General features: G+C 61.1%; 56 protein-coding genes (2 of these 56 cut by a window edge). 20 read left to right on the forward strand and 36 right to left on the reverse strand.

Translation table 11 applies throughout. The features are described 5' to 3' along the window. From LHL23_RS14850 to hslO, 5 genes are all read right to left on the reverse strand, one after another. Positions 1-396, reverse strand: the start of a protein-coding gene (locus LHL23_RS14850; RefSeq protein WP_226430458.1) for an ABC transporter ATP-binding protein. Its footprint begins 1,452 nt before the window's first position; only the first 396 of its 1,848 coding nucleotides appear in the window; it begins with the start codon at positions 394-396; the stop codon falls past the left edge of the window. Beyond that, a complete protein-coding gene (locus tag LHL23_RS14855) occupies positions 393-2,231 on the reverse strand; it encodes an ABC transporter ATP-binding protein (RefSeq protein WP_226430459.1) in 1,839 nt (612 codons plus the stop codon). The genes LHL23_RS14850 and LHL23_RS14855 overlap by 4 nt, the downstream gene beginning before the upstream one ends. Positions 2,232-2,445: 214 nt before the next feature. After that, on the reverse strand, positions 2,446-3,597 hold the full coding sequence (locus LHL23_RS14860) for a CCA tRNA nucleotidyltransferase (RefSeq protein ID WP_226430460.1): 1,152 nt from the start codon (positions 3,595-3,597) through the stop codon (positions 2,446-2,448). Next, positions 3,588-4,223 carry a CoA pyrophosphatase gene (locus LHL23_RS14865; protein ID WP_413229478.1) on the reverse strand — a complete coding sequence of 212 codons (636 nt, stop codon included), beginning with the start codon at positions 4,221-4,223 and terminating at the stop codon, positions 3,588-3,590. The genes LHL23_RS14860 and LHL23_RS14865 overlap by 10 nt, the downstream gene beginning before the upstream one ends. After that, positions 4,198-5,184, reverse strand: coding sequence for an Hsp33 family molecular chaperone HslO (gene hslO / locus LHL23_RS14870; protein WP_226430462.1), 987 nt, complete (start codon positions 5,182-5,184; stop codon positions 4,198-4,200). Before hslO ends, LHL23_RS14865 begins: the two co-directional genes overlap by 26 nt. Before the next feature lie 77 nt (positions 5,185-5,261). Here hslO and LHL23_RS14875 point away from each other — a divergent pair, with 77 nt between their 5' ends. Then, entirely contained in the window at positions 5,262-5,705 is a 444-nt protein-coding gene (locus LHL23_RS14875) for an NUDIX hydrolase (RefSeq protein ID WP_226430463.1), read from the forward strand. Between the two features lie 80 nt (positions 5,706-5,785). Here LHL23_RS14875 and LHL23_RS14880 read toward each other — a convergent pair whose 3' ends face one another. Further along, positions 5,786-7,039 (reverse strand): PP2C family protein-serine/threonine phosphatase, encoded by a 1,254-nt coding sequence (locus LHL23_RS14880; RefSeq protein ID WP_222477543.1) that lies wholly within the window; start codon positions 7,037-7,039, stop codon positions 5,786-5,788. 186 nt (positions 7,040-7,225) lie between these two features. On the opposite strand from LHL23_RS14880, the gene LHL23_RS14885 reads away from it, so the two are divergent. Further along, positions 7,226-7,549, forward strand: coding sequence for an Hpt domain-containing protein (locus LHL23_RS14885; protein WP_226430464.1), 324 nt, complete (start codon positions 7,226-7,228; stop codon positions 7,547-7,549). Between the two features lie 15 nt (positions 7,550-7,564). Here LHL23_RS14885 and ilvA read toward each other — a convergent pair whose 3' ends face one another. Both ilvA and LHL23_RS14895 read right to left on the reverse strand, forming a co-directional pair. Then, positions 7,565-8,791, reverse strand: coding sequence for a threonine ammonia-lyase IlvA (gene ilvA / locus LHL23_RS14890; RefSeq protein ID WP_226430465.1), 1,227 nt, complete (start codon positions 8,789-8,791; stop codon positions 7,565-7,567). Positions 8,792-8,864: 73 nt separating this feature from the next. After that, positions 8,865-9,629, reverse strand: a complete 765-nt coding sequence (locus tag LHL23_RS14895) for a hypothetical protein (RefSeq protein ID WP_226430466.1) — start codon at positions 9,627-9,629, stop codon at positions 8,865-8,867. Positions 9,630-9,766: 137 nt separating this feature from the next. Between LHL23_RS14895 and LHL23_RS14900 the strand changes: the two genes are divergently transcribed. The 3 genes from LHL23_RS14900 to LHL23_RS14910 all read left to right on the forward strand — a co-directional run bounded on the left by LHL23_RS14900 (position 9,767) and on the right by LHL23_RS14910 (position 11,818). Next, positions 9,767-10,993 carry an argininosuccinate synthase gene (locus tag LHL23_RS14900; protein WP_226430467.1) on the forward strand — a complete coding sequence of 409 codons (1,227 nt, stop codon included), beginning with the start codon at positions 9,767-9,769 and terminating at the stop codon, positions 10,991-10,993. Further along, the gene (locus tag LHL23_RS14905; RefSeq protein ID WP_226430468.1) at positions 10,990-11,454 is read left to right on the forward strand and encodes a DUF1810 domain-containing protein; all 465 of its coding nucleotides are present in this window, start codon (positions 10,990-10,992) and stop codon (positions 11,452-11,454) included. The genes LHL23_RS14900 and LHL23_RS14905 overlap by 4 nt, the downstream gene beginning before the upstream one ends. A gap of 79 nt (positions 11,455-11,533) precedes the next feature. Next, complete coding sequence (locus tag LHL23_RS14910; protein WP_226430469.1) at positions 11,534-11,818, forward strand: SCP2 sterol-binding domain-containing protein; 285 nt, start codon at positions 11,534-11,536, stop codon at positions 11,816-11,818. 67 nt (positions 11,819-11,885) lie between these two features. Here the strand turns inward: LHL23_RS14910 and LHL23_RS14915 are convergent, their stop codons facing one another. Further along, positions 11,886-12,599: an HAD family hydrolase gene (locus tag LHL23_RS14915; RefSeq protein ID WP_226430470.1), complete on the reverse strand. Its 714-nt coding sequence runs from the start codon at positions 12,597-12,599 to the stop codon at positions 11,886-11,888. Then, positions 12,599-13,507, reverse strand: coding sequence for a D-amino acid aminotransferase (locus LHL23_RS14920; protein ID WP_226430471.1), 909 nt, complete (start codon positions 13,505-13,507; stop codon positions 12,599-12,601). Before LHL23_RS14920 ends, LHL23_RS14915 begins: the two co-directional genes overlap by 1 nt. A gap of 148 nt (positions 13,508-13,655) precedes the next feature. Between LHL23_RS14920 and msrA the strand changes: the two genes are divergently transcribed. Beyond that, a complete protein-coding gene (msrA, locus tag LHL23_RS14925; RefSeq protein WP_226430472.1) occupies positions 13,656-14,321 on the forward strand; it encodes a peptide-methionine (S)-S-oxide reductase MsrA in 666 nt (221 codons plus the stop codon). A gap of 17 nt (positions 14,322-14,338) precedes the next feature. Here msrA and LHL23_RS14930 read toward each other — a convergent pair whose 3' ends face one another. After that, a complete protein-coding gene (locus tag LHL23_RS14930; protein ID WP_226430473.1) occupies positions 14,339-15,211 on the reverse strand; it encodes a ribokinase in 873 nt (290 codons plus the stop codon). Positions 15,212-15,217: 6 nt separating this feature from the next. Further along, positions 15,218-17,473 (reverse strand): NADP-dependent malic enzyme, encoded by a 2,256-nt coding sequence (locus tag LHL23_RS14935; RefSeq protein WP_226430474.1) that lies wholly within the window; start codon positions 17,471-17,473, stop codon positions 15,218-15,220. A 299-nt stretch (positions 17,474-17,772) separates the two neighbouring features. On the opposite strand from LHL23_RS14935, the gene LHL23_RS14940 reads away from it, so the two are divergent. After that, a complete protein-coding gene (locus LHL23_RS14940; RefSeq protein WP_226430475.1) occupies positions 17,773-18,606 on the forward strand; it encodes a flagellin in 834 nt (277 codons plus the stop codon). A gap of 102 nt (positions 18,607-18,708) precedes the next feature. Next, positions 18,709-21,339, forward strand: coding sequence for a DNA mismatch repair protein MutS (gene mutS / locus LHL23_RS14945; protein WP_226430476.1), 2,631 nt, complete (start codon positions 18,709-18,711; stop codon positions 21,337-21,339). An 88-nt stretch (positions 21,340-21,427) separates the two neighbouring features. Here mutS and LHL23_RS14950 read toward each other — a convergent pair whose 3' ends face one another. Continuing rightward, on the reverse strand, positions 21,428-21,991 hold the full coding sequence (locus tag LHL23_RS14950) for a nucleotide exchange factor GrpE (protein WP_222476870.1): 564 nt from the start codon (positions 21,989-21,991) through the stop codon (positions 21,428-21,430). 9 nt (positions 21,992-22,000) lie between these two features. Then, complete coding sequence (hrcA, locus tag LHL23_RS14955; RefSeq protein ID WP_222476869.1) at positions 22,001-23,065, reverse strand: heat-inducible transcriptional repressor HrcA; 1,065 nt, start codon at positions 23,063-23,065, stop codon at positions 22,001-22,003. A gap of 143 nt (positions 23,066-23,208) precedes the next feature. Between hrcA and rph the strand changes: the two genes are divergently transcribed. The 4 genes from rph to LHL23_RS14975 are packed head-to-tail and all read left to right on the forward strand — an operon-like array spanning position 23,209 to position 26,038. Next, on the forward strand, positions 23,209-23,922 hold the full coding sequence (gene rph, locus LHL23_RS14960) for a ribonuclease PH (RefSeq protein ID WP_226430477.1): 714 nt from the start codon (positions 23,209-23,211) through the stop codon (positions 23,920-23,922). After that, complete coding sequence (gene rdgB, locus LHL23_RS14965; protein WP_222476867.1) at positions 23,919-24,533, forward strand: RdgB/HAM1 family non-canonical purine NTP pyrophosphatase; 615 nt, start codon at positions 23,919-23,921, stop codon at positions 24,531-24,533. The genes rph and rdgB overlap by 4 nt, the downstream gene beginning before the upstream one ends. Next, entirely contained in the window at positions 24,526-25,680 is a 1,155-nt protein-coding gene (gene hemW / locus LHL23_RS14970; protein ID WP_226430478.1) for a radical SAM family heme chaperone HemW, read from the forward strand. Before rdgB ends, hemW begins: the two co-directional genes overlap by 8 nt. 4 nt (positions 25,681-25,684) lie before the next feature. Continuing rightward, positions 25,685-26,038 carry a YbaN family protein gene (locus LHL23_RS14975; protein ID WP_174145228.1) on the forward strand — a complete coding sequence of 118 codons (354 nt, stop codon included), beginning with the start codon at positions 25,685-25,687 and terminating at the stop codon, positions 26,036-26,038. Here LHL23_RS14975 and LHL23_RS14980 read toward each other — a convergent pair. From LHL23_RS14980 to LHL23_RS15010, 7 genes are all read right to left on the reverse strand, one after another. Beyond that, on the reverse strand, positions 26,028-26,921 hold the full coding sequence (locus LHL23_RS14980; RefSeq protein ID WP_226430479.1) for a ParB/RepB/Spo0J family partition protein: 894 nt from the start codon (positions 26,919-26,921) through the stop codon (positions 26,028-26,030). The genes LHL23_RS14975 and LHL23_RS14980 overlap by 11 nt on opposite strands. A gap of 26 nt (positions 26,922-26,947) precedes the next feature. Further along, the gene (locus LHL23_RS14985; RefSeq protein WP_226430480.1) at positions 26,948-27,757 is read right to left on the reverse strand and encodes a ParA family protein; all 810 of its coding nucleotides are present in this window, start codon (positions 27,755-27,757) and stop codon (positions 26,948-26,950) included. After that, positions 27,750-28,367 (reverse strand): 16S rRNA (guanine(527)-N(7))-methyltransferase RsmG, encoded by a 618-nt coding sequence (rsmG, locus tag LHL23_RS14990; RefSeq protein WP_226430481.1) that lies wholly within the window; start codon positions 28,365-28,367, stop codon positions 27,750-27,752. The genes LHL23_RS14985 and rsmG overlap by 8 nt, the downstream gene beginning before the upstream one ends. Then, entirely contained in the window at positions 28,364-30,238 is a 1,875-nt protein-coding gene (gene mnmG, locus LHL23_RS14995) for a tRNA uridine-5-carboxymethylaminomethyl(34) synthesis enzyme MnmG (protein ID WP_226430482.1), read from the reverse strand. Before mnmG ends, rsmG begins: the two co-directional genes overlap by 4 nt. Before the next feature lie 13 nt (positions 30,239-30,251). Beyond that, positions 30,252-31,538 carry a tRNA uridine-5-carboxymethylaminomethyl(34) synthesis GTPase MnmE gene (gene mnmE, locus LHL23_RS15000; protein ID WP_226430483.1) on the reverse strand — a complete coding sequence of 429 codons (1,287 nt, stop codon included), beginning with the start codon at positions 31,536-31,538 and terminating at the stop codon, positions 30,252-30,254. A 30-nt stretch (positions 31,539-31,568) separates the two neighbouring features. Then, positions 31,569-32,840: a transcription termination factor Rho gene (gene rho, locus LHL23_RS15005; RefSeq protein WP_174145217.1), complete on the reverse strand. Its 1,272-nt coding sequence runs from the start codon at positions 32,838-32,840 to the stop codon at positions 31,569-31,571. 173 nt (positions 32,841-33,013) lie between these two features. Then, positions 33,014-33,469, reverse strand: a complete 456-nt coding sequence (locus tag LHL23_RS15010; RefSeq protein WP_222476854.1) for a CopD family protein — start codon at positions 33,467-33,469, stop codon at positions 33,014-33,016. Between the two features lie 410 nt (positions 33,470-33,879). On the opposite strand from LHL23_RS15010, the gene LHL23_RS15015 reads away from it, so the two are divergent. The 4 genes from LHL23_RS15015 to dnaQ are packed head-to-tail and all read left to right on the forward strand — an operon-like array spanning position 33,880 to position 36,620. Next, on the forward strand, positions 33,880-34,479 hold the full coding sequence (locus LHL23_RS15015) for a Maf family protein (protein WP_226430484.1): 600 nt from the start codon (positions 33,880-33,882) through the stop codon (positions 34,477-34,479). Then, the gene (locus LHL23_RS15020; protein WP_226430485.1) at positions 34,476-35,309 is read left to right on the forward strand and encodes a shikimate dehydrogenase; all 834 of its coding nucleotides are present in this window, start codon (positions 34,476-34,478) and stop codon (positions 35,307-35,309) included. The genes LHL23_RS15015 and LHL23_RS15020 overlap by 4 nt, the downstream gene beginning before the upstream one ends. Further along, complete coding sequence (gene coaE / locus LHL23_RS15025) at positions 35,306-35,899, forward strand: dephospho-CoA kinase (protein ID WP_226430486.1); 594 nt, start codon at positions 35,306-35,308, stop codon at positions 35,897-35,899. The genes LHL23_RS15020 and coaE overlap by 4 nt, the downstream gene beginning before the upstream one ends. Continuing rightward, positions 35,892-36,620, forward strand: coding sequence for a DNA polymerase III subunit epsilon (gene dnaQ / locus LHL23_RS15030; protein WP_226430487.1), 729 nt, complete (start codon positions 35,892-35,894; stop codon positions 36,618-36,620). Before coaE ends, dnaQ begins: the two co-directional genes overlap by 8 nt. A 72-nt stretch (positions 36,621-36,692) precedes the next feature. On the opposite strand, the gene secB is transcribed toward dnaQ, so the two are convergent. Beyond that, the gene (gene secB, locus LHL23_RS15035) at positions 36,693-37,181 is read right to left on the reverse strand and encodes a protein-export chaperone SecB (protein ID WP_226430488.1); all 489 of its coding nucleotides are present in this window, start codon (positions 37,179-37,181) and stop codon (positions 36,693-36,695) included. A gap of 56 nt (positions 37,182-37,237) precedes the next feature. Beyond that, positions 37,238-37,738, reverse strand: a complete 501-nt coding sequence (locus LHL23_RS15040; RefSeq protein ID WP_226430489.1) for an FxsA family protein — start codon at positions 37,736-37,738, stop codon at positions 37,238-37,240. A 115-nt stretch (positions 37,739-37,853) separates the two neighbouring features. Between LHL23_RS15040 and LHL23_RS15045 the strand changes: the two genes are divergently transcribed. The 3 genes from LHL23_RS15045 to LHL23_RS15055 are packed head-to-tail and all read left to right on the forward strand — an operon-like array spanning position 37,854 to position 40,147. Beyond that, positions 37,854-38,510, forward strand: a complete 657-nt coding sequence (locus LHL23_RS15045) for a Tim44/TimA family putative adaptor protein (protein ID WP_222476844.1) — start codon at positions 37,854-37,856, stop codon at positions 38,508-38,510. Then, positions 38,507-39,559 (forward strand): murein transglycosylase A, encoded by a 1,053-nt coding sequence (mltA, locus tag LHL23_RS15050; protein ID WP_226430490.1) that lies wholly within the window; start codon positions 38,507-38,509, stop codon positions 39,557-39,559. Before LHL23_RS15045 ends, mltA begins: the two co-directional genes overlap by 4 nt. Then, on the forward strand, positions 39,560-40,147 hold the full coding sequence (locus tag LHL23_RS15055) for a Smr/MutS family protein (RefSeq protein WP_226430491.1): 588 nt from the start codon (positions 39,560-39,562) through the stop codon (positions 40,145-40,147). Between the two features lie 6 nt (positions 40,148-40,153). Here LHL23_RS15055 and LHL23_RS15060 read toward each other — a convergent pair whose 3' ends face one another. The 3 genes from LHL23_RS15060 to hslV all read right to left on the reverse strand — a co-directional run bounded on the left by LHL23_RS15060 (position 40,154) and on the right by hslV (position 43,282). Next, positions 40,154-41,272: an alpha/beta hydrolase gene (locus LHL23_RS15060; RefSeq protein WP_222476834.1), complete on the reverse strand. Its 1,119-nt coding sequence runs from the start codon at positions 41,270-41,272 to the stop codon at positions 40,154-40,156. A gap of 78 nt (positions 41,273-41,350) precedes the next feature. Next, positions 41,351-42,661 carry an ATP-dependent protease ATPase subunit HslU gene (gene hslU, locus LHL23_RS15065; RefSeq protein ID WP_226430492.1) on the reverse strand — a complete coding sequence of 437 codons (1,311 nt, stop codon included), beginning with the start codon at positions 42,659-42,661 and terminating at the stop codon, positions 41,351-41,353. 63 nt (positions 42,662-42,724) lie between these two features. Further along, entirely contained in the window at positions 42,725-43,282 is a 558-nt protein-coding gene (gene hslV / locus LHL23_RS15070) for an ATP-dependent protease subunit HslV (RefSeq protein WP_226430493.1), read from the reverse strand. Between the two features lie 221 nt (positions 43,283-43,503). Here hslV and LHL23_RS15075 point away from each other — a divergent pair, with 221 nt between their 5' ends. Next, the gene (locus LHL23_RS15075; protein ID WP_226430494.1) at positions 43,504-43,695 is read left to right on the forward strand and encodes a DUF1127 domain-containing protein; all 192 of its coding nucleotides are present in this window, start codon (positions 43,504-43,506) and stop codon (positions 43,693-43,695) included. A 53-nt stretch (positions 43,696-43,748) separates the two neighbouring features. Here LHL23_RS15075 and LHL23_RS15080 read toward each other — a convergent pair whose 3' ends face one another. From LHL23_RS15080 to regB, 10 genes are all read right to left on the reverse strand, one after another. Continuing rightward, the gene (locus LHL23_RS15080; protein WP_226430495.1) at positions 43,749-44,120 is read right to left on the reverse strand and encodes a Lin0512 family protein; all 372 of its coding nucleotides are present in this window, start codon (positions 44,118-44,120) and stop codon (positions 43,749-43,751) included. Then, positions 44,117-44,464 (reverse strand): Lin0512 family protein, encoded by a 348-nt coding sequence (locus LHL23_RS15085; RefSeq protein ID WP_222476819.1) that lies wholly within the window; start codon positions 44,462-44,464, stop codon positions 44,117-44,119. Before LHL23_RS15085 ends, LHL23_RS15080 begins: the two co-directional genes overlap by 4 nt. 151 nt (positions 44,465-44,615) lie before the next feature. After that, complete coding sequence (gene trxA / locus LHL23_RS15090; RefSeq protein WP_019295334.1) at positions 44,616-44,936, reverse strand: thioredoxin; 321 nt, start codon at positions 44,934-44,936, stop codon at positions 44,616-44,618. Between the two features lie 62 nt (positions 44,937-44,998). After that, complete coding sequence (gene addA, locus LHL23_RS15095) at positions 44,999-48,352, reverse strand: double-strand break repair helicase AddA (RefSeq protein ID WP_226430496.1); 3,354 nt, start codon at positions 48,350-48,352, stop codon at positions 44,999-45,001. Continuing rightward, positions 48,349-51,282: a double-strand break repair protein AddB gene (gene addB, locus LHL23_RS15100; RefSeq protein WP_226430497.1), complete on the reverse strand. Its 2,934-nt coding sequence runs from the start codon at positions 51,280-51,282 to the stop codon at positions 48,349-48,351. The genes addA and addB overlap by 4 nt, the downstream gene beginning before the upstream one ends. Beyond that, on the reverse strand, positions 51,272-51,964 hold the full coding sequence (locus LHL23_RS15105; protein WP_226430498.1) for a nucleotidyltransferase family protein: 693 nt from the start codon (positions 51,962-51,964) through the stop codon (positions 51,272-51,274). Before LHL23_RS15105 ends, addB begins: the two co-directional genes overlap by 11 nt. Further along, on the reverse strand, positions 51,964-52,962 hold the full coding sequence (locus LHL23_RS15110) for an aminoglycoside phosphotransferase family protein (protein WP_226430511.1): 999 nt from the start codon (positions 52,960-52,962) through the stop codon (positions 51,964-51,966). The genes LHL23_RS15105 and LHL23_RS15110 overlap by 1 nt, the downstream gene beginning before the upstream one ends. Then, a complete protein-coding gene (tsaE, locus tag LHL23_RS15115) occupies positions 52,959-53,435 on the reverse strand; it encodes a tRNA (adenosine(37)-N6)-threonylcarbamoyltransferase complex ATPase subunit type 1 TsaE (RefSeq protein WP_226430499.1) in 477 nt (158 codons plus the stop codon). Before tsaE ends, LHL23_RS15110 begins: the two co-directional genes overlap by 4 nt. 49 nt (positions 53,436-53,484) lie before the next feature. Then, positions 53,485-55,032 (reverse strand): PAS-domain containing protein, encoded by a 1,548-nt coding sequence (locus LHL23_RS15120; RefSeq protein ID WP_226430500.1) that lies wholly within the window; start codon positions 55,030-55,032, stop codon positions 53,485-53,487. 90 nt (positions 55,033-55,122) lie between these two features. Then, positions 55,123-55,434 carry the 3' portion of a sensor histidine kinase RegB gene (regB, locus tag LHL23_RS15125; RefSeq protein WP_226430501.1) on the reverse strand. Its footprint extends 1,080 nt past the window's final position, so only the last 312 of its 1,392 coding nucleotides appear in the window; the start codon falls outside the window, past its right edge; its stop codon occupies positions 55,123-55,125.

Consider the following 55,434-nt stretch of genomic DNA (forward strand, 5'->3'; position numbering starts at 1 on the left):
GTCAAAGAACCGCACCGACTGCCCCAGCGTCCAACGGTTCAGCCGCGACAGCACCAGCGGGTTCACATTAGGCTGCACGATGATCGCATTGGACGCCGCCGACAGGCCAAACAGCACCGGGCGCACAAACAGGAAGAAGCCCAGCGCCAGCGCAATGACAGCCGTATTGCCAGCAGAGAAAAACTGCTCCGGCCCGCTGGCAATTGCCGTGTCGATCACCATGCCCAGGATAAAGGCCGTGCCCGCCTCCATCCCGCCAGCCAGCGCAGAAAACGCCGCTGCCAGCAGCAGCATCGGCCAGGCGCCTTCCAGGCACCAGCGCAGGAATGCCCCCAGCTTTTGCGGCGGCGGCCCCTCAGCCGGGCGGAAGGCGTCGATCAGATTGCCTATGTTCATTCTGCTGCCTCGATGTTCAGGAAGCCTCCGGACTGGCGCGCCCAGAGCTGTGCATACAGCCCCTGCGCCTGCAATAGCGCCTCATGCGAGCCTTCTTCTACTATACGGCCCTGATCCATCACCAGGATACGGTCCATTTGCGCGATGGTGGACAGCCGGTGTGCAATTGCGATCACCGTCTTGCCCTGCATCATGCCATAAAGGGTTTCCTGAATTGCCGCTTCCACTTCGGAATCCAACGCTGACGTCGCTTCGTCCAGCACCAGGATCGGCGCATCTTTCAGGATCACACGCGCCAAAGTCACCCGCTGGCGCTGCCCGCCGGACAGTTTCACCCCGCGCTCCCCCACATGGGCGTCATACCCCGCGCGGCCCTGCGGATCCTCAAGGTCCAGAATGAACTCATGCGCCTGCGCCTGCTTGGCGGCAGCAATCATTTGCTCCTCGGTTGCATCCGGACGGCCGTACAGAAGGTTGTCCCGTACCGAGCGGTGCATCAACGCGCTGTCCTGCTGCACCATGCCGATGCGGCTGCGCAAGCTATCCTGAGTGACACAACGGATATCCTGGCCGTCGATGAGGATCTGACCGCGCTCGGCGTCATAGAACCGCAAGAGCAGTTTTACCAAGGTCGATTTTCCGGCACCTGAGCGCCCGATCAGCCCGATCTTCTCACCGGGCTGGATGGTGAGGCTGATCTTGTCCAGCCCGCCAGCCTCGCGCCCGTAGTGGTGCGAGAGATTGAGCAGTTCGATTTCTCCCTTTTTCAGCTGCAGCGGTTCCGCATTGGCCGCATCCACCAGATCAATCGGCTGCGCGATGGTTTCCATCCCTTCGGCCACAACGCCCAACTGGCGGAAGAAGGAGGTCAGCGCCCACATGATCCATCCCGTCATCGCGTTCAGACGCAAGGTCAGTGCTGTTGCCGCGGCGACCAGCCCGACCGAAGCGGAGCCCTGCATCCACAGCATCACTGCCCAGCCCACCACGCCGACAATCAGCAACCCGTTCAGCGTGACCAGCGTGGCGTCCATGATAGTAAAGATCCGCATCTCTGTCTGAAACGTCTTGCGGGTGTTCTCGATCGCATCCCGCGCATAGGTCAGTTCCCAGTCGTGATGGGCAAACATTTTGACTGAGTGAATGTTCGAATAGCTGTCGACAACACGCCCCGTCACGGTGGAACGCGCATCGGAAGACGCCTGGCTGGCAGGGCCAACCCGTTTGACGGTCCACATCACAAGCATCGTATAAAGCGCAAACCACACCGCCAGCGGCAGCATCAGCCGCACGTCCGCGACCCACAGCAGAACCGCCGCCCCGGCCAGATAGGCCAGCGAAAAAGTGATGGCATCAAAGACCTGAAAGATTACCTCCCCCGCGGCAGGCGGGGTTTGCATGATCCGGTTGGCAATCCTGCCGGCAAAGTCGTTCTCGAACCAGCCCACTGACTGGCGCAGCACGTGCTTGTGCGCCCGCCAGCGGATCAATGTGCCGTAGTTCGGCAGGATGGCGTTGTTCAGCAGAACCACATCCAGGAACTGGATCAGCGGCCGCAATAACAGGATGAACAGGGCAACCAGGATCAGCTCTGTGCCGTGATTTTCCCAAACTTGCGCCGGCGTCCCGGCCATCAGGTCCACAACCCGGCCCATGTAATAGATCAGCCCCACCTCGATCGCGGCGACAATCACCGACATCAGCGCGGTCAGCACAAAGATCTTTTTGAATGGCTTGGAGTAGTCGCGCAGGAACGGCCACAGACGCGTCGGCGGCGTGTTGGTTTCCGGATAGGCGCAATAAGGGTCAATTAGGTTTTCAAAAAAGCGAAACATGCGGGTGCTCCAGAAGTTCGAGCAAATCGGAATACAGATGAAGACAGCGGGCCGCCCAAGGCTCCCACGTCACACGGGGCAAGGTCTCAGGCGTTAGAGAAACCAGATCCCGTAATACATCAGCATTCCTCCGTCATGTGGTGGCTGCCTTATGGGTACGCAAGATTTGCCGTTTTGTCACCCCCCAAGGTTGTGACGCTGCTGACATCCCTTGTCAGCGCAAGGAGTCCAGCAGTTCCCCGCGGCTAAGGCTGAAACCCGACGCAATCCAGTCGGCTTCCATTTTTTTCAACGCCGCGCCCAGCTCCGGCCCCTTCAAATCCGGCAAAAGATCCCGCGCTTTCACCGGGAGCTTGGCATTGGCGCCCAGCTCAATATCAGTCTCTAAACTTAGAGAAAGCGGCTGTTCCAGCAGGGCAGCGCGCAGCAGAAGCGCATCCAGCGCTTTCTCCGCACCCAACCGGTACCCCAGCTCCCCTGCCCCCGCAGTACCAGCGGCCGCTTCCCGGATTGCTTCCAGATGAGAGGCCTGGGCCTTGCTCAGCCGCAGCGCCTTCTGCAGATCCTCCCCGCCCAGCGCGGCAAGACGGCGGATGCCGGAGGCCACCCGGCCTGTCTCCAGGTGAATCAGCGGCGCAAGGGAACGGTCATCGGCCCCAGGCAGAATCTGTCCCAGGACGCCAGCCTGCCGCATTGCTGCAACCGAGGGTGCCGGATCGGGTGCTGCGAGCAGTTTCAACAGCTCCGCCCCCACGCGCTCTTTGGACAGCGAAACCAGCCCGTCCAGGTTGGCTGCAATCGCTGCCAGCGCATCCGCGTCGAAACCCTCTGCGTGATCGCCGTACCAGGCATGAAAGCGGAAATATCGCAAACTGCGCAGGTAATCTTCGCGGATCCGGTTTTCCGCAGTGCCGATAAAGCGCACCCGGCGCCGGGTGAGGTCCGCCAGACCGCCCAGCGGGTCGACGACTTCGCCATCCGGGCGGGCATAGATCGCATTCATTGTGAAATCGCGGCGGCGGGCATCCTCGGCGATATCGGTGGAATATGCCACCACGGCCCGGCGGCCATCGGTCGCTACATCCTTGCGGAAGGTGGTGATCTCATGCGGGATGCCGTTTTTGACGAGGGTCACGGTGCCGTGGTCGATCCCGGTCGGCACCGCCTTGATACCGGCACGGGCAGCCAGCTCCATCACCTGCTCCGGCCGCGCATCGGTGGCGATGTCCATATCTGAGACCGGTTCACCCAGCAGTGAATTGCGCACGCAGCCGCCGACAAACAGCACCTGCGCCCCATCCGCAGTGACAGCCTCGCACACCGCCTGAGTCGCCCGGTCCTTCAACCAAGGCTGATCTATCCGCATTTTTGCTCCATCCGTGCCGCAAGCCCGCGCAGCATACGCGCGGTGGCGCCCCAGATATAGTAGGGGCCATAGGGCACGGTATAATAGCGGCGCCGGGTGCCGCGCCAGCGGCGGGATTCGATGATGTAGTTCTCAAGACCCAGAACATGGTCCAGAGGCACGGAAAACACTTCCGCCACCTCACCGGCTTCCGGCCGCGCGGCAAAGTTTTCCTGGATCAGCGCAACAACCGGGGTCACTGCAAACCCGGTTACCGTTTCATGCTCCGGCAGGCAGCCGATGATCCTGGGCATATCCGGCGGCAGGCCGATCTCCTCCCAGGCTTCCCGCAGCGCTGCGGCACAAGCATCCTTGTCACCCGCATCCACCTTGCCGCCAGGAAAGGCGATCTGCCCCGGATGGTGCTTCAGCGCCGAAGAGCGCTTGGTCAGAATCAGCCGCGGCGCGCCAGAAGCAATGGAAACCGGGACCAGCACCCCGGCAGGGCGCAGCTTGCGCCCCTCCGGCAGCACGGTGCCAGGATTGAGATCAAAATCGGACGAGCCGCTGCCCTGGCGGTTCAGGGCGGCGGCAATCCGGTCCGTCAGATCCAGGTCAGGTTCACTCACTGGGCGGGTTTTCCGCATCAAATCCGACGCTCGACGGATCCAGGTCGTAATGCGCTCCGCAGAACTGGCAATCGGCAGTCACCCGGCCGTCGTCGGTAGTCATCTTCTCGATGTCCTTGGCCGAATAGATCGACAGGCTTTGCCGCACGCGGTCCTCTGAACAGGTACAGCCAAACCGCACCGGCTGGGTGTCGTAGACCCGCGGTTGTTCCTCGTGAAACAACCGGATCAGCAGATCCGTGGGTGTGACCGACGGGCCGATCAGTTCCAGCTCCTCCACCGTGCTCAGCAGCGTGGTGGCCCGATTCCAGTTCTCTTCCTCGTCCCCGGACATCAGGTCGCTGGCCTGCAGGACATCCCCCGTCCCTTCACTCTGCGCCGCAAAGGGGGAGGCTTTCGGCATGCTTTGCAGCATTACGCCACCCGCGCGCCAATGCTCCGCCACACCCGGTTCCGCCGACTTGCCGAAGCTCAGCTTGAACATGGTCGGCAGTTGTTCGGACTGCGCGAAATAGGCCTCTGCACACGCGCTCAGCGATTCGCCGGACAGCGGTGTGATCCCTTGGTAGGGCTGGGTGCCGTTGCCCTGGTCAATCAGAATGGCAAAATAGCCTTCGCCCACTTGGTCAAAGGGGTTGCTGTCTGTCAGACGGTCGCGGTCAAAACTGGCATAGGCGCGGATCTGGCCGATCTCACCTTCCTTTTGCGGCGCGTAGTAGTCGGTTGCAATCATCCGCACCGCACCCTTGGACTGCACCTGCAGCGACAGTTTCCAGCGCAGCGCCACCGTCTGGCCGATCAGCGCCGTCAGCAGAGCCATCTCCGCAACCAGCGCCTCAACCACGGGCGGGTAGTCATGCTGTTTCAGGATGCCGTCCAGAACGCCGTCCAGCCGCGCAACGCGGCCGCGCATATCCGATGCATCAAGCTGGAAGGGCAGGACGGTGTCGTCCCACGCGATTTTCGAACCAAGGGTCATGGGGTTTCCTTACGCGCCGGGTGTTGGCATACCGGGGCTATATAGGAGAAACGACAGCAGAGTGAAGGGGCCGGCCCGTGATCAGACGATTTGGCAACACGCCTCAGAAAGGCCAGCACTACCGGGTTCGTCCCGGAGCCTATGCGCTGCTGCCCCGCTACGGCAAGCTTTTGATCACCTGCCAGTATGATCCTCATCCCGATTTGCAGCTGCCCGGCGGCGGCATCGATCCGGGCGAGTCGCCAATCCCTGCGCTGCACCGCGAGGTCTATGAGGAAACCGGCTGGAGAATATCCACCCCGCGCAAGCTGGGAGTGTTCCGGCGGTTTGCCTATATGCCGGAATACGATCTTTGGGCTGAAAAGCTGTGCCACATCTACGTGGCCCGCCCGCTGCGCCGGATCGGCCCGCCTGCCGAAGAAGGGCATGAGGCGCTGTGGATCGACCCACAGATTGCTGCGCACCGGCTGGGCAATGCCGGCGACCGCCATTTCGCGGCGCAGCTCGCAGCGCGCATGTAGCAGCTCCAGTCAAACATTGCCGCAGACGCAAAAAGCCCGGCTGCAGCCAGGACACAATCAGGCAGAAGCGAATATCTGGATTACGGTCCTTGGTACTCAAACAAGGTGGCGGAGACGTCATCCTCCAGCCCGTGTTCCTTGCTCATCACCTGGGTGAGATGCCAGTAAAGGTCATCAAGGAATTCTTTACCGCTCTGCTCCGGACCGCATTTTCCAACCAGCTCCAGAAGGCCTTCGGGCTCCAGCATGGACCCATCCTCCAGCCTCGCTTCGGTGAAACCGTCCGAAAACAGCAGCAAACGGTCGCCATGCTCCATCACGAACTCTTCCTGACTGTAGCCGATGTCAGGAACCAGCCCAACCGGCACGCCGCCTTTGCCGATGAACTCCAAGTCACCGTTTTTGCGCAGCAGCAGCGGGTGCGGGTGGCCGGCCTGCACCATCTTGACGACACCGCTGCGCAGGTCGGCAATGCAGTAAGCCATGGTGAAATACTCTTCGATCCCGGTATCCGCGATCAGCCGCGCATTCAGCAGGCTGGCGACCTCTTCGGGCTGGCGCAGGGCATAGAAGCGGTTGAACCGCTTTTCCATCCCGACGTTCTGGTCGAAATAACTCGAAGAAAGATACCCGCCCAGCCGCGCCGTCATCATTGCAGAGGTGATGCCATGGCCGGACACATCAATCGAATAGAAGCCGATTCGGTTCACTCCCGGCGAAAACATCCCCACCAGATCGCCGCCAATATGGCCGCAGGGTTTCAGCAGCAGACTGACCGTGGAAGAGCCGAAGCTTTTGGACAGTTCCGGAACCAGCGATTCTTGGATCTTGCGTGCCTGGATCAGGTCCTTGTCGATCGCATCATAGACCCGTTGCAGTTCCCCCAGAGTTTCCGACACGATACGGTTTTTCTCTGACAGCTCCCGCTGCATCCGCAAGATACGTTCGCCGGCGGAGATCCTCGCTCGCAGCTCATCCGAGCTTACAGGCTTTGTCAAAAAATCGTCGGCCCCGGCATCAAGCCCCTCGGCGACTTCGTTTTTTTCGCTCTTGGAGGTAAGCAGAATGAAATAGGCATAGTCGTCACTGGGCCGGGCGCGGAAAGCGCGGCAGAACTCCAGCCCGTTCATGCCCGGCATCATCCAATCACTGAGAATCAGGTCGGGCGGATCCTGCTGGCAGATTTCCATAGCTGCCTCGCCGCTCTCAGCCTCGACGACCTCAAAGCCCCACTTCTTGAGGGATGCGACCAGGATGCGTCGTTGGAGGCGGCTGTCGTCCACAACCAGCACACGGCGTATTGATCCAGCCACTGCGTGGTCCTCGTTGTCCATCGAACTTTCTGGCAGCACCGAAGGCACCTCACAAATGGCAAAATCAGAAGATCTTGTGATACTATCGGTCCAGAGATTTAACAGGCGGTGAAGCCTAAAATTTGAGCTTCCTTCTTTATTTCACTATATTTTTACTGCAATCAACTTAAGAAAAGCGCACAGCGGAAGATCGTAAGGACGTATCACATGATTGACTGGCCACGCGTGACGGAGCTGCGCGAAGAAGTGGGTGCCGAGGACTTTGAGGAAGTAGTTGAAATCTTTCTGGAAGAGGTCGAAGAGGTCATTGGCAAACTGGAAGGCGGCGACCGCGGACAGCTGGAACAGGACCTGCACTTCCTGAAAGGCAGCGCTCTCAACCTCGGGTTTGACGAATTCTCTTCCATGTGCCTGGCAGGGGAACAAAAGTCGGCGCAAGGCGAGGCAGGCAGTGTCGACCTCTCGGCTATCATTGCCAACTTTCAAGCATCCAAGTCGGCGTTTCTGAGCGGCCTGTCCGAGAAATTCTGACGCTGGAAATCAGCGTCAGATCACGAACTGCGCCAGTGTCTCGTCCCGGGTGATGTCCGTATAGGTCATGCCTGCCGCATCCAGACGCGCAAACAGCTGTTCAAAGTTTTCCGGCCGCTTGGTTTCGATACCGATTAAAACCGAGCCGAAGTTCCGGGCCGACTTCTTCATATACTCAAAGCGGGCGATGTCATCCTCAGGACCGAGGATGCCCAGGAATTCCTTCAGCGCTCCGGGCCGCTGCGGCAGGCGCAAAATGAAGTATTTCTTCACCCCGGAATAGCGCTGCGCCCGTTCCTTTACCTCAGGCAGCCGCTCGAAATCGAAGTTTCCGCCTGAGGTGACGCAGACAACTGTCTTGCCGCGAATCCAGGAACGCACATCCTGCAGCGCCTCAACGGACAGCGCACCAGCCGGCTCCAAAACAATGCCCTCGACGTTCAGCATCTCGATGATGGTGGCGCAGATGCGGTCTTCGGAGATTGCCAGCACATCCGGCAGCGGCACGTCCTTCAGAATATCAAACGGCAGATCGCCGATCCGCCCCACCGCAGCGCCATCGACGAAGGTATCCACCGTGTCCAGCGGCACCGGTTTGCCCGCCGTCAGCGCCGCCCGCAGGCAGGCGCCGCCGTCCGGCTCCACAAACAGGCTGTGGACGTCTTCGCCAAACCAGGAGGAAACGCCCGCCGACATGCCGCCGCCGCCGACCGGCAGCAGCACATGATCGGGTGCCTTGCCCAGCTGCTCCTCAATCTCCACCGCGATGGAAGCCTGGCCTTCGATCACATCGGCATCATCGAACGGCGACAGGAAATGGCCGCCCTCCTGCGCGCACCAATCCTGCGCGGCAGCCAGGCAGACGTCGAAATAGTCGCCGACCAGATGGATTTCGATATTGTCGCCGCCGAACATCCGGGTCTTCTGGATTTTCTGCTGCGGCGTGGTGACCGGCATGAAGATCACCCCGCGCTTCCCCATATGGCGGCACATGAAAGCCACGCCCTGCGCGTGATTACCGGCTGATGCACAGACAAACAGTTCCTGATCCGGCTGCTTGCGCATCGCGTTCATCGCGCCGCGGATCTTGTAGGAGCGGACCGGGCTCAGGTCCTCCCGCTTGAGGTAGATGTCGGCGCCGAAACGTTCGGACAGATGCACGTTTCGCTGCAGCGGCGTTGCCGGGAACACGTCGCGCATCGCCTGCTCAGCGGCGCGGGCCTGGGTCTTGAAATCACTCATGTATCCTTCAGTGGCGCAAGCCCGCCTCCAAGGCAAGAGGCGGGCTTGAAAGCATACATAAGAATACCGGCCGTCAGACCGGTCGTCCCTCAACGTAATGACCGTAAAGGGTGGTCAGAATGCTGATGTTCAGCAGCGCCAGAGCAGCAGACACCAGGATTGAAACACCAGCGGCCAAAGATGGTGACACAGCTAGGGATTCGGCAATGAACTGTGCTGCATATTGCGCCGCAACCAAAATGGCAGCCAAACCCAATAGGTCACCAAAAGCGTTCCCGGTGAAGTTCCAAGCGTCGCGCAGGCCCATATCCGCACCTAGGGCTGCCGCAGGGAGAATGACAGAAAGCCTCAAAACGAGGTAGGTGACGAAAATTGCAATCGGCAGGTTGATCAATTGCAGTGCAGCCGGACCTGCCCCGCTGAGAATGGTTGTCACCAGGAGAACGAACAGCATGACAGGGATCATCATGCAGATAAGAACAAGCGCGATCTGCACAGAGCGGCCGAAATAGGCCATGATCCGGCTGCCTTGCATGTGCGGCATCCAGCCCTGCGGCATTTCCTCGAGCAGGACGAAGCGATGCCAGGCAACGACACTCCACATACCGATCAAGAGCGAAAGAACTACGACCAGAAAAAACGGGCCGCCGAGACCCGAGTCTTCCGGCAGCGGAGTTACCACGCCCCATTGCAAGAATTCCCACAAGCCCGTCGTTTTCAGAAACGTTGCAGACAGTGCCACGATCAGAAGCGTGGGGATCAAAAACACCCTCAGCATGTCGCTGAAATTCCGTGTCAGCATTCCAACTGAATGGCTGAACAGCGCCCAAGGTTTCATGAAAATCCGCTCCAGTTTGAAAATCTTGTTTGGCGCGGACCTTAGTTGCCACGCAGTCTGTGCGAAACCCCGGAAAACCTTGCCCTTGCGGCCAAAACCCGCTACGCCGCAGGCGTTCTGACCTGAGAGGGAATTCCATGTCCGCGCCCAAGAAAGTTGTGCTCGCCTATTCCGGCGGCCTCGACACCTCGATCATCCTGAAATGGCTGCAGACCGAATACGGCTGCGAAGTTGTCACCTTCACCGCCGATCTCGGCCAGGGTGAGGAACTGGAGCCCGCCCGCAAGAAAGCGGAAATGCTGGGCATCAAGCCGGAAAACATCTTCATCGAAGATGTGCGCGAGGAATTTGTCCGCGACTTCGTGTTCCCGATGTTCCGCGCCAATGCGGTTTACGAGGGCCTCTACCTGCTGGGCACCTCGATCGCCCGCCCGCTGATCTCCAAGCGGTTGGTTGAGATTGCAGAGGCCACCGGTGCCGACGCGGTTGCGCACGGCGCCACCGGCAAGGGCAACGACCAGGTCCGCTTCGAACTGGCAGCCTATGCGCTGAACCCCGAAATCAAGGTGATCGCGCCCTGGCGTGAATGGAACCTGTCCTCTCGCACCAAGCTGCTGGAATTTGCCGAGGCGCACCAGATCCCGATCGCCAAGGACAAGCGCGGCGAGGCTCCCTTCTCGGTCGATGCCAACCTGCTGCACACCTCCTCCGAGGGCAAGGTGCTGGAGGACCCGGCGGAAATGGCGCCCGATTACGTCTACCAGCGCACCGTCCACCCCGAAGAGGCGCCGGACACCCCGGAGTTCATCGAGATCACCTTTGAAAAGGGTGATCCGGTTGCCATCAATGGCGAGGCGATGAGCCCGGCAACCATTCTGACCGAACTGAACGAGTACGGCCGCAAGCACGGCATCGGCCGCCTCGACCTGGTCGAAGGCCGTTTTGTCGGCATGAAGTCCCGCGGCATCTATGAGACCCCGGGTGGCACCATCATGCTGGAAGCCCACCGCGGCATCGAGTCCATCACCATGGACCGCGGCGCAATGCACCTTAAGGACCAGTTGATGCCGCAGTACGCAGAGCTGATCTACAACGGTTTCTGGTACAGCCCCGAGCGTGAAATGCTGCAGGCGGCTATCGACAAGAGCCAGGAGTTCGTGTCCGGCACCGTGCGCGTGAAGCTGTACAAGGGTCTGGCTTCCACCGTTGGCCGCTGGTCGGACAATTCGCTCTACTCCGAAGCACATGTGACTTTCGAAGAAGACGCCGGCGCCTACGACCAGAAGGACGCCGCAGGCTTTATCCAGCTGAATGCCCTGCGTCTCAAACTGCTGGCTGCCCGCGAACGCCGGATCAAGAAGTGAGTGACCAAGACGGCATAGACGGCGAATTCGAGGACGATTTCGCGGAAGAGCTGGACATGTTCGTCGAAGCTCAGGACACCGTCTGGACGGCTGTCCTGAGCGAACTCTCTGCAGGAAAAAAGACGAGCCACTGGATGTGGTTTGTCTTTCCCCAGCTGGCTGAGCTTGGCCGGTCCCATATGGCGCAGCTTTACGGGATCGAAGACCTGACCGAAGCCACAGCCTATTTGAACCACGAGATACTGCGCGCCCGACTGGTCGAGGTCAGCCTGCTGATGCTGTCTCATCAGGGCGCGGATGCCGCACAGATCCTTGGCGGCATCGACGCCAAGAAACTGCGCTCCTCGATGACGTTGTTTGCCGCCGTCCCTGGCGCACCGGTGGAATTCCAGCAGGTTCTGGATGCCTTTTACGGCGGCCAGCCTTGCCCGCTGACCAAGACCGCACTTGCCGCGGCGTAATCCTTCCGCCTCTCCCGCGGTCAATCTTGCCCGGTTTTATCCCTCTGCCTAACCCTTTCGTATAGCGAGGGAGGACGAGATGGCATTGGACGATATTGCGGCTGGAATCCGGGACGGTCTGGCCGGGAAGAGTTTCGACGGGTCGCTGAAATTCGATTGCGGAACGGATGGTGTGATTGTCCTGTCGGAAGGAAGCGCCTGCACAGACGACCGCGAAACGGATTGCACGCTGCGGCTGTCGGCTGAAAACCTGAAAAAGCTGCTGACCGGAAACCTCAATCCGATGACCGCCGTCATGATGGGAAAGATCAAGATTTCCGGCGACATGGGCGTTGCGATGAAACTGAGCAAGCTGATCAGCTGATCCATTTCGAGCGGCAAGTTTCCTGGGCTGAGCGCCACAAGGGCGAGGGGAAGCACTCCTCAGCCCGTCAGATTTTGGCCGCCTTCATTTGCTCGTAATAGGGCATCGCTGCCTGCAAGACCGGCTGCAAATCCTCCGGCACGTCCGGCAAGGGGCCTTCAGGGCCGGCGAATCCGGTGGAAGTCCAGACAGCGCCATACCAATGGGCAGCCCAGACCCCGTCGTCCTTGTGGCCGCCCTTCGGCCAATTCAGCATCTTCGGCGAATACGGCATTCCAATCATCTCGCACAGCTGCTCCAGCTTGGCGGCTGGATCCTCGCGGATGTCATGGCTGTCCACCACTACCGGCCCCTGACCCCAGCTGCGCACCAGATCAAACAGCTCCGCCTGCTGGCGGAAGCCGATGTCCTCCAGCACCGGGTTCTCCCGTTTCGCTGCATAAGACGCGATCACCCGCGCCGGATGGCGGATCAGAAAGACGTTGGTGACATCCCGCATCCATTCCCGCGGAACCCCTTGGATCATGTGCTGGGTCATGTGTTTCTGGTAATAGAACGGCTTGGCCGCCGGCACCGGCCCCAACAGCGCCTGCGCCACGGTCTCAGGATCCTGCGGCTGGCTTTCCAGGATTTCCGCGCGCATCGGATGGTCGAGGCCCGTCATCGCCAGATAGGCCGCGTAAAACGGCTCATCCACAACGGCGCAATCGCCGCGGTTGCCAAAGGCATACATCATTGCCGTCGACAGGTTCCGCGGCCCGGACCACATGGCAATCCGCATCAGGCGCACTCCTTCTCGATCAGCGCCTTGTAGAGACCGCGGATGCGCTCTGTCATCGCGCCCATCTGCCCGTCGCCGATCTGCCGGCCATCAATACTGCCCACAGGGGTTTGGGCGCCGAAGGTTCCGGTGAGAAAGGCTTCATCCGCACCGTAGGTGTCCACCAAAGAGTAGTTCCTCTCATAGACCGGGATGCCGTTGCCGCGGCAAAGATCAATCACTTTCTGCCGGGTGATGCCGTTCATGCAGTAGTCCCCGGTGGAGGTCCAAACCTCTCCCTTGCGCACGATGAAGAAGTTGCAGGCGTTGGTGGTGTTCACAAAACCATTCACATCCAGCATCAGCGCCTCATCCGCACCGGCCTTCTCTGCTGCGATGCAGGCGAGGATGCAATTCAGCTTGGAATGGGAGTTGAGCTTGGGATCCTGCGTCATTGGCAGACCGCGGAGATGCGGCACTGTCGCCAGCTTGATCGGGCGCGGCAGATTGGGGCGGGAATGCTCCATGATAATGGTCATCGTCGGCCCCTGGCGCGACAGTGAAGGATGCTGGAACGGCCGGGTTTTCACGCCGCGCGTCACCATCAGCCGGGCATGGGCATCGGTCGTCATCCCATTGGCTGATTGTGTCTCTAACAAGGCCTTTCTGACACCATCGCGGTCAAGGCCAATATCCAGATCAATGGCCTTGGCCGCCTCGAACAGCCGGTCCAGATGCTCATCCATGAAAGCCCAGCGGCCATTGTAAAGCCGCAGCCCTTCCCACACGCCGTCGCCCAGCATGAAACCGCTGTCATAAACGCTGATTTTGGCCTCGGCCTTGGGCACAATTTCACCGTTCAGATAAATCAGTATCTCTTCGTTGCGCTGATCTTCTTCGGCCTGGTGGGTGCTCATCTTGTCGGTCATGGAATCCTCCTTGGCCGGCACGTTAGTAATACTGGATCCGGAATCCAAACGATAACGTGCTGTCACCAGTCCGTGAAATCCTGACTTGCCGGGTTGAGCCGAGACGCGGCAGCCGGCAGGCTGGCGGCAAGGCAAGATGGAGTCGGGAATGCAAATTCTGGAGAAATTGAAGCCGCTGGTTTTAACCGGTTTGATTGCCGTCTGGTTTTCTGCACACGGCAATCCGCTGCACGCGCAATCCACCGAAGTTCTGACCGTTGCCGGTGGCTGTTTCTGGTGCGTGGAGAGCGATTTCGAAAGCGTCCCGGGCGTAGTTGAAGCCGTATCGGGCTACACGGGTGGCACCACGGCAAACCCCACTTACAAGGACGTCACCCGCGGCGGCACCGGCCATTATGAGGCAGTTCAGATCGTCTTTGATCCTGCGAAAGTCTCTCGCGAGCGCCTTCTGGAGCTGTTCTTCCGCTCAGTTGACCCCACCGATCCCGGCGGCCAGTTCTGTGACCGTGGCGACAGCTACCGCACTGCGGTTTTTGTCTCTAACAGCCAAGAAAGGGCCCTAGCCGAACAAACGAAGGCGCAGGCGCAGCAAGATTTGGGGCAGAAGATCGTAACCCCAATACTTCCAGCCAAGACTTTCTATCAGGCCGAAGACTATCACCAGGATTATTACAAGGGCGACAGCCTAGTGTTCACCCGGTTCGGACCCAAGCGGCAGGCGGCAGCATACAAGCGCTACCGCCAGGCCTGCGGGCGCGACGCGAAGGTCGCGCAGCTTTGGGGCGACGCGGCTCCTTTTGCCAAAGGGCATTGAGCCTAGGCCGTCCGGTTTTAGAACCGGGCGGCTTGCACTTCCTTCAAGGTAGGAATGACATCAGCCGTGCCCCGTCGCGTGACCATAAGCGCCCCTGCCCGGCTGGCCTGCGCCATTGCTTCGGCAACCGTAAGGCCGAGATCCAAGCCAGACAGGACGTAACCAGTGAAGGTATCGCCTGCACCGGTTGTATCGACCGGCGTGACCGGCAAGGCGGGCACATCACTGACCACGCCCGTTTCCCCGTCGATATGCCGCGCGCCCTTGGCTCCCAGGGTGATGATCACATCCTTGACGCCCAGGCTGCCCGGCTCTTTTCCTGTGGCCTGCTGAAGCTGCTGGGCTTCGACCTCATTGAGGATCAGAAAATCCAGGCACGGAAGAACTGCCTGCACCGCTTCTGCGTCAAACGGTGCGGCTGCGTAGCAGACGCGCAACCCCATCTTCTGCCCCAGCTGCGCCGCCTCTGCCTGCATGCTGGTTTCATTCTGCATGACCAGAATATCACCGGCGCCCGCCCGGGACAGAGCCTGTTCCACCTGTTCCCGGCTCAGCGTCCTGTTAGCCCCAGGAAACAGAATGATCTGGTTTTCTCCCTCAGGTTCCACCGCGATGATGGCATGCCCGGTTGGAGTGTCCGCCTGGACGATGTGGCTGATGCCAACCCCATACTCCTCAAGACGCTTCACCGCCCAATCGCCGTCAGGCCCCACAGCACCGATATGGTGCACGTCGCTGCCTGCGCGGGTGGCGGCGACGGACATGTTGGCGCCCTTGCCGCCAAGAAAGCGGTCAAGGTTGAGGGCGGCAAGGGTTTCCCCCGCCGCCGGCAGATGCGGCAAGGTATAGACCATATCCGCATTGATAGAGCCGAGGTTCCAGATCGCCATGACAGATCACCCGATATTGCAGGCTGCCAGCACCGCCATGTTCAGAATGTCATTGGTGGTGGAGGTGGTCGAGCAAATCTGGATCGGCTTGTCGATGCCGGAAAGGATCGGGCCGATCACGGTGGCACCGCCCATCTCCTGCATCAGCTTGACCGAGATCGAGGCCGAGTGGCGGGCAGGCACGATCAGGATGTTGGCCGGGCCGGTCAGTCGCTGGAACGGATAATACCGCTGCGCGCGCTCGTTCAGAGCCACATCGACGGTCATCTCGCCTTCGTACTCGAAATTGACACCGCGCTGGTCCAGGACGGTCGGAGCAACATGCATTTTTTCAGCCCGCTCCGACACCGGATAGCCAAAGGTCGAGAAGCTGACAAAGGCAACCCGCGGCTCAAGGCCCATGTGGCGGGCCACCACAGCTGCACGCTCCGCGATGTTGGCCAGGTGGTTTTCATCCGGCCATTCGTGCACCAGCGTGTCGCCGATCAGCACGATCCGGCCCTTGTGCAGCAGCGCGGTCACGCCGGCCACGCCGTGATCGGCATCCGCGTCGAACACATGGTTGATCCGGTCCAGCACATGCGCCGACTTGCGGGTTGCGCCCGTCACCAGCCCGTCTCCGTGCCCATGCGCCAGCATCAGGCTGGAGAACACATGCCGGTCGCGGCCCACCAAGCGGTGAATATCCTTGCGGTCAAACCCTTTGCGCTGCAGGCGGTTATACAGGAAATCCTTGTACATCTCGAAATGCGGCGTGTTGGCGGCGTTCACCACTTCCAGTTCACGCACGGCGTCACCCAGGCCGGCCTTTTCCAGCTTACCGCGCACGTCATCCGGCCGGCCCACGACCAGCGATTTGCCGAAACCGGAACGCTGGTACATCACTGCGGCACGCAAGGCCCGCGGATCGTCGCCTTCGGCGAAGATCATCCGGGACTGGGCAGAGCGTGCCCGGGCATTCAGGCCGCGCAGGATCGAAGCGGTCGGGTCCATTCGTGATTTCAGGCCGACCTCATAGGCGTCCATATCCACGATCGGGCGGCGCGCCGCACCGGTATCCATCCCCGCCTTGGCCACGGCCGGCGGAATCCGGTGGATCAGCCGCGGATCAAATGGTGTCGGGATGATGTAGTCGCGGCCAAAGGTCAGCGACTTGCCATAGGCCAGCGCTACCTCGTCCGGCACATCCTCGCGCGCCAGCGCCGCCAGCGCATGGGCGCAGGCGATCTTCATCTCGTCGTTGATAGCGCGGGCATGGATGTCCAGCGCGCCGCGGAACAGGTAGGGGAAGCCAAGAACGTTGTTCACCTGGTTCGGATAATCCGACCGGCCGGTGGCAACGATGGCGTCCACCCGCACTTCATGTGCCTCTTCCGGTGTGATCTCCGGATCCGGGTTGGCCATCGCAAAGATCACCGGATTGTCGGCCATGGAGGCGACCATTTCCTGGGTCACTGCACCTTTGACCGAAACGCCGAGGAACACATCGGCACCGCGCATCGCCTCTTCCAAGGTACGAAGATCGGTGCTGACGGCATGCGCCGATTTCCACTGGTTCATGCCCTCGGTGCGGCCTTGGAAGATCACGCCCTTGGTGTCGCAGACGATACAGTTTTCGTGACGCGCACCCATCGCCTTCAGCAGTTCGATACAGGCAATGCCTGCCGCGCCGGCACCGTTCAGAACGATCTTCACATCCTCGATCTTCTTGCCCGAAAGATGCAGCGCGTTGATCAGACCCGCGGCACAAATAACAGCAGTGCCGTGCTGGTCGTCGTGGAACACCGGAATGTCCATCTCTTCCTTGAGCTTCTGCTCAATGATGAAACATTCGGGCGCCTTGATGTCTTCCAGGTTGATGCCGCCAAAGGTCGGCCCCATCAGCTTGACCGCCTTGATGAATTCGTCCGGGTCTTCCGTGTCCAGCTCGATATCGATCGAGTTCACATCGGCGAACCGTTTGAACAGGACGGATTTACCTTCCATGACCGGCTTGGAGCCCAGTGCCCCCAGGTTTCCCAGGCCCAGCACGGCGGTACCGTTGGAGATCACCGCGACAAGGTTGCCCTTGTTGGTGTAATCGTAAACGGTTTCGGGGTTCTCCGCGATTGCCTCGCAAGGCACCGCAACCCCCGGAGAATAGGCCAATGACAAATCCCGCTGGGTGGTCATCGGGACGGTCGCGTTGATCTCCCATTTGCCCGGAGACGGCTCCAGGTGAAACGCCAGGGCTTCTTCGTCGGTGATCTTGTTCTTAGGCATCTATTCTCATGTCCTCTCCTCGTCGCCGACCGTCTTAGCCCAGCGCACGGCGCCCCTCAATCCGCGGTTTCAAGAATCTGTATCGCCAGATTTTAGAAAAAAGCGGCCAAAAGACGATAAATACCGTCAGGTTTTCGCCTTAAAGCAGACCTCCAGATGCTGTAATTTATTAATAGGTATTAACGCGCACCTGTGTTCCAGGTGGCGCTGAGGCCTGGAATTCATCGGCCTGCAGGCAACGCTCAGAACGGCGTTTGTCCGCCCGCAGTGCGGGCTTTGGATCAAAGGAAAAGCGAGGAATGATAAGCTTTCACAGCAATTCCGGTGCGATGGTCGCCTTGCAGACTTTGGGGGGTGTCAATAGCCAGCTGAATACCGTGCAAGACAGCATATCCACCGGCCAGAACGTGAACACAGCACAGGATAATGCAGCCCTTTGGGCGATCTCCGAGATGATGAATTCGGACCTTTCCGGGCTGCGGTCAGTTTCGGACACTTTGTCGCTGGGCGAGGCCACCGTGGCGGTTGCCTCCGCCGGTGCTGAGCAAATTACCGAAACACTGGCAGAAATGCGGTCGCTGGCGGTGATGGCCGCCAGCGGAATGGGCGACTTCAGCAAATTCGAAGATGCCCTGGCGAAGAAGACCGAAAAGATCAATTCGATCATTTCCGCCTCCGGCTTCAACGGGGTAAACCTCCTGAGAACCGACGTCGACGGCGCTGGCGGCACTTCCCTTATCGTCCCGTCCGGGCTGTCAGGAGGCGGCAGCCTTTCAACGCTCAGCGTTGATGGGGTGGACTTTGAAGGCAGCCCGCAGTTTGACCTCGGCAGCCGCACCGCGGTCACCGACGGCGCCAGCGCTCTGGCCGCATTGGGTGAGATCGAAGGCTTCCTGTCCTACGCGATCGACAGTTCGGCTGCGTTAGGGGCCGGCGCCAATCAGCTTGCTGCCCAAGGGCAATTCGTTGGCAAACTGTCGGACTCCATCACCCAAGGCGTCAGTTCGATGATCGACACCAGCATTGAAGAGGCCGCGGCCAAGCTGCTGGCCTTGCAGTCTCAGCAGCAACTGAGCAGCCTGTCGCTTTCTATCGTCAACACGATGCCTGACACGCTGCGCAATCTCTACTGACAGCAGGCTGCCGCCGGGACCGCTGGCGGCAGCCATATCCGGGTTTTCCTCGGCCCCCCCCCATTGTAGATGTCTTGCAAAGACGACCCCGGGGGACCTCCAATGACCGTAACGCCCATGATGGCGCAGTATCTCGAAATCAAGGAAGCACATGCGGATGCTCTGCTTTTCTACCGGATGGGCGATTTCTACGAGATGTTCTTTGAGGACGCGGTCAATGCTGCCGAGGCGCTGGACATCGCACTGACAAAACGCGGCAAGCACAACGGAGAGGACATCCCGATGTGCGGCGTGCCGGTCCATGCCGCCGAAGGGTATCTGCTGACCCTGATCCGCAAGGGGTTCCGCGTGGCGGTTGGCGAACAACTGGAAAGCCCGGCCGAGGCCAAGAAACGTGGGTCCAAATCGGTTGTGAAACGCGATGTGGTGCGTCTGGTGACCCCCGGCACCCTGACCGAAGATTCCCTGCTCGAAGCCCGCCGCCACAATTTCCTGGTCTCCTATTCCGAACTGCGCGACGACGCTGCGCTGGCCTGGGCCGATATCTCCACCGGCGCATTTCACGTGATGCAGGTTGCGCGGGTGCGCCTGTCTCCGGAACTGGCCCGCCTTGCACCTTCGGAACTGATCGTTGCCGACGGCCCGGGCTATGATGCCACCCGCCCGCTGGCCGATGAATATAAGATCCCTTTGACCCCCCTGGGCAAGGCGAGCTTTGACAGCACCGCCGCCGAAAAACGCATCTGCACCCTGTTCAACGTCAGCGCGCTGGACGGCTTTGGAACCTTCACCCGCGCCGAAGTCTCGGCGATGGGCGCGCTGATCGACTACTTAGAAATCACCCAGAAGGGCAAACTGCCTTTGCTGCAGCCGCCGCAGCAGGAGGCTCAGGAGCGGGTGGTGCAGATCGACGCCGCCACCCGCCGCAATCTTGAACTGACGCGGTCCCTGTCCGGCGGCCGTGCCGGCTCCCTGCTGTCCGTCGTAGACCGGACCGTCACCCCGGGCGGCGCCCGTCTGCTGGAACAGCGGCTGTCCAGCCCTTCGCGCAATCTGGGCACTATCCACCAGCGGCTGGCTGCCCTGGATTTTACCGTCGAAAATACGCGTACCGCCGAAGACCTGCGCACCGCGCTGCGCAAGACACCGGACCTCGACCGCGCGCTCTCGCGTCTCGCGCTGGAACGCGGCGGCCCCCGGGATCTGGCCGCCATACGCAACGGCTTGTCCCAGGCAGAGGTGATCGCCGGCCTCTGCTCCGGTATGGATCTGCCGGACCTGATGTCAGGTGCCTTGTCCGATCTTCAAGGCTTCGACGGTCTGCTGTCCCTGCTGGACGCCGCGCTTGTGGCAGAACCACCGCTGCTGGCCCGCGATGGCGGCTTCATTGCAGCAGGCTATGATCCGGAACTGGACGAGGCCCGCACCCTGCGCGACGAAGGCCGGTCGGTCATCGCCTCGATGCAAAAGAAATACGCAGAACACACCGGCGTCGGCTCGCTGAAGATCAAGCACAACAACGTGCTGGGCTATTTCATCGAAACGACAGCGACACACGCGGACAAGATGATGTCGCCGCCGCTGAACGAGACCTACATCCACCGACAGACCACAGCCAACCAGGTCCGGTTCACCACGGTAGAGCTGAGCGAGATCGAAACCCGCATCCTGAATGCAGGCAACCTGGCGCTGGAGATCGAAAAGCGGCTCTATGCAAGGCTTTCCAGCGCCATTCTGGACAATGCCGCGCGTCTCAACACTGCTGCGCGGGGGCTGGCAGAACTGGACCTGCTGACCGGGTTGGCCGACCTGGCCCGCGGTGAGAACTGGACCCGCCCCAAGGTCGACAACAGCCGGGCGTTTCACGTGGAAGGCGGCCGCCACCCGGTTGTGGAACAGGCCCTGCGCCAGCAAGGCGGAGAGACCTTCGTCGCCAACGACTGCGATCTGTCAGCGCAGGACGGTGCCGCTGTCTGGCTGCTGACCGGCCCCAACATGGCCGGTAAATCGACCTTCCTGCGCCAGAATGCATTGATTGCCCTGCTCGCCCAGATGGGCAGCTATGTCCCGGCTGAGGCCGCACATATCGGCCTGGTCAGCCAGCTGTTCAGCCGCGTCGGTGCCTCCGACGACTTGGCCCGCGGCCGCTCGACCTTTATGGTGGAAATGGTCGAGACCGCCGCGATCCTGAACCAGGCGGATGACCGGGCGCTGGTGATTCTCGACGAAATCGGCCGCGGCACCGCCACCTATGACGGCCTGTCCATTGCCTGGGCGACACTGGAGCACCTGCACGAGGTGAACCGCTCCCGCGCGCTGTTTGCCACCCATTACCACGAACTGACTCAGCTTGCCGCCAAGCTGGACGGCGTCGACAACGCCACCGTTGCGGTCAAGGAATGGGAGGGCGAGGTCATCTTCCTGCACGAAGTGCGCAAAGGCGCTGCCGACCGGTCCTACGGTGTCCAGGTGGCCCAGCTCGCCGGCCTGCCTGCCTCCGTTGTTGCACGTGCACGCGACGTACTCGACATGCTGGAACAAGGCAGCCGTGAAGGCGGGTCCAAGGTCCAGATAGACGACCTGCCTCTCTTCGCAGCAGCACCGCCGCAGCAGCCCAAGGCACCGGCGGGCCCCTCTCCGGCCGAAGAGCTCCTCGCCGGCATCCATCCCGACGACCTCTCCCCGCGGGAAGCGCTGGAGATGCTCTACAAGCTCAAAGAAGCGGCAGGTTAAGAAAAAGGCAGGCCCGAACCGGACCTGCCTTTTCATCTTTCAGAAGTTACTCCGGCCGTAGGCACAGGCCCGTCAGGGCCTGTCCGCGTCAGCTGGCCGGCGTCGAGGACACGCCAACCTGCGCGGCCCGCAACAGGCGGTCATGCAGCATAAAACCTTCCGCAGACACCTGGATGATGTCGCCCGCCTTGGTGCCCGGCACCGGCGCCTCGAACATCGCTTCGTGCACTTGCGGATCGAACTTGTCGCCCACTTCCGGCGACACAATCCGGATACCGTGCTTCTCGAACACCCCCAGCAGCGAGCGCATGGTCAGTTCCACGCCCTCGATCAGGGCGGCGGAAACTTCGCGCTGCTCGTCGGTTGCCGCTTCGATCGCGCGTTTCATGTTGTCATAGACCGGCAGCATGTCGCGGGCCAGTTTCGAACCGCCATACTGTTCCGCCTCGCGGCGTGCCTTGTCACCGCGCTTGCGAGCGTTTTCCGCATCCGCCAGCGCCCGCATAAAGCGGTCCTTCAGCTCATCCCGTTCCGCCCGGAGCGCATCGATTTCCAGCGAGGCATCATCAAATTCCTCGGTCTGCGCTGCCAGCTCTTCAGCTTCGGCGGCGGCGATGTCGTCCAGAAAGTCTTCGTCCTTGAGCTCTGCCATGTTTCACCTCTAACTCCGGTCGGACAACAGTTTGCCGACCAGCTGTGCCGTGTAGTCCACGATCGGCACAATCCGTCCGTAATTCAGGCGCGTCGGGCCAATCACCCCAACCGCACCGATGATCTTTCGATCCGCGTTCATATAGGGAGACACCACCAAAGAGGAACCCGAAAGTGAGAAAAGTTTGTTCTCCGACCCGATAAAAATGCGCACGCCTTCGCCATCCTCGGTCAGTTCCAGGAATTCGGCGATGTCCCGCTTGCGTTCCAAATCGTCAAACAGCGTGCGGATCCGCTCCAGCTCCTCTGCCGCACCGGTCTCGGCCAATAGATTCGCACGCCCGCGCACAATCAGCCTGGCTTGTTCGCTGCCTTCTTCCTCCCAAACCGCCAGCCCGCTTTCAATCATTGCGTGTGCGAGGCTGTCAATTTCCTGACGCCGGGCCGAGATCTCCTTTTGGATCTGCCGTTGCACCTCGCTCAGCGTTTTTCCTTCGATCAGCGCATTCAGGAAATTCGCCGCCTCCCGCATCGAACTGGGCGTCTGCCCCGGCGGCGGTGTGAACAGCCGGTTCTCCACATGCCCGTCAGAAAACACCAGGACCACCAGCGCCCTGTCATGCGCCAGGGAGACAAACTCGATATGCCTGATCTCCGCCTCATGCTTGGGTGTCAGCACCAGAGAGGCGCCCTGCGTCACGCCCGACAGCGCCGCACCAACGCGGTCCAGCATGCCCCCGACATCGCCCGCATTCCGGCCAAGCGTCGCATCGATCTTCTCGCGGTCATTTGCGTTGAGGTCGCCTACCTCCAGCAATCCGTCAACAAACATCCTGAGCCCCATCTGCGTGGGCACTCTGCCCGCGCTGACATGCGGGCTGTCCAGCAGGCCCAGATATTCCAGGTCCTGCATCACGTTGCGCACGGTGGCGGCACTGACCTTTTCGCTCAGCGACCGGGTCAGGGTGCGGCTGCCAACCGGATCGCCGCTCTCCAGATAGCTCTCCACCACAGCCCGGAACACCTCCCGGGAGCGGTCATTCAGGTCCTTCAGAATGTTGTTCGGATCGCTCATCAGCCTACCAGCATTTCTTCCAGTCTAAACATAGGAACCCAGCGCCAAAATGTCATTAAAGAGCACTTCGGGAAAAGGTCAATCGGGCTTGCATAGCCCCGCGTCCGGGGGATATCCCCAAGCCAACAGCAAAAGGATGTGCCATGCGACCCTCAGGACGAGAACTGAATGAAATGCGCCCTGTCTCGATCGAGACCGGCTTCACCAAACACGCCGAGGGCTCCTGCCTGATCAAGGCCGGCGACACCCATGTCCTGTGCACCGCCACCATCGAAGACCGTGTGCCGCCTTTTATCAAGGGTACCGGTCTCGGATGGGTTACCGCTGAATACGGGATGCTGCCCCGTGCCACCAATACCCGGATGCGCCGCGAGGCTGCCTCTGGCAAGCAAGGCGGCCGCACCGTGGAAATCCAGCGCCTGATCGGCCGTGCGCTGCGGGCCGGCGTCGACCGTGTTGCCCTGGGCGAACGCCAGATCACCGTCGATTGCGACGTGCTGCAGGCCGACGGCGGAACCCGCTGCGCCTCGATCACCGGCGGCTGGGTCGCCCTGCGTCTGGCCGTCAACAAGCTGATGAAGGCCGGCGACGTTCAGATCGACCCCCTGATCGACCCGGTTTCTGCCGTGTCCTGCGGCATCTATGCCGGCCAGCCGGTGCTGGACTTGGACTACCCCGAGGATTCCGAAGCCGGCGTCGACGGCAACTTTATCATGACCGGATCCGGCAAGCTGATCGAAGTGCAGATGTCTGCAGAAGGTTCCGTCTTCTCCCGTGATCAGATGAACCAGCTGATGGATCTGGCAGCCAAGGGTACCACTGAACTGGCAGAAATGCAGAAGGCCGCCTGCAGATGACCCGCAAACTGGAAGGCGGCAAGCTGCTTGTCGCCACCCACAACAAAGGCAAGCTGAACGAGATCACCGAAATCCTCGCACCCTTCGGCGTGGAGGTCATTGGCGCCGGCGAGATGAACCTGCCGGAACCGGAGGAAACCGAGGATACATTCGTTGGCAATGCCCGCATCAAGGCCCACGCCGCCGCCGCGGCAACCGGCCTGCCGGCCCTGTCCGATGATTCTGGCATCACCATCGACGCACTGAACGGCGCGCCCGGGGTCTACACTGCCGACTGGGCAGAAACACCCAGTGGCCGCGACTTCAAACTGGCGATGACCCGCGCCAACGACGAACTGGCCGCGGCCGGCCCTGAAGCTCCCCGCACTGCCCAGTTCCGCTGCACTCTGGTGATTGCCTGGCCAGACGGCCACGACGAGGTGTTCGAAGGCGTGATGCCGGGGCAGCTGGTCTGGCCGATCCGGGGAGAGCACGGCTTCGGCTATGATCCGATGTTCCAGCCGGACGGCTACAGCGTCACCTGCGCTGAGATGGACCCGGCGGAGAAGAACAAGATCAGCCACCGCGGCAAGGCGGTTGCGCAGTTCGTCCAGGGCTGTTTCGGTGGATGACTGGCGCAATGGGGGCTTTGGCCTTTACGTGCATTGGCCCTTTTGCCAGGCCAAATGCCCCTATTGCGATTTCAACAGCCATGTTTCGGCAAAAATAGACCAGAACCTATGGATTAGTGCCTATCTGCAAGAACTCGACAGACTCTCGGAACAGCTTCAGGGCCGTGTTCTGAACTCCATTTTCTTTGGCGGCGGCACCCCTTCCCTGATGCAGCCGGAAACCGTGGCCGCAGTCATTGAGCGCGCACGTGAAATCTGGCCTTTTGCCAATGACATAGAGATCTCTCTTGAAGCCAACCCCGGGTCAGTCGAGGCCGGACGCTTTGCAGGCTACCGCGGCGCAGGCGTGAACCGAATCTCCATGGGCATTCAGGCCCTGAACGACGAAGACCTGCGCCGGCTTGGCCGCATTCATAGCGTTGCAGAAGCCAAGGCAGCTTTCGACGTAGCCCGCAAATGTTTTGACCGCGTTAGCTTTGACCTAATCTACGCGCGCCAGGGACAGACATTAGAAGCTTGGCAGGCAGAGCTGCGCGAAGCACTTTCCATGGCAATTGACCACCTGTCTCTTTACCAGCTCACAATCGAGGAAGGCACCGCCTTCGGCGACCGCTACGCGCGCGGCAAACTGCGCGGCCTGCCAGAAGATGACACCGCCGCGGACATGTACCAGGCCACCCAGGAAATCTGCGCCGGGTTCGGCATGGCCGGCTATGAAATCTCCAACCACGCCAAACCGGGCGCGGAATCCCGCCACAACCTGATCTACTGGCGCTATGGCGACTATGCCGGCATCGGCCCGGGCGCCCATGGGCGTCTGACTTTGAATGGCCAGCGTTATGCCACCGAAACCCATCTGGCGCCCGGGGCCTGGCTGAATGCGGTGAGCAAGGGCAGCGGAGAATCCCTGCGCGAGCTTCTGAACAGGGAAGATGCTGCGGCTGAATACCTCATGATGGGGATGCGCCTGTCCGAAGGTCTGGATATGGCACGCTACAACCAGCTTTCAGGCCACAAACTACCGGAAGACCGGCTGGATGACCTTGCACAAATGGGTATGGTGACTATCTCTGACCAGAGGCTTCGCGCGACTGACCAGGGCCGCGCGGTATTGAATGCGGTACTCCGCGAACTCTTGATGGATTGAAGCAATGCGTTTCCTCTACGCCGGCCTTGGACTGTTTTGCGTCGCTCTGGCCGTCATCGGCATTGTTCTCCCCCTGCTCCCCACCGTCCCATTCCTGCTGCTCGCGGCGTTCTTCTTCGCCAACTCCTCAGAGCGCCTGCATAACTGGATCGTCGCCCACAATGTGTTTGGTCCGATGATCATGGATTGGCGCGATCATGGCGCCATCCGGCCGGGCGCAAAAAAGGCGGCAACCCTGTCGATTGCCGCCGTCTTTGGCCTGTCTCTGCTGCTGGGTGCCCCGGGTCACGTTCTGGGGATTCAAGCAGTGGTTCTGTCCGCCGTGCTTATCTTCATCTGGACCCGGCCTAACGGCTGAGCAGATTGCACAGTTCATCCAGCTGATCCAGGGACTCGTAGCTGATCGTCACCGCGCCCGCCTCACCGCCAGGTTTATGGTCGATCGAGACTTTCATTTTCAGCATCGCTGACAGGTCGCCTTCCAGCGCCCGGGTGTCGGCATCCTTTTCCGGCGCCTTGCGCGCTTTCTTTGCGCCGCCTGACTGGATACCCGCGGCATCCTTCTTGACCAATGCTTCAGTCGCACGGACAGACAGGCCGCCTTTCACAATCTTGGTTGCAAGTTCCGAAGCATTATCGGACGTGATCAGAGCCCGCGCATGGCCTGCCGACAACTTCCGCTCCTGCACCAGGATCTGGACATCTTCCGGCAGATGCAAAAGCCGGACCAGGTTGGCAATGTGGCTGCGGCTTTTGCCGAGCGCTTCTGCCATCTTTTCCTGGGTATGGCCGAACTTTTCCATCAGCTGCTTGTAGCTCTGCGCCTCTTCCATCGCGTTCAGATCGGAGCGCTGGATGTTTTCGATGATGGCAACTTCCATCATCTCCAGGTCAGAGTAGTCCCGGATCAGCACCGGAACTTCATGCAGCTGGGCAGCCTGTGAAGCCCGCCAGCGGCGTTCCCCGGCTACAATCTCGTATTTTCCACCAGGCCTTGGCCGCACGATCAGCGGTTGCAGGACGCCCTTCTCCTTGATGGAGGCCGTCAGATCATCCAGATCTTCCTGCAGGAACTGCCGGCGCGGCTGGTTCGGGTTGGCAATCACATTTTCAATGGGCACCAGAATTTCTGCATTGCGGGGTGCCTCAGCCTGCGTGCTTACTGGCGCAGGGTTCACATCTGCCATCAATGCCGACAACCCCCGGCCAAGCCCGCGCGGTTTTGTCTTTTTCTCTGCCATGGTTGCCTCCGGTTAGTGTTCTTCATTTACGCTGCTATCTTGTGATGCTTATTCAGGAGTTCTTCTGCCAGAGCCCGGTATGCCTGTGCGCCGAGGGAGTTTGTGTCATAGTTCAGAACCGGCTGCGCATAAGACGGGGCTTCGCTGACCCGGACGTTGCGCGGAATCTTCGTCTGGAACACAAGGTCTCCAAGATTATCCCGGGCATCCTGTTCAACCTGCTGGGACAGGTTGTTTCTCCGGTCGAACATGGTCAGAACGATCCCCTCGATCCGAAGATTGGGATTTGCCGACTGGCGCACTTCGCGAATGGTGAGCATCAACTGCGTCACCCCTTCCAAGGCGAAAAACTCGCTCTGCAAAGGGACCAGGACAGAATGCGCGGCAACCATTGCGTTGACAGTCAGCAAGTTCAGGGACGGCGGGCAATCGATCAGCACATAGTCCCAGTCGTATTCGTCCATAGCCGTTTGCCTTAGCGCGTCATGCAGCAGAAAGCTCCGCTTTTCATTGGTGAACAGCTCAATATCTGCAGAACTCAGATCAACAGTTGCCGGTATGATGCACAGGTCCTCGATCTCTGTTTGGCGGATAACGTCCTGGAGAGACGCGTCTTCCACCAGGAGATCATAGGAGGTGAGATCCCGCTCAGACGGTTCTATTCCCAATCCTGTCGAAGCGTTGCCTTGCGGATCGAGGTCCACCACCAGCACGCGCAGACCGCATTCAACCAAAGCCGCGGCAAGGTTAATTGCCGTTGTTGTCTTCCCCACCCCGCCCTTCTGATTTGCGACCGCGATGATACGAGGCCCCTCAGGGCGGGAATAATCAGACACGTTCAACTCCCCAGATTTTCAGGATAACTGCTTCGGGCTCAGTCAGACTTTTAACGGGTTCCACTTCGAACCGCCATCGCTGCCGCGCGTTATCCACTTCTTTTTTCCAGTTCTGCCCCTTTGGAAAAAGCGCGACGCCATCCTCCGCAAGATGCCGCTGCGAAAACTCCAGAAGGTCAGAAAGATCCGCCAAGGCGCGCGCCGACAAGACCCCTGCCCCCTGAGGATCCACCTTTTCGATCCGGTCGGAAACAACCCTGACGGCTGCGCCACATTCCCGCGCCGCACTACGGAGAAATGCTGATTTCCGCTGATCGCTTTCAATGAGGGTCACTTCCATGTCCGGCGCTTCCTCGGCAGCCATCAAAGCAACGATAAGGCCGGGAAATCCTCCACCGCTGCCGATATCCACCCAGCGGGAGGGCGCCGGAGCACAGCGGAAGATTTGGACGGAGTCAGCTATATGCCGGGTCCAGAGGTGCTCCAGGCTGGACCGTGATACGAGGTTGATCTTTGGGTTCCACTTCCGTATTACGCCCTCAAACAGCTCCAGGCGCCCCATTGTTTCACGTGAAACATTGAGCGCCTTCCACAATCCACTGTTGATCATGCAGATTTCTCCTGCCGGACCTTGTCCTTTCGCAGCCGCGCGAGGATCAGCGCCAAGGCCGCCGGCGTCATGCCTTCAATCCGGGCAGCCTGCGCAAGTGTCTCCGGGCGGGCCTGCTTCAGTTTTTGCTGGATCTCATTCGACAATCCCTCAATCCCCTCATAGACGAAGTCACCGGGGATCCGGTGCCCTTCATCACGCTTCAGCGCGGAAACCTCCCGTTCCTGGCGCGTGATATAGTTCGCATAAAGCGCGTCACGCTCGAGTTGCCGGCAGATATCCAGAGAAACGGTATTTAACCCGGGCATAAGCGGCAGCAAATCTTCGAAGCTCACGTCAGGGAACGCAAGAACATCCAGCCCGGTTCGGCGGTTGCCGTCTTGATTGATCCGTATTCCGGCCTCGGAAATCTGTTTCGGTGTGAACGTCTGTGCTTCCAGAACTTCCCGCGCGGCCGACAATTGCTCGCTCTTATCCAGAAAGGCGCGTCGGCGCTCCTCTCCAACGCAGCCCAGGTCAATCGCCATTGGCGTCAGCCTCTGATCTGCATTGTCGGCACGCAGGGACAGCCGGAACTCCGCCCGGGACGTAAACATCCGGTATGGCTCGGCGACACCGTTTGTGGTGAGATCATCGATCATCACCCCGATATAGCTATTGGCCCGGCTGAAAGTCACTGGTTGTTCACCTTTTGCTCGGAGCGCAGCGTTCAGGCCGGCAACAAGACCTTGCGCCGCGGCTTCCTCATAACCGGTAGTTCCGTTGATCTGGCCGGCGAGATACAGCCCCGGGATATCCTTCAGAGCAAGATCCAACTGCAGCGCGCGGGGATCGACGTAATCATATTCGATTGCGTAACCGGGCTGCAGGATGACCGCGTTCTCCAGGCCTCTGATCGACCTGACATAGGCCTCCTGAATGTCCTGCGGCAGGCTGGTTGAAATGCCGTTCGGGTATACCGTGTGGTCCGACACTCCCTCCGGCTCGAGGAATATCTGATGAGAGTCCTTGTCAGAAAACCGGACGATCTTGTCCTCGATTGATGGGCAATAACGCGGCCCGACCCCCTCAATATGGCCGCCATACATGGCCGACCGCCCCAGATTACGGCGGATAATCTCATGGGTTTCCGCGTTAGTGTGGGTAATACCGCAAGATACCTGCTGAGTTTGGAGCGACTTCGTCAGAAATGAGAAGAACACCGGATCATCATCGCCGGGCTGAGCGTCCAGAATATCCCAATTGATTGTGCGCCCGTCCAGCCGCGGCGGCGTACCGGTTTTCAGCCGGCCCAGCGGCAGTTCAAAACTGTCCAGCCGCTCCGCCAGCCTCACGGACGGCTTATCCCCCATCCGTCCGCCTGGTTTGGACACATCCCCGATATGAATAACGCCACGGAGGAAGGTTCCGGATGTCAGAATCACTGCTTTTGCGGGGATCTCGCTGCCATCCGCCAGAATCACGCCGGCGACCTGGCCACCCGCCATGAGGAAGTCCGTGACCTCCCCTTCGACAATATCCAAATCCCGCTGCGCTTCCGTCAGACGCAGCATTTCCTGCCGGTAAATTTTTCTGTCAGACTGAGCACGCGGCCCCTGTACCGCCGGCCCCTTGCGGCGGTTCAGCAAGCGGAACTGAATACCGGCGCGATCGGCGACGCGGCCCATCACCCCGTCCATGGCGTCGATTTCCCGCACAAGATGCCCCTTGCCAAGGCCGCCGATGGCCGGATTGCAGGACATCACCCCGATACCGCCCCGGTAAAGCGTCACCAGTGCGGTGGCGGCTCCCATCCGCGCGGACGCATGAGCAGCCTCGGTGCCGGCGTGGCCGCCGCCAACTACAACAACGTCGTACGATGAATGTTTCACGTGAAACACTCCTTCACTTTCCCAGACAGAAACTAGAGAAAATCTCATCCAGGAGATTTTCAACCCCAATGCGGCCCACCAGCATTTCAAGGGCCCGGATGGCTGAACGCATCTCTTCAGCAGCAATATCATAGAACTCAGGGCCGCGCTTCAGAATTTCCTGCGCTTCTCTGAGGCTGACAGCAGCGGACAGCATTGCGTCCCGGTGGCGGGCCCTTGTGGCGATGCCGGCCTGGGCCGAGCGCGCCTTCAGAACCTTAGACACATGATCAACCAGACGATCGACCCCCTGCCCCGAACGGCCGGAGATTGCGCCGCCGGCGTCCGGCCGCAAATCTGCCTTTGGACGCAACCGGATATCCCCCTGGCGCATTTCGACATCCAGGACCTCGCCATCTTCGGCCAGGAAGACGCGAAGATCAGCATCTTCCGCCCGACGGCGGGCCAGGGCAATACCGATCCCCTCAACATGGTCTTCGGTATCCCGCAGGCCGGCGGTGTCGAGCAGGGTAACCGGCAGCCCCGCCAGGTCCATGCGGACTTCGATGATGTCCCGGGTAGTTCCGGCGTATTCCGACGTGATGGCGGCTTCCCTGCCGGCAAGCGCGTTCAGCAGCGTGGACTTCCCGACATTGGGGGCGCCGACGATCGCAACTTCAAAACCGGTTCGGATCCGTTCGGCTATCCTGACGCCGGCAGTCTCCCGGTCCAAGCCGGCTTGGACTTCTGCCAAAAGCGCTGTGACCTCAGGTGTTACGTCGACAGGCACCTCTTCGTCTGCGAAGTCAATGGTTACTTCGATCAGAGAGGCCGCCCTGATCAACTTTTCGCGCCAGGCCTCTGCCTCTTTTCCAAGCCCGCCGGCGAGAATAACTTGCGCCTGCTTGCGCTGTGCCTCGGTCTCCGCGTCTATAAGATCGGCCAGACCCTCGACCTGTGCCAGATCCAGATTGCCGTTTTCCAGGGCGCGGCGGGTGAATTCACCCGGCTCGGCCATCCTTAGCCCATCGATTCGCCCAAGCGTTTCAAGCAAGGCGGAAACAACCGCTGTGCTTCCATGTGTTTGAAATTCAACGGTATTTTCACCTGTGAAGCTGCTGGGAGCAGTAAAGCTCAGGACCAGAGCCTCGTCCAGGCGTTCACCTGATTCGTCTTGCAGGATTCGCAGGCTGGTGCCCCGCGCCGGCAGATCGCCGCCGCAAAGCTGCGCGCCGGCAGCAAGCGCCAAAGGGCCGGAGACGCGGATCACCGCGACCCCGGCCTTCCCTTGTGCGGAGGCCAGCGCAAAGATCGTGTCCATGGGGTGGCCTTTCTCTCTTGCCGGCCCGGATCAGGTGTTCATCGAGTCGAAGAACTCGGAATTCGACTTGGTCTGCTTCAGCTTGGACAGCAGGAACTCGATGGCGTCGGTGGTACCCATCGGGTTCAGGATCCGGCGCAGAACAAAGGTCTTTGCCAGATCGCCCTTGTCGACCAGCAAGTCCTCTTTCCGGGTGCCGGATTTGAGAATGTCGATTGCCGGGAACACGCGTTTGTCGGCAATCTTGCGGTCCAGAACGATCTCCGAGTTGCCGGTGCCTTTGAATTCTTCAAAGATCACCTCGTCCATGCGCGAGCCGGTGTCGATCAGCGCAGTGGCGATAATGGTGAGCGATCCACCCTCTTCGATATTCCGCGCGGCACCAAAGAAACGTTTGGGGCGCTGCAGAGCATTTGCATCGACACCGCCGGTCAGAACTTTACCCGAGGACGGCACAACTGTGTTAAACGCTCTACCAAGTCTTGTGATGGAGTCGAGAAGAATCACAACATCTCGCTTGTGCTCCACCAGCCGCTTGGCCTTTTCGATGACCATTTCGGAAACCGCAACGTGGCGTGTCGCCGGCTCGTCGAAAGTGGAGGATACGACCTCCCCCTTCACCGAGCGCTGCATGTCCGTTACCTCTTCCGGGCGTTCGTCGATCAGCAGGACGATCAGATAGCATTCCGGGTGGTTCTTTTCGATCGAATGGGCAATGTTCTGCAGGATCACCGTTTTACCGGTCCGCGGCGGCGCCACGATCAGCGAACGCTGGCCCTTGCCGATCGGTGCAACCAGGTCGATCACCCGGGCAGAGCGGTCCTTGATGGTCGGATCCTCGATCTCCATCTTCAGGCGCTCATCCGGGTAAAGCGGCGTCAGGTTGTCAAAGGCGATCTTGTGGCGGGCCTTCTCAGGCTCCTCGAAGTTGATCTTGGTGACATTTGTCAGCGCGAAATAGCGCTCAGTCTCCAACGGCGCCTTGATCTGGCCTTCGACCGTGTCACCGGTGCGCAGGGAATACTGGCGGATCATGTCGGGGGAGACATAGATATCATCCGGGCCAGGCAGATAGTTTGCTTCCGGAGAACGCAGGAAACCGAAGCCGTCCTGCAGCACTTCCAGCACACCGTCGCCGCCGATGTCCCAGCCTTCATCCGCGCGTTCCCGCAGGATCTGGAACATCATCTCGCCCTTGCGCATGGTCGAGGCGTTTTCGATCTCAAGCTCCTCGGCCATCGCCAGCAGCGCTTTTGGGCTTTTCGCCTTGAGATCGGACAGATTCAGGGATTGCACGGTCATATAGATACGGCCTCTACTCCCCGCTTACCCGGGGGTCGGTCACACGACAGGTTTGGAAAACACGGTTGCCCGGACGGGCCCGCTGAGAGCCATACATAGGGACTCGTTTCAGATGAGTCAAACGCCGGCTGCAAACGTTTCGCAGCCACAGCCCCCACCCCAGCACCGCTGCGTCAGAATTTGAAGATGACCGAGATCACAATCACCGCCATCAGGACCGTCGGCACCTCGTTCATCATCCTGAACTGCCGCCCCGTCAGCGTATTGCGTCCATCTTTGAAATCCCGGTGGCGAAACAGCAGCCAATGATGAAACCAGGTCATCGCGATAACGGACACGCCCTTGGTCCAGGGCCACAGATAGCTCCAGTCGACAATGCCGGGGGTCAGCACGATGAACAGCCCTGCGGCCCAGGAGACATACATTGCCGGGCGCATGATGATCCTGAGAAGCTTTTCTTCCATGGTCAGGAAGATCGGCAAAGCCTCCTGAACCTTCTCTGCCTGCTCCACGTGATACACATACAGACGGGGGAGATAGAATAGACCGGCCATCCAGCTGAGCACCGCCATGATGTGCAGCGACTTGGCATATGGGTAGAGCGTGAACATCAGATCGCTCAGGTCCATGGGCTGTTCTCCCCGGTCAGATCGGACCACCCTAATAAATAAAGAAATATTAGAAGGATGATGTTTTTGTAGTGTGCGTGGATTCCAGTGGATAACTGAATCTTCCTTCGCTTATCCCCAGCAGGGATAAGATTCCAGCGCACATGGGACAGAAGCCGCGAAAATTTCCTTACCGTCTTGTAAACAAGGCTTGTTAAGGTGCGGTTTACCAATCTGAACTTGGGGATAACGCCGGGATGATCCGGGGAGAGCCGGCATATCCACGGATTCAAAGTTATCCTGACTCACAAAGGACGACTCAGCCGGCTGAATCCTGAGATTTGCGTCAACCCCTGGAGTCTTTACTTAACCGCGGAAAACCATACAAAACGTCCTGAAACGATCTGCTTCTTTCCCACGGGGTTTTCCACATGACTGCCCACATTGTGCTGGCCTCCGGCTCCGAAATCCGGGCGCATCTGCTGCGCCAGGCGGGCATAGAATTCGACTGCGATGTTCCGCGCCTGGACGAGGATGCGATCAAATCGGCGCTGCTGGCCGAAGAAGCGCCGCCGCGGGACATCGCCGATGCGCTGGCAGAGGCGAAAGCGCGCAAGATCAGCGGCAAACACCCGGGAAGACTGGTGCTGGGCTGTGATCAGGTGCTTGATTTCGAAGGAAGTCTTTTATCCAAACCCGCCAGCGCAGAAGAAGCGCTGCGCCAGCTCCAGGCGATGCGCGGCAAACGCCACATGCTGCTGTCCGCGGCCGTGATTTACCGGGACGGCGAACCCATATGGCGGCATGTCGGGCAAGTCCGCCTGGTGATGCGTAAATGCTCTGACACCTATCTGGCGGATTATGTCAGTCGGAACTGGGACAGCATCCGCCACGCCGTTGGCGCGTATAAGCTGGAGGAGGAAGGTGTCCGGTTGTTCGCCAGTATCGACGGCAGCTACTTTAATGTCTTGGGATTGCCGCTTATGGAGCTTATCAGTTACCTGGGTCTTCAAGGGGTGATTGAGCAATGACAGAAGCAAGAATCCCGCTCGCCGGCGTTATTGGCTGTCCTGTCGCGCATTCCAAATCCCCGCAGCTTCATGGCCACTGGCTGAAGACGTATGGCATTGCAGGCCATTATGTTCCGATGCAGGTGGAGCCGGATGACCTGGCTGAAACCATCCAGGCGATGCCAAAGATGGGTTTCGTTGGCGCCAATGTCACCATTCCGCATAAGGAAGCGGTGATGGAGATCGCCGGCAAGGTGACGGACCGGGCTAAACTGATAGGTGCCGCCAACACACTGATCTTCCGCGAGGATGGAACGGTCATGGCCGACAATACCGACGGCTATGGATTCATCACCAACCTGCATCAGGGGGCACCGGACTGGGATCCGCAGACTGGACCTGCCGTCGTGCTGGGCGCTGGCGGGGCCTGCCGGGCCGTTGTCGCCTCGCTGTTGGAGGCCGGCGTGCCGGAAATCCTGCTGTCCAACCGCACCCGCGGCCGCGCTGATCAGCTGCACAAGGACTTCGGCGACCGGGTCAAAGTGGTGGAATGGGTTCAGGCCGGAAATGTCATCGAAGAAGGTGCGCTGATCGTGAACACCACCTCGCTTGGCATGGTGGGCAAGCCGCGTCTGCGGGTTCCATTGGACGGCCTGCAGCCAAGCGCGGTGGTGACCGACCTTATCTATGCGCCATTGAAAACCGATCTGTTGCAAACGGCAGAGGACGCGGGTTGCACCGTGGTCGACGGGCTGGGCATGCTGCTGCACCAGGCGGTGCCTGGGTTTGAGCGCTGGTTCGGCCACCGCCCGGAAGTTGACGCTGCCACGCGGGAAGCGGTGCTCGGATGAGTTTCAGCCTTGGCCTCACCGGCTCCATCGGCATGGGCAAAAGCACTACGGCCCAGCTATTCGCTGCGCAAGGCTGCGCGGTCTGGGACGCGGATGCAGCGGTGCACCGGCTTTATGGCAAGGGGGGCGCTGCGGTTCAGCCTATGCAGGCGGCCTTTCCTGAGGCGGTAGAGAATGGCGAGGTCAGCCGCACCGCGCTGAAGCGGATAATCGGTAACGATCCGGAGGCGCTGAAGCGCATCGAGGCCATCGTGCATCCGCTGGTCGCTCAGGACCGGGCGGCGTTCCGGGCAACGGCCCAAAGCGACATTCTGGTGTTCGACATCCCGCTGCTGTTTGAAACTGGCGGCTATGCGGAAATGGATGCGGTGGCCTGCGTGACAGTGGATGCACAGACCCAGCAACAGCGGGTTCTTGCCCGCGGCACGATGACGGTTGAGCAATTCCGGCATATTCTGCAGAAACAGATACCGATCGAGGAGAAACTCTCCCGCGCCGACTATGTGATCGAGACAGATACGCTCGACCATGCCGTCGCACAGGTGGCAGAGATCCTCGCAGATATCAGGAGCAAGCTGGGCCATGCGTGAAATCGTTCTCGATACCGAAACCACCGGGTTTGATCCGTTTTCCGGGGACCGGATCGTCGAGATCGGCGCGGTGGAACTCTACAACCATATGCCGACCGGGGAAACGTTTCACGTTTACATCAACCCGGAACGGTCAATGCCGGCTGAGGCTTTTTCTGTCCATGGTATCGGCCCGGACCTGCTGGAACCGCCGCAGAAACCCGAACCCGGTGCGGTAACGCTGCGCGACAAGCCGGTCTTTGCCAAGGTCGGCCAGAAGTTCCTGGACTTTGTGCAGAATTCCAAGCTGGTCATTCACAATGCCAGCTTTGACATGAAATTCCTGAATGCGGAACTCGACTGGATGGGGCTGCCCAAATTGCCGATGGAACAGGCCATCGATACGCTGGCGATGGCGCGCCAGCGGTTTCCGGGCTCGCCGGCGACGCTGGATGCGCTCTGCCGCCGGTTCAATATCGACAACTCCAACCGAACCCTGCACGGGGCGCTTCTTGACTCCGAAATCCTTGCGGATGTCTATCTGGAGCTGATCGGCGGGCGGCAGCCCGATTTTGGCCTGTCAACGCAGACCTCCTCTGCAGGCAATGCGCAGGTGGAAGACGACTGGCGCCCTGCCCCGCGGCAGTCTCCGCTGCCGCCGCGGATCACCGCGGAAGAACTGGCATCACATGAGGCGTTTGTCGAAAAAATGGGCGACGGCGCTTTGTGGAAAGCGTCATGAGCTTTAAGAAAGCCGCCAAAGAAAAACGCCGCTGAATTTCAGCGGCGTTTTCTGTTTCAAAGGATTGACACCTTACTGCGGCGTTGCCGCAGCCGCAGCCTCTTGCTGGCGGCGGGCCAGTTCGTTGCGGTAGATCCCGACAAAGTCGATGTTGTCCAGGTTCAGCGGCGGGAAGCCGCCGTCGCGGGTCACGTCGGACACGATGCGGCGCAGGAACGGGAAGGTCATGCGCGGGCACTCGATCAGCAGGAACGGATGCAGCTGATCCTCCGGCACGCCGACGATGTTGAAGACGCCGACATATTCCAGCTCCAGCACGAACAAGACGTTGCCGCTTTCCTTGTTTTTGGACTCGACGGTCAGTTTGGTGACAACCTCATACTGGTTCTCGGCCGAGCGCTTTTTCGCATCCAGATTCACCTGCACGCTGACGTCGGGCTGAACCTCGCCGCCGGTGCCTTTCTGCGCCATCACGTTTTCGAACGACATGTCGCGGATGAACTGGGCCAGAACGTTCATCTGGACTTGCGGCTGCTGCTGGGCTTCGCCGTTTTCGGCCATCGGGATACTCCTGAAAATATGCTTTGGACCGTGCTTAACAGCTTGGTCCGGCCAGCTCAACGGGGCCCGTCGACCCAGCCCGACGGGCCGCTGGGCCGCTGTCCTGGCGTCACATCTTCGTAATCGCCGTCGATGATGTCATCCGGCCTGCCGGCGGTGCCGGGATAGTGCCGGCCCTGCATGCTGCCTGGCCCCATCTGGAACTGCGCCACAGTGACACGGGCGCGAATGTAGCGGTAGACCGCCAGCCGCACGGGCGGCGCCAGCAGGAGAAAGCCGGCGGCATCGGTGAAGAAGCCCGGGGTCAGCAGCAATGCGCCAGCAAACAGGATCATCGCCCCATGGGCCAAAGGTTCCGCCGGATCCGACAATTGCTGGAAGGATGACCGCAGCTGACCCATTGCCATGCGCCCCTGGGTCTTCACCAGCCAGGTGCCCAGCACTGCGGTCAGCACCACGATGGCCAGTGTCGGCCACAGGCCGATGGCGCCGCCGACTTGAATAAACAAAGCAATTTCAATGATGGGAACCATCAGAAAGGCCAGGAAGAGATACATGAGGGTTTCCTTGCGATCATACACCCGGGCGGTAGACTTGCCCCCGCCCGTCACCTACATAAGACCTGACCGCTTTGGTTTCAAACAAAGCACGAACGCCTAGCATGAGGTATCCATGGAGTCGCCTGTGATTCAGCTTTTGGTTCTGGCCGGTATCGCCGTGTTTCTGATCCTGCGCTTGAAAAGCGTTCTGGGAACACGCGAAGGTTTCGAGAAACCGCCGCTGCCGAAGTCGGAAGCCAAGAGCCGCCGCCCGGATCTGGAAGTGATCGAAGGCGGCCCTGACCGCGACATCACGGATTATGTTGAAGAAGGCAGCACGCAGGCTCAGGCCCTGGCTGCGATGAAACGGGCTGAGCCCTCGTTCCAGGTGCAGGATTTCGTTCAGGGTGCCCGCGGCGCCTATGAGATGATCCTGATGGGGTTCGAACACGGCAATCTGGATGATATCCAGCCGTTCCTGGCGGAGGATGTGTTCGAAAGCTTCGTGGACGCCGTCGCACAGCGCGAAGACCAGGGTTACAAGATCGAGGCCGAATTCATCGGTGTGCGTGAAACTACCCTGTCCGATGCACGGTTTGACGCGCAGTCCGGGCGTGCGGAAATCACCATGCGTTTCGTGGGAGAGCTGACCTCGGTCGTGCGTGACCGCGGCGGTGACATCGTCGAGGGCGACCCCAAGGCGGTCAAACGCCAGAAGGACACCTGGGTTTTTGCCCGCACCATGGGCAGCGACGATCCCAACTGGCAGCTTGTCGCGACGGACGCATGATTGCGGCGCTTCGGGGGGCACTTGGGGCGGCTGCAATTGCAGGTGCCGCGATGACCGCCTCCGGGGCGCAATCCGAGACCGTGTCCAGCATACTGGACTTTGCCCAGCTGGATGGCTGGGCAGAGGATGATCATGCTGCAGCGCTGAAGGTCTTTCTGGAAACCTGCCTGGACCTTAAAGATCCTGACTGGGCGGCGCTGTGCAACGCTGCGCGATCCCAATCACCAGACGGTGCGCGGGCGTTTTTTGAGCTGTTTTTCCGCCCGGTGCTGATCGAGGACGGCAGCCCTGCCCTGTTCACCGGCTATTTCGAACCTGAACTGAACGGCTCGCGCTATCCCACTGGCCGCTTCCGCTATCCGGTCTACAAGATGCCGCCGGAAGCACGCAGCACTGATCTTTGGCTGCCGCGGCGGGACATTCTGACCGGAGGCGTGATGCGGGGCCGCGGGCTGGAGATTGCCTGGGTGGATGACCCGGTGGAGCTGTTCTTTTTGCAGATCCAGGGCTCTGGCCGGATCCGCCTGCCCGACGGGTCGACCATTCGCGTGGGGTACGGCGGGGCCAATGGCCACCCTTACAAGTCCATTGGCAAGGAACTGGTGCGCCGCGGCGTTTATAATGCCCACCAGGTGAGCGCGCAGGTGATCAAATCGTGGGTGCGGCGAAACCCGGCGGACGGCAAGGAGCTGCTGTTCCACAACCCGTCCTATGTGTTTTTCCGCGAGGTGCGCAAAGTGGCGGCGTCCAAGGGGCCGCTTGGCGCGATGAACCGCTCGGTCACACCAATGCGAACCATTGCCGCTGATCCGGCCTACACCCCGCTGGGCGCACCGGTTTGGGTGGAAAAGGACGGGCACATGCCGCTGCGCCGGCTGATGGTGGCGCAGGATACCGGTTCCGCGATCAAAGGGGCGCAGCGGGCCGACATCTTTGTCGGAACAGGCGACGACGCCGGTGAAGCCGCCGGCACGATGAAAGACCCGGGACGGATGGTTGTGCTGCTGCCGATCCAGCGGGCCTATGCGATGCTGCCGGAAGATCTTTGAATGACACGGCGCAAACTGACAGGAGATGAAATCGACCTCTGGCACAAGGTCGTGAAGCACACCGAGCGGCTGCACCCGGGTGCGCATTCCACTCCGCCAGCCCTGCCGATGCCGAAACCCAAACCGGTCAAGCAGCCAGAGCCGCGCCTGGCGCCGTTCAAGGTCGGAAGCAATGCCAAACCCAAGCCGGTGAAACACGACCTGAAGCCGTCGATTGCCCGCAACCTGGCCAGTGATCCGCTGCAGATGGACGAAAAGGCCTTCCGCCGGATGAAGCGCGGCAAGATCAGGCCGGAAGGCAAGCTGGACCTGCATGGCATGCGGATCGACACCGCGCATCCTGCGCTTACACGCTTCATCCTGTCGGCGCAGGCCTCTGGAAAGCGGCTGGTGCTGGTGGTGACCGGCAAAGGCAAGGACCGGGATGAACCGGGCCCGATGCCGGTGCCGCGCGGAGTGCTGCGCCACAAGGTGCCTCAGTGGCTGGCCTTGCCGCCGCTGTCGCAAGCGGTGATGCAGGTCACGCCGGCCCATGTCAGCCATGGCGGTGAAGGCGCCTACTACGTTTACCTCCGGCGCTGCCGCTGAGGGCTGTCATCTGTTGTCGGATGGCGGGAGTGCCAGCGCCACGGCAATGACGTTGTCCCGGACTATGATCTGGCCGGGCAGAATCCTGCGAAGCCCGTCCTGATCCCTCTCGAACGACTCTGTCGTTTCCCGGGCCCCCTTTAGCAGGGCCAGCAGCGCCGGCGAGGTCGCAGCAACAAAATGCTGCGATTCAGCTTCATCGGCAAATGCAGTGGTATCGATGACTTCTACCGGCAGTTCGCTGATTTCATCTATATTATTCAGATTGCCCAGCCGCGCGCGCCCGTCCAATCCGCGCAGACGTTGAGACAGGGTCAGAACGTTGTCTTTTTGCGATACGAAGATCACAAAAGGCTGCGGTACTTTGGCAAAGCGCTGCATCTGCGATTTGAACACGTCAACATCCAGGTCCGGTGACATCAGCACAACGCCGCCAAGGTTGCCGGCAGCCCAGCCGGGGGTCTTGATTTCAATCTGCCGCAGAGCCTCCATGGTCAGCAGGCCTCCCATGGAATGCGCAACCACGACAACCCGCCCGGCACCGGATGCACCCAGCTTGCGCAGCAGCATTTCCAGCCCGTCCCGGGCAAACAGAACGCTGTCTCCGTCGTAAGCATAGCCAAGCGCCTTGCCTTTGCTGGGCCAGGAATAGATCACTGTTGCGCCGGGAACATTGATGTCGTGGGTCAGCTGTGCGGCCCGGAACGCAGTCTCTGCCTGGGTGGAATTGAATCCATGCACAAAAACCGTGACGTCCCGCTCGCCGGCGGGAAATTTGGCCAGCTCCTGACGCAGCCTAGTGGAAAAGGCCGCTTCACTTTCGAATTTCCTGCGCCCGGCCATGGTGAACTCGGTAGTGGGATCCGGGTCCCCATAACCGAACTTCAGCGAGCCGGGCTTGTGTTCCGGCGGAATGGAGACCGTAAGTTCCAGAAGGCTGAATCCGTCGGTTCTCTCTGACCCGTATGTGCCATCCGGCAGCGGTTCGCGGTTTGTGGCGGCAAAGACGGTTTTCGGGGTGCCGATCTTCAAGGCGCTGGGGACTGTCGGCGAGAAGGACCTGTCCGCACAGCCCGCCAGTCCGATCAGTAGAAAAACGCAAACCGCGCGCAGGACCTGCTTCATGTTTGCCCCCAAATTCAAATGGCGGCAGGCTATCCGACCTGCCGCCATTGTCCAGTGGCTGCGACTGGCGCTGGCGGTTTACAGCACGTAACGGCTGACATCGGCGGAGCGCCCAAGCTCGCCAAGGTTCTTTTTCACAAATGCAGCATCAACCGTGACTGCCTCACCGGATCGGTCGGGCGCCGTGAACGAGAGCTCTTCGAAGACACGTTCCATCACGGTGTAGAGCCGCCGTGCGCCGATGTTTTCCACCGTCTGGTTCACCTCGGCCGCAATCTTGGCCAGCGCAGCGATACCGTCCTCCGTGAAAGTCACTTCGACTTCCTCGGTGCCCATCAGCGCAGTGTACTGCCGTGTCAGCGCGTTGTCGGTCTCGGTCAGGATGCGGACAAAGTCCTTTTCGGTCAGTGCCCTGAGGTTGACCCGGATCGGCAGGCGGCCCTGCAGCTCCGGCAGCAGGTCCGACGGTTTGGCGATGTGGAAGGCGCCGGAAGCAATGAACAGGATATGGTCGGTCTTGACCGGCCCGTGCTTGGTGCTGACGGTGGTGCCTTCGATCAGCGGCAGCAGGTCGCGCTGCACGCCTTCCCGGCTGACATCACCGCCGCGGGTCTCCTGGCGGGCGCAGACTTTGTCGATCTCATCCAGGAACACGATGCCGTTCTGTTCGACGGCCTCTAGAGCAGTGCGGGTGACGGTTTCGTCGTCCAGCAGCTTGTCGGCCTCTTCGCCGATCAGCACCTCATAGCTTTCGGCAACGGTCATCTTCTTGCGGGTGGTGCGCCCGCCCATCGCCTTGCCGAACAGGTCGCCAAGGTTCAGCATCCCCATGTTGCCGCCGCCGGGCTGGCCGGGGATTTCGAACATGCCCATCGGGTTAGAGGTGTCGGCCACGTCCAGCTCGATCACCGTGTCGTCCAGTTCACCTGCCTTCAGTTTCTTGCGGAACATCTCGCGGGTCGCTTCACGGGCATCGCTGCCGGCGATGGCTTCCACAACCCGGTCTTCCGCTGCCTTGTGGGCGTTGGCCTTCACGTCCTCGCGCATGTACTCGCGGGTCTGGGCAATGGCGCTGTCCACCAGATCGCGGATGATCTGCTCAACGTCCCGCCCGACATAGCCGACTTCGGTGAACTTGGTGGCTTCCACCTTGATGAAAGGCGCGCGCGCGAGTTTGGCCAGGCGGCGGGAAATCTCGGTCTTGCCGACGCCGGTGGGTCCGATCATCAGGATATTCTTGGGATACACCTCGTCGCGCAGGTCGTCAGCCAGCTGCTTGCGCCGCCAGCGGCTGCGCAGCGCCACCGCCACGGCGCGCTTGGCTTCCTTCTGGCCGATGATGAAGCGGTCCAGCTCCGAGACGATTTCGCGGGGGGTCAGATCGGTCATGTCAGTCCTTTCCAGGGCAAAACTTTTCAGAAAAAGTTTTGCTAAGAATCTTGAGGAAAATTCTTAGCCGCCGATAGTTTCGACGGTCAGGTTTCCGTTGGTGTAGACGCAGATATCGGCGGCGATGGCCATGGCATCCCGGGCCACGGTTTCGGCGGATCTATCGCTGTCCATCATGCCTCGGGCGGCAGCCAGGGCAAAATTGCCGCCGGAACCGATGGCAGCAACATCATGCTCAGGCTCCAGCACGTCGCCGACGCCGGTGATCACGAACATGTCGGTTCCGTCGGTCACAATCAGCATCGCTTCCAGCTTCTGCAGGTATTTGTCGGTGCGCCAGTCTTTGGCCAGTTCCACACTGGCGCGGGCCAATTGCCCGGGGGTGGCTTCCAGCTTGGCTTCCAGCCGTTCCAGCAGGGTGAACGCATCTGCGGTCGAGCCGGCAAAGCCCGCCACCACGTCAAAGCCGCCCGGCGACAGGCGGCGCACCTTGCGGGCGGTACCCTTGATCACTGTCTGCCCCAGCGATACCTGGCCGTCGCCGGCGATGACCACCTGGCCGTCCTTCTTGACACCTATGATAGTGGTGCCGTGCCAGCCGGGGAATTGATCGTCTGCCATAAATGCCTCCGTTAAGTTGCCCCCTATATGGAACCATCCCCACGCCGGCACAAGGGACAGGGCCGGATCCCGCGTGCTGCACCGGCTGCAAGGCTTTTTGCTGCTATGCAGAAAGCGCAAGGCGGGGCTGTTGAACCGGCAATTGCGGGACTCAGCTGCGCATCCTACATGGGGCTTACAACCGGCACAGGGTCGGCTGTTTCTCAGAAGGATATGCGCAAATGACGACCGCAAACATTCATGCGCCGCTCGGAGCAGTCACCGTTCTCCGTGTGGTCGACGCCATGACCAGCGTGAAAACCTCCATCGTGGAGTGGTACGAATCCCGTGAGACCCGCAAGGCACTGGCACAGCTGACTGATGCGCAGCTGGACGACATCGGCCTGAGCCGCGCCGACATCGCCAAGATCTGAGACTGAAATGGTCGAAGACTTAGAATGAGCCGCCCTGACATGGGCGGCTTTGTTCATTTTGGGGCGGTGATTTTGTATTTCCCAGCCTGATCCGGCAGCCAGGCCTCGATCGCAGCGGTTGCCACCACGTGGCGGCTGCCGGCGTCTGCATCCTCCACATCCAGCCCGCCCTTAACGGCGCGCACGCTGGCTCTGCCCCGCGGCAAATCCTGCGCCACCAGATCGCAATCCACCATCTCCGGCTGCTGCACGCCGATGGTCACCTCCACCCGCATTTCGCTGTGATCGATCCCAAGCTTGGCAAAAAGGGTGATCGAAGAATGGTGCAGCGCGTCCTGCACCGCGCGGCGGGCTGCCTTGGTGTAATCCTGGCCATAGAGGTCGTTGCCGGTACCCATTTCCAGGATGATGCGTTTTTCGCTCATTCCGCCGCCTCCAGGTCAAACGACACGATCACGGCTGCATTGGCGATCACGGTGCGCCCGCCGTTTGGTTTCCCGACGTCCAGCCCGCCTTCCACAACACGGATATTGGGCTGGCCGTAGGGGAAGATTTCCAGCAACGCCTCTGTGTCCACCGCCTCCGGTTTCTGTACGCCGATCTCGGCGTCGATGATCATGTCTTCCTTACGGAAATCGAACAGTTCCGCCATATTGACGGAGTTATGCCACAGCGCGTCTTTGATCGCCCGGCGGGCGGCTTCGGTATAGTCTTCGCGCCTCAGCGACGTGCCCATGCCGAATTCCACGAGAACCCTTGTCTTGGCCATGCTGCCTCCTAAAATTGTTCCAGCCCGGAACGTTGCAGTCCGCGGCACCAAAGGAAAGAGCCAGTTTCAGGCCGCCGGCTGAACCAGTGCGCAGGTATAAAAAAGGGCTGTCCCGCCGGGGACAGCCCTTGGAAATCCGTTTGGATCCGGCTTAGATCGACTCTTCGATCCAGCTCTGCAGCGCGGCCTTGGGGGCGGCGCCGGCGCGGTTGGAGATCACCTGGCCGTCCTTGAAGATAAACAGCGCCGGGATGCCGCGCACGCCCATGGCGGCAGCGGAGTTCGGATTGCTGTCAACGTCGACCTTGGCGATTTTCACCTTGCCGCCGAATTCCGCGGCAAGCTCTTCCAAAGCCGGGCCGATCTGTTTGCAGGGACCGCACCACTCGGCCCAGAAATCCACCACAACGGGGATATCGGAGTTCTTGACTTCGGCGTCAAAAGTGGCGTCGGTGACGGCTACGGTGGACATATGCATGTCTCCATGAGTGTGTGGCAACTGGAGTCGGAACCTATGTACGGCTTAACGGATCGTCAAGGTTCCAGACGCCGCATCAGCGCGGCTGTCACAAGTTCGTGCGGCAGCGGCATCAGCGTTGTCGTTCGGGTCCAAAGAAGCGCGGTTTCGACGGTGCGGCCAGGATAGATCTGCGCCAGCGCGTGGGCATAGGCGCCCATCTGGCGCAGCAGCCCTTCGGGGCATTGACCGGGTGTTGCAGGCACGGTGGCATTCGATTTGAAATCAACGGCCAAAACCCTGTCCGGTGTGACAATCAGGCGGTCGATGATGCCATGCAGGCGGGTCCCGTGCAGGTCCGCGGTTACAGTGACTTCAGCCAAAGTTTCCGGGGCGAAAATATGGGACAAGCCGGCGTTTTGCAGAACACCGGACGCCTCGGCGAGCAGTTCCGCAGTATCCTCGGCGTCCTGCAGAAGGTTGCCGGCTAGCTGCGGCCAGTGGGTTTCAGGCCGGCCCGACAGGTGCTCCAGCAGCAGGTGCAGCCGGCTGCCGCGGGCCTTGGCGGCATCCTCGTCCAGGCCCAGATCACCTGGCAAAGCCTTGGCTCCGCCCAGGTCAGAGGGGCTGAGCGCCGGCGCCGGCGCCTCATAGGTTCTGGCCGCGCGGGAGAAGACCTCTGGCAAGCAGTGTTTCACGGCTTCCTCGACCGGTTTTTCGATCAAAGGCAGACCGTCCCAGTCCCCGTGCTGCAGGCGCAATCCTGCCCCGCCAGGACAGTCAAGCTCGATTGCGCCGCCCTCGCGCATGGCGCGCTCTGTCATGCGGTACCAGCTTTCGCCCTGCTCGCCCGCGTCGCCGGCGGCAGCGACAATCAGCCACTTCTCTGCCCGTGTTAGAGCCACATACAGCAGCCGCAGGCGTTCATTCTGCAGCTTTTCCTGGGCAGCTTCACGGGCCGCCAGCATGGCGGCAGGCATCTGGTCCTTGCGCAGTTTCCAGACCGGGGTGCCCTCGGCCAGCATGATCTCCGCGTCCCGCGGGGCCTGGCGTTTGGCGGTGTCCGGCAAGATCACGATCGGCGCCTCCAGCCCCTTGGACCCATGCACCGACATCACCCGGATCATGTTGCCGGCGGCGCCCATCTGGCGTTTGATTTCCAGATCGTCAGTCTGCATCCAGACCAGAAACCCGGTGAGGCTGGGCACGTCGGTGCGCTCATAAGCCAGCGCCTGCGACAACAACGCGTTGATTCCATCCTCTGCCTCGGGCCCCAGCCGGCCCAGCAGCTTCTGGCGGCCGCCGTGGCGGGTCAGGATGCGTTCGATCAGGTCAAACGGGCGCAGGAAATCTGCATTGGCGCGCAGGTCATCCAGCACAGCCATGGTTTCCGGGAACTCCCCTGCCCGGTCGCGCAGCGCCGGCCACAGGTACATGGCCTCCCGCCGGTGCGCGAGATCGAACAGAGCCTGCTCCGTCCAGCCGAAAAGCGGCGATTTCAGTGCTTCCGCCAGCGACAGGGAGTCTTCCGGCAGCGCCAGGAACCGCAGCAGCGCGGCAATGTCCTTGACCGCCAGTTCCGCGCCGACCTTTAGCCGGTCAGCGCCGGCGATGGGCAGTTCCGCCTTCTTGCAAGCGCGGATGATTTCCGAGAACAGATCGGACCGGCGCTGCACCAGGATCAGGAAGTCGCCGGCCTGCACCGGACGGCGCTGAGAGGTGCCGCGTTCGGCGCCGTCCTCGGGGATGGTGACGCCGGTTTCAATCATCTGCTTGATCGACGCCGCAATCCGTTCTGCCAGGATCACCGTGTGGTGGCGGCTGCTGGGGCGGTCGACGGGGCTGGTCCAATCGGGATCCTCGTCATCCTCCACCTTCTCGACCACCGGCCAAAGGTCCACCCTGCCCGGCAGGTCCGACTTGAAAGCCCGGTGCAGCGCGTCCTTGCGGAAACCGGCGCGGGGACTGTCCTTGAACACCAGGTCGACCAGCTTCAGGATCGCAGCGGATGAGCGGAAAGAGAAATCGAGCGAGGCATCCTGCAGCCCTGCCCCGGTTTCCGCCAGCCGGTTGCCGAACTCCTGCTGCATCCGGTCAAAGGCATCCGGGTCAGCGCCCTGAAAGGAATAGATCGACTGTTTCTTGTCACCGACGACAAAGATGGTGCGCTCCACGTCCGAACGCGCGCCCTCGCCGGCGGTGAATTCCTGCGCCAGCTTTTCGATCACGTCCCATTGCACCGGACTGGTGTCCTGCGCTTCGTCCACCAGAATGTGGTCGATGCCGCCGTCCAGACGGTACAGCACCCAGGCGGCCACGCCCGGATCGTTCAGCAGTTGGCGCGCCTTCAGGATCAGGTCATCAAAGTCGAGCCAGCCGCGCAGCTGCTTGCGGCGCTCATATTCCGGCAGGAAGGCAGCGGCGAAACAGTGCAGATCGTGGCTCTTGCGAGCAGCGGTTAGCGCCAGACGTTTGGCGCGGGCATCCTCGACCCGCAGCATAAGCGGTTCCAGCTGATCCATCAGCGATAGATGCGCTTCGCGCAATTTCTTGGTCGGGAACTTGCCCACTTTGGCGGTGAATGGCTCCTTGGCGCTGGCCCCGGTCAGGAAAACACTTTCAAGCGTGCCCAGATCCGTGAGCGTTGGTTTGGTGATACCACTAAGCTTCACCCCCGCCTTCTGATCGGTCGAACCGCCGCGCCCCAGCATTTCACGGGTGCGTTGCAGCAGCTCTTCCTCGCCGCCCAGGAACACTAGGGATTTCAGCGCTGTTTCGTCGAATCCCGCGGGCAGGCCAAACAGGTCCAGCAGCCCGTCCCAGTCCAGCGGCTCGCCGAAATCGGCGCGGTGCTGGCAGATCGCGGAGGTCAGAGTCTCGAAGTCACTGTCGCTGACATGCCGCGCCAGGGCATCCACCAGAAGCGCCTCAGCTCCTTGAGCAAAATCCTCCATGATTTCCGCACGCAGCAGCTGGCCTGCGCGGTCGTCCATCTCGGAAAACTGCGGGCTGACGCCGGCCTCCAGCGGAAAGCGGCGCAGCAGCGAGGAACAGAAGGAATGGATGGTTTGGATCTTCAACCCACCCGGCGTCTCGATCGCGCGGGCAAACAGGGTGCGGGCCTTGGCCAGATCCTCAGCCGCAGTGTTGACTTCACCCAATTCGGTCAGCGCTGCGATAAGCGCCGGGTCTTCCAGCATCGCCCATTCACCGAGCCGCTTGAACAGCCGGTTCTGCATCTCGCTGGCGGCGGCCTTGGTATAGGTGAGGCACAGAATGTGCTGCGGCTGAACGCCCTTCAGCAGCAGCCGCGCCACCCGGTCGGTCAGCACCTTGGTCTTGCCGGAACCCGCGTTGGCCGCCAGCCAGGTGGAGGCATCAGGGCGGGCGGCGCGGAACTGCGCCTCGGAGGCGGCGTCGCGGATGGTCATGCCAGATCCTCCGGCTGCGGTTCAGCGCTGCGGTCCCATTCGCCGTAGCGCGCCAGGTGGTCGTAGTCGCCGGCGATGTCATCCCGGTGCACCATGCGGCGGCTCGAATACCCTTGTTCAGGCTCGAAATAGGCGCCGATCAAGGTGCGCAGCTCGTCCCAGACCTTGGCGGGCGGTTCTTCCTCCAGCGGAGCGCGCACCTCTTTCATGCTGCTGCCCAGCCCAATGAACAAGGCGCGTGCCACCTCCGCCGGGCCAAGATCGTCAAAGGCGCCCTCTTCGGCCATGGCGGCTTCGATCAGCAGTTGCTTTTCGAACTTCTTCTGCTGGGACTCGCTGGGCGGCGCGCCGGTCTTGTAGTCGTAAAGATGCAGGAACCCGCGCTCATCCATGTCGATCCGGTCAGCGCGGCAAGCAATGGTAAAGTCCAGCGGATCCAGCCGGGCGCTGCCCTTGGCTTCAAACGCAACCGGCTTGGCACGGGCCTGGCGCTCCTGCTCGGCCTGGACGAAGTCTCCGGAAATCTTGCGGATTCGGCTGTGCCACAGGAGGCGGGCAACCGGCCAGGGCACATGGGTTTCAAGCAGTTCACGGGTCTTTTCGATGAGCTGGCTGGTGGTCAGAAGGCTCGGATCTGCCTGGGCTTCCTTGATGAAATGCTCGAACACCTCATGCACCACAATCCCGCGCAGCAAGGCGTCGGGCTCCTGCACCAGCGGGTTAAGCGGCTTCAGCCGCAGCACATGCTTGGCGTAGATTGCATAAGGGTCACGGATGAGCCGCGGGATTTCCGTGATCGTCAGGCGGCGCGGGCGGGCCGCAACCGGCGGTCGCGGCGAGGGGCGCGGCATCTGCGGAATGGGCGTGGGCTCCTCCAGCGCGTCTGCCCAGCCGAGCCATTGCTGCCCTCTTGCACGCATCGCGTCCAGCGCATCGCGGCCGCCCTGGTCCGGCAGGCCGGACAGCAGGTTGGTCAGCCGGTTCAGCCAGCGCGAGGGTACGGTGTCGGCTTCCTCCGAGCGTTCAGCACGGATCAGCCAGACTTCTGGCGCCGCAATCGCCTGCTGGAAATCATGCGCCGACAGCCCGATGCGGCGTTCGGGCAGCAACAGGCCTGCCTGATTGCGCAACTGGCGGTTCAGCCAGGGATCGGGACTGGCGGCCTCCGGCCAGCTGCCTTCATTGAGGCCGCCCAGAATGACCAGATCGGCGCCCTGCACCCGGGCCTCCAGCGTACCCCAGATCATGATAGAGCCATAGGGCGCATCGCGGTCGCGCACCTCTCCCTGGCTCAGCAGCGCGCCCAGCAGGTCGGCGAAATCGCGGGCGGTCATCTCGCCGCCATAGGGGGCCTCAGTTTCCAGGTTTTCGATGCAGGCGAGCGCGGCCTGGCCGGCCTTCTTGTCCCACAGTGTGCCGGTGCCGTCCGTCTGGCTGCCGGCAGCGATGCGCTCGGCCAGATCACGCAGCCGTTCGACCCAATCGGTCAGGGGCAGGGTGCCGGCGATCTCCTGATCCGCGAAACAGGCGCTCAGCCAGCCGGTCCAGCCCGGTGTCAGCTGACGGCCCTTTTCAAAGCCGGCAAACGCCGCGGCATCGGGGAAGGGCGGTCCGTTGCGGCGCAAGGACAGCTCCAGCTCGCGGGTTTGGCGCAGGTGGTTGCCACGGTCCGCACCGTCATGGGTCAGCGGGTGCTTCAGCAGCGTCAGCAGGCTGTCGCAGGCCAGCGGCTTGCAGAACAGCCCCGCCACGTGGCGCAGAAACCTGCCCGGCGGCGACAGCTGTAGTGGCTGGCCGGCGGAATCATCCGGCAGGATGTCCCAGCGGTCCAGTGCGGCAGAGACCTGGCGTGTCAGCATCCGGTCGGGCGTGATCAGCGCAGCGGTCTGGCCGTCCTCCGCCGCCTGGCGCAGGCGCAGTGCAATGGCGAGCGCCTCGGCACGGGGGCTGGGAGCTTCGACAAGCGAAACGTTTTCCGTTGCGCTGTCCAGACCGGTCAGCTTGGGGCCTTCGCTCATCCAGGCGTCTGTCACCGGGGCCGGGCGCAATGCCAGCGAGACCAGCCGGTTGCGTTCGGGAGAGACCGGCGGGGTATCGGTCCAAGGCCGCACATCGCGCGGGGCCAGCTCTAGGTCTTTCATCAGCTTGTGGAACCGGTACTGAGGATGGTCTTCCGAGATCATCGGGTTATCCAGACCGCCCCAGACGTGATCCGGCTGATCGAAATCGAAACCGGGCAGCACCACGGCGCCTTGCGGCAGACGGGCAATGGCCTGCATCAGCATCAAGGTGGTGCCGCGGGACCCGGTGGAACCGGCCAGAATGACGGGGTGCAGCGGCGGGTTTTGCTGCCATTCCTCAATCAGGTTCAGAACCACCTGCCTCTGCCGCGCCTGGGCATCCATTGCGCCCTCGTGCAGGCCGGTGAACTCGTCGGCGATACCGATGAAGGCCTGCGCCCGCGCCCAATGGCCGGACATGTCCGAGACGTCCAGATCCCGGATGGCGTCGGTGCTGACACCTTCACCCTGCATCTCGTCGATCAGAGCCGCGAGGCTGTCAGAAAGGTCATAAAGTGACGCACGGGAGGCGAGGTCGGGCTGCGCATCCAGCAGCTTGGCGATCAGCTGCGACAGCTCCAGCCGGCGCCGCAGCGGGGGCAGGGCGGGCGGCAGCCCGTCCAGTGCAGCTCGATGTGCCAGATCGGTCAGCATCAGCATCCGCGGCAACAGCATTGCGGGGCCGTCGTCAAACAGGCTGCGGATACGCCGTGCCATGCGGGAGGTGTTGACGATCAGTTCAGCCCGGGCCAGCGCTTCCGGCGCCAGGTTCCGGGAGCGCTCCCGCAGCCCCTCGAACAGAGCGCGCGGGAAATCGACGCCGCAGGGCACGGCAAAGACGCGCGGTTTGGCGGATGGTTCAAACATCATCTGCGGCTATCAGGTCCTCGGCCAGTTTGATCCCTTCGGGATGGCCCACATCGCACCAGCGGCCGGGATATTCCAGCGCAAACAGCCGGCCGGCTGCAGCCATCCGGTTCCACAGGACATTGAGTGAGAATGCCTGTTCCTCTACTTCGTGCAGCCCCTCCGTTTTCAGGATCTGCACACCGCCATAGACCAGGTTTCCGCCGCGGCTGATACGGCCGTCGGCATCGGCTGAGAAATCGCCCTGCCCACTGCGTCCAGCGGTATTCGCAAGCTGCACACAGACCAAAAGCGCATCCATCCGGTCCGGGTCCCAAGCCTCTTGCGCCAATTGCAGCGGGTTTGGGCCTTTCCAGATGGCATCCGTGTTCATAGTGAAAACCGGGCCGCCGCCCAGCAGGGGCAGGGCATGACGCAACCCGCCGCCGGTATCGAGAATCTGGGGCACCTCATGGCTGATCAGCACGTTTTCAGGCTCTAAAAAGTCTTTTAGCGGCTCAGGCTTGTAATGCAGATTGGCTGCAATCCGGGCTGGCCGGACCGCCTTGGCCAAGTCCAGAGCATGGGCAATCAGCGGCCGGCCGGCAACTTCGATCATCGGTTTTGGCATGTCGCGGGTCAGCTCCCGCATCCGGGTGCCAAAGCCTGCGGCAAACAGCATGACGGCTTCGGGCGAGCGCTGCATCAGGGCCTCAGCTTGTCCAGGTTTTCCGGGGTTGGGGCAGGCAGGCTGTCACGCAAAAGGCCTGCCACCGGGGCCAGTGCCGAGTGGTCCAGCCCGCGGATGAAATGGTCCCAGACCCGCGGGATCAGATCCACATAGTGCGGTTTGCCGTAGTCGAGGCTGAGCCGGGCAAAGACACCCAGAATGCGCAGATTCCGCTGCACGCCCAGCACGGTATAGGCGGTGCGGAAGCCGGATTCATCGGCGCCGGCAGCTGTTATATAGCGGCTGATCATTTGCATCTCGATGCCGGCGGGCACGTCGCGGCGGGCGTCTTGCAGGAGAGAAACAAGATCATAGGCAGGGTGGCCTGCGCGTGCGTCCTGGAAATCCAGAAGGCCTACGCGGGCAACACCGTCCCGGTCCGGCAGCCACAGCAGGTTTTCAGCGTGGTAGTCCCGCTGCACCAGGACCGGATCGCCCTTCACCGTTTCGCGCAGGATGTCCTCGAACTGGTTCTCGAACCGTGACTGCAGCTCCGGGTCACGGCCGCCATGAATCCCATCGCGGTATTTCGACAGCGCAAGCCCGGCCATTTCCGCCATCAGCCGCGGGCCATAGGGTGCCAGCTCCGGCATCGGCGCCTGGTGGAGGGCAACCAGCGCGTCAGTTGCGGCTTCGTATAGTTCTCTTTCCAGCGCCGGCTCCCGTTCAATGACGCGCGCGTAGAGATCGTCGCCCAGATCCTCCAGCAGCAGAAAGCCATGCTCAACATCTTTTGCCAGGATCTCCGGGGCGCTGAGGCCCTGGGCACGGAGGTATTCGGCAATGCGGATGAAGGGGCGGACGTCCTCGCCCTTGTCCGGCGGCGCGTCCATCAGCACGACAGTCTCACCGGCTGAGCCGGTCAGCCGTTCATAGCGCCTGTTGGAGGCATCGCCAGCCAGCGGTGCGCATTGCCAGCTGGCATAGGCCGTTTCCGAGAGAAAGGTTTCGCGCAGGGAATTGCGGTCGGTCATGCGCAGATGCGCTCCATCAGGGGCTGCCATTTTACATCGCTCCAGCGGAGAGTCAGATGGCGGCGGTCTTCGTGTTCAGGGTCCAGCGCCAGCGTAAGATGCAAGGCGTGCGGCGGTGTCAGCTCCTGCAGCCGGTCAGGCCATTCGACCAGGCAGATTGCATTGTCAAAGGCTTCGGCCAGGCCCAGTTCCTCCAGCTCATCCAGGGAGGACAGCCGGTAGAGGTCGGTGTGCCAAAGCTCGCCGGCGGGAACATCATAAGTCTGCACCAGCGTAAAGGTGGGCGAGGGCACATCCTCTGGCTCTTCCATCAGAGACTGGATCAGGTGGCGTGCGAAATGGGTCTTTCCGGCGCCGATCACACCGTCCAGCAACAGGCAATCGCCGGGGTGAAGGGCTCCGGCGATCCGGGCGGCCAGCTGGGCCGTTTCCTCAGGTGAATTCAGCGTGCAGGCCGCAGTCTTTGTCGTCATGGCGGTACAATGGCGCCGCCGCCTGCCCGCTGCAAGCCGGTTTCCCGGCTCAGCTCTTGCTTGAAGCGGGGAAGCGCTCCTGGCCGGCCGGAAGAGCCGCAGTTTGCGGCGCCCGGAAACTGACCATAGTGGCGCCGTTCTGGATCGCAGTCACCTTGCAGACCATACGGGTGCCGTCGCGAAGCTGGATGTGCGACCACCAGGATTCGCGGCCATCGCATCCCGCCACAAAGTCGCGGATCTCGCCCCAGACAGGGGTCGGTGCGCAGGTGTCCTGCCAAACCCGGCTCGCGTCCATGATCGACACTTTGGCAAAGCTCGAATTGGGATCCATTTGCCAGAGGCTGTCATAGGTGCTGTTAGAGAAGGTCATGCTGCCGTCGCTGGCGAAAACCGCGATGCCCTCATCCATCTGATCCAGAATTGACTGGCCCATCTCCAGCTCGGAGCGGAACTGGCGGGTGAGGGTGACTTCGGCGGTAATGTCCTCGAACAGGAAGGCAATGGCGCCATCCGGGTGCGGTCGGCCCGAAACCTTGTAGACAGAGCCCGACGGCAGCGACCAGGTCTCCTGATAGCGGCCCTCGGCTGCGGCTTCCAGCAGGTCGGCCATCTGGTGGCGCCAGCTGGAATAGCTTTTCGGCTCCGGCATCATCCGCTGATCGCGCAGCCGGTCAAAGAAAGTAAGAAGGTTCGGACGCGAACTGAGGAAATTTGCCGGCAGCGCGGTGAGGTCGATCAGCACCGGGTTGAACAGAACCAGCTGCCGGTTGCGGTCGAAAATTGCCAGGCCGATAGACAGCTGGGCAAAGGTCTTGGCCAGCGTCTGGACAAAGTTGCGCTGGGCGACCTCGGCATCGACGACGGCGTTCACGTCGACCGCATGGCACAGCCATCCGGCTTCGGTTTCGGTGGTTGAAACGTTGTACCACAGCTTCTTGTTGCTTTCCGGCAGCGGAATATAGATCCGCTCCGGCTTGCCGCTTGTCATCGGGTCGTGAAGGTCGGTGAACAAGGGGTCCGCAAAATCGGCGCCGCGGCCCCGGATTTTGTGGTTGAGGTTGTCGTAGGCAAGATTGGACCAGGTGACGCTGCCCTCTTCCGACTGCAGCCAGACCGGGTAGGGCGCCTGATGCACTGCGGCCCGCAGAGTGGTCAGCTCCTGATCCAGGGATTTGTTCTGCTCGTCCAGGGTGCTGCGGCGCAGCTGCACGCGCGTCACCCCGTCGATCCATTCGCAATGCGCCTCGCGGCTTTCGGCAGCGGCGGTGCCTGACAGCACCAGCGGCCCCACGTCTTTCAAATAGCCTGGCGACTGCGGCAGGCCGGGGTAGCTGCGGGACAGCTGGTCGCGCAGCATGCTCCAGTCGAAATTCTCCGCCTGATCACCGATGAACTTGCGGGCACCGGAGGACCAGCCGATCAGGCTGCTGTCATCGAACAGAAACACCGCATCGGTGCGGCCATCGCCGGCCAGAAGGTCGTGTTCCAGACCGTGCCGGCGGGGGGCGGGCGACAGCCACCAGACAGCCGCAGCAGCCGTTGCCGCGCAAAGGGCTGCCAGCACAAACCATTCCATCGAAGCGAAGTCCTGCATGTCTTCCTGCCTAGTTCAGCTCTTTTTTCACCCGTATGGTTCCCTAAAAATGGTTAAATGAAGTTTAATTGGTTGCCCAAAAGTGAATAGTTAAATTTCTAAAGGTAAATTTTTGCCGGTAACAGGGGCTCCTGCTTCCATGGCGTCGATTTTATTTCGCGGCCAGGCGACTTCGACGATGGCGCCGCGCCGGTTGCTGCTGCTGAGCGTCTGATAGGGGTCTGAGCCGTTTGCAAACCTCAGCTGGGCGCCGGTGCGCTGCAGCAGTGTCTTGGCGATGAACAGGCCCAGCCCCATCCCCTCGTATTCCGGGCGTTGCTTCCGCTCGCTTTCGCCCCGGCGGCGGCGCACAAAGGGGTCGCCTATGCGGCCCAGCAAATGCGGTGGAAATCCTTGGCCGTC

It is taken from the genome of Leisingera sp. McT4-56 (genome assembly GCF_020514995.1).
In the GTDB taxonomy this organism is placed as follows: Bacteria; Pseudomonadota; Alphaproteobacteria; order Rhodobacterales; family Rhodobacteraceae; genus Leisingera; species Leisingera aquaemixtae_A.

Excerpts from the sequence above, each read along its gene's own strand:
- LHL23_RS14855 (WP_226430459.1), bottom strand. The coding sequence starts at position 2,231 with ATGTTTCGCTTTTTTGAAAACCTAATTGACCCTTATTGCGCCTATCCG.
- LHL23_RS14860 (WP_226430460.1), bottom strand. The coding sequence starts at position 3,597 with ATGCGGATAGATCAGCCTTGGTTGAAGGACCGGGCGACTCAGGCGGTG.
- LHL23_RS14865 (WP_413229478.1), bottom strand. The coding sequence starts at position 4,223 with ATGCGGAAAACCCGCCCAGTGAGTGAACCTGACCTGGATCTGACGGAC.
- hslO (WP_226430462.1), bottom strand. The coding sequence starts at position 5,184 with ATGACCCTTGGTTCGAAAATCGCGTGGGACGACACCGTCCTGCCCTTC.
- LHL23_RS14880 (WP_222477543.1), bottom strand. The coding sequence starts at position 7,039 with ATGGACAACGAGGACCACGCAGTGGCTGGATCAATACGCCGTGTGCTG.
- LHL23_RS14885 (WP_226430464.1), top strand. The coding sequence starts at position 7,226 with ATGATTGACTGGCCACGCGTGACGGAGCTGCGCGAAGAAGTGGGTGCC.
- ilvA (WP_226430465.1), bottom strand. The coding sequence starts at position 8,791 with ATGAGTGATTTCAAGACCCAGGCCCGCGCCGCTGAGCAGGCGATGCGC.
- LHL23_RS14895 (WP_226430466.1), bottom strand. The coding sequence starts at position 9,629 with ATGAAACCTTGGGCGCTGTTCAGCCATTCAGTTGGAATGCTGACACGG.
- LHL23_RS14900 (WP_226430467.1), top strand. The coding sequence starts at position 9,767 with ATGTCCGCGCCCAAGAAAGTTGTGCTCGCCTATTCCGGCGGCCTCGAC.
- LHL23_RS14910 (WP_226430469.1), top strand. The coding sequence starts at position 11,534 with ATGGCATTGGACGATATTGCGGCTGGAATCCGGGACGGTCTGGCCGGG.
- LHL23_RS14915 (WP_226430470.1), bottom strand. The coding sequence starts at position 12,599 with ATGCGGATTGCCATGTGGTCCGGGCCGCGGAACCTGTCGACGGCAATG.
- LHL23_RS14920 (WP_226430471.1), bottom strand. The coding sequence starts at position 13,507 with ATGACCGACAAGATGAGCACCCACCAGGCCGAAGAAGATCAGCGCAAC.
- msrA (WP_226430472.1), top strand. The coding sequence starts at position 13,656 with ATGCAAATTCTGGAGAAATTGAAGCCGCTGGTTTTAACCGGTTTGATT.
- LHL23_RS14930 (WP_226430473.1), bottom strand. The coding sequence starts at position 15,211 with ATGGCGATCTGGAACCTCGGCTCTATCAATGCGGATATGGTCTATACC.
- LHL23_RS14935 (WP_226430474.1), bottom strand. The coding sequence starts at position 17,473 with ATGCCTAAGAACAAGATCACCGACGAAGAAGCCCTGGCGTTTCACCTG.
- LHL23_RS14940 (WP_226430475.1), top strand. The coding sequence starts at position 17,773 with ATGATAAGCTTTCACAGCAATTCCGGTGCGATGGTCGCCTTGCAGACT.
- mutS (WP_226430476.1), top strand. The coding sequence starts at position 18,709 with ATGACCGTAACGCCCATGATGGCGCAGTATCTCGAAATCAAGGAAGCA.
- LHL23_RS14950 (WP_222476870.1), bottom strand. The coding sequence starts at position 21,991 with ATGGCAGAGCTCAAGGACGAAGACTTTCTGGACGACATCGCCGCCGCC.
- hrcA (WP_222476869.1), bottom strand. The coding sequence starts at position 23,065 with ATGAGCGATCCGAACAACATTCTGAAGGACCTGAATGACCGCTCCCGG.
- rph (WP_226430477.1), top strand. The coding sequence starts at position 23,209 with ATGCGACCCTCAGGACGAGAACTGAATGAAATGCGCCCTGTCTCGATC.
- rdgB (WP_222476867.1), top strand. The coding sequence starts at position 23,919 with ATGACCCGCAAACTGGAAGGCGGCAAGCTGCTTGTCGCCACCCACAAC.
- LHL23_RS14975 (WP_174145228.1), top strand. The coding sequence starts at position 25,685 with ATGCGTTTCCTCTACGCCGGCCTTGGACTGTTTTGCGTCGCTCTGGCC.
- LHL23_RS14980 (WP_226430479.1), bottom strand. The coding sequence starts at position 26,921 with ATGGCAGAGAAAAAGACAAAACCGCGCGGGCTTGGCCGGGGGTTGTCG.
- rsmG (WP_226430481.1), bottom strand. The coding sequence starts at position 28,367 with ATGATCAACAGTGGATTGTGGAAGGCGCTCAATGTTTCACGTGAAACA.
- mnmE (WP_226430483.1), bottom strand. The coding sequence starts at position 31,538 with ATGGACACGATCTTTGCGCTGGCCTCCGCACAAGGGAAGGCCGGGGTC.
- rho (WP_174145217.1), bottom strand. The coding sequence starts at position 32,840 with ATGACCGTGCAATCCCTGAATCTGTCCGATCTCAAGGCGAAAAGCCCA.
- LHL23_RS15010 (WP_222476854.1), bottom strand. The coding sequence starts at position 33,469 with ATGGACCTGAGCGATCTGATGTTCACGCTCTACCCATATGCCAAGTCG.
- LHL23_RS15015 (WP_226430484.1), top strand. The coding sequence starts at position 33,880 with ATGACTGCCCACATTGTGCTGGCCTCCGGCTCCGAAATCCGGGCGCAT.
- LHL23_RS15020 (WP_226430485.1), top strand. The coding sequence starts at position 34,476 with ATGACAGAAGCAAGAATCCCGCTCGCCGGCGTTATTGGCTGTCCTGTC.
- coaE (WP_226430486.1), top strand. The coding sequence starts at position 35,306 with ATGAGTTTCAGCCTTGGCCTCACCGGCTCCATCGGCATGGGCAAAAGC.
- dnaQ (WP_226430487.1), top strand. The coding sequence starts at position 35,892 with ATGCGTGAAATCGTTCTCGATACCGAAACCACCGGGTTTGATCCGTTT.
- secB (WP_226430488.1), bottom strand. The coding sequence starts at position 37,181 with ATGGCCGAAAACGGCGAAGCCCAGCAGCAGCCGCAAGTCCAGATGAAC.
- LHL23_RS15040 (WP_226430489.1), bottom strand. The coding sequence starts at position 37,738 with ATGTATCTCTTCCTGGCCTTTCTGATGGTTCCCATCATTGAAATTGCT.
- LHL23_RS15045 (WP_222476844.1), top strand. The coding sequence starts at position 37,854 with ATGGAGTCGCCTGTGATTCAGCTTTTGGTTCTGGCCGGTATCGCCGTG.
- mltA (WP_226430490.1), top strand. The coding sequence starts at position 38,507 with ATGATTGCGGCGCTTCGGGGGGCACTTGGGGCGGCTGCAATTGCAGGT.
- LHL23_RS15055 (WP_226430491.1), top strand. The coding sequence starts at position 39,560 with ATGACACGGCGCAAACTGACAGGAGATGAAATCGACCTCTGGCACAAG.
- LHL23_RS15060 (WP_222476834.1), bottom strand. The coding sequence starts at position 41,272 with ATGAAGCAGGTCCTGCGCGCGGTTTGCGTTTTTCTACTGATCGGACTG.
- hslU (WP_226430492.1), bottom strand. The coding sequence starts at position 42,661 with ATGACCGATCTGACCCCCCGCGAAATCGTCTCGGAGCTGGACCGCTTC.
- hslV (WP_226430493.1), bottom strand. The coding sequence starts at position 43,282 with ATGGCAGACGATCAATTCCCCGGCTGGCACGGCACCACTATCATAGGT.
- LHL23_RS15075 (WP_226430494.1), top strand. The coding sequence starts at position 43,504 with ATGACGACCGCAAACATTCATGCGCCGCTCGGAGCAGTCACCGTTCTC.
- LHL23_RS15080 (WP_226430495.1), bottom strand. The coding sequence starts at position 44,120 with ATGAGCGAAAAACGCATCATCCTGGAAATGGGTACCGGCAACGACCTC.
- LHL23_RS15085 (WP_222476819.1), bottom strand. The coding sequence starts at position 44,464 with ATGGCCAAGACAAGGGTTCTCGTGGAATTCGGCATGGGCACGTCGCTG.
- trxA (WP_019295334.1), bottom strand. The coding sequence starts at position 44,936 with ATGTCCACCGTAGCCGTCACCGACGCCACTTTTGACGCCGAAGTCAAG.
- addA (WP_226430496.1), bottom strand. The coding sequence starts at position 48,352 with ATGACCATCCGCGACGCCGCCTCCGAGGCGCAGTTCCGCGCCGCCCGC.
- addB (WP_226430497.1), bottom strand. The coding sequence starts at position 51,282 with ATGATGTTTGAACCATCCGCCAAACCGCGCGTCTTTGCCGTGCCCTGC.
- LHL23_RS15105 (WP_226430498.1), bottom strand. The coding sequence starts at position 51,964 with ATGCAGCGCTCGCCCGAAGCCGTCATGCTGTTTGCCGCAGGCTTTGGC.
- LHL23_RS15110 (WP_226430511.1), bottom strand. The coding sequence starts at position 52,962 with ATGACCGACCGCAATTCCCTGCGCGAAACCTTTCTCTCGGAAACGGCC.
- tsaE (WP_226430499.1), bottom strand. The coding sequence starts at position 53,435 with ATGACGACAAAGACTGCGGCCTGCACGCTGAATTCACCTGAGGAAACG.
- LHL23_RS15120 (WP_226430500.1), bottom strand. The coding sequence starts at position 55,032 with ATGCAGGACTTCGCTTCGATGGAATGGTTTGTGCTGGCAGCCCTTTGC.